Annotated in this window: 47 protein-coding genes, 1 tRNA gene and 2 pseudogenes (1 of these 50 running past the window's edge); 26 read left to right on the top strand and 24 right to left on the bottom strand. The window is 64.8% G+C overall.

The genetic code is table 11. The annotated features are described in order from the left end of the window. The 3 genes from treS to U4Y88_RS35200 all read right to left on the bottom strand — a co-directional run. Window positions 1–2,166: the 5' portion of a maltose alpha-D-glucosyltransferase gene (gene treS, locus U4Y88_RS35210; protein ID WP_321789480.1), read on the bottom strand. 1,296 nt of this gene lie to the left of the window's left edge; only the first 2,166 of its 3,462 coding nucleotides appear in the window; it begins with the start codon at window positions 2,164–2,166; the stop codon falls past the left edge of the window. Further along, a complete protein-coding gene (locus U4Y88_RS35205) occupies window positions 2,163–5,705 on the bottom strand; it encodes an alpha-1,4-glucan--maltose-1-phosphate maltosyltransferase (protein ID WP_321789478.1) in 3,543 nt (1,180 codons plus the stop codon). Before U4Y88_RS35205 ends, treS begins: the two co-directional genes overlap by 4 nt. Before the next feature lie 342 nt (window positions 5,706–6,047). Next, a complete protein-coding gene (locus tag U4Y88_RS35200) occupies window positions 6,048–6,704 on the bottom strand; it encodes a DUF1345 domain-containing protein (protein WP_224012354.1) in 657 nt (218 codons plus the stop codon). Window positions 6,705–6,901: 197 nt separating this feature from the next. On the opposite strand from U4Y88_RS35200, the gene U4Y88_RS35195 reads away from it, so the two are divergent. Then, window positions 6,902–7,636, top strand: a complete 735-nt coding sequence (locus U4Y88_RS35195; RefSeq protein WP_224012315.1) for a metallophosphoesterase — start codon at window positions 6,902–6,904, stop codon at window positions 7,634–7,636. A gap of 24 nt (window positions 7,637–7,660) precedes the next feature. Here U4Y88_RS35195 and U4Y88_RS35190 read toward each other — a convergent pair whose 3' ends face one another. Beyond that, window positions 7,661–8,512 (bottom strand): LysR family transcriptional regulator, encoded by an 852-nt coding sequence (locus tag U4Y88_RS35190; RefSeq protein ID WP_321789476.1) that lies wholly within the window; start codon window positions 8,510–8,512, stop codon window positions 7,661–7,663. Between the two features lie 142 nt (window positions 8,513–8,654). On the opposite strand from U4Y88_RS35190, the gene U4Y88_RS35185 reads away from it, so the two are divergent. After that, window positions 8,655–9,038, top strand: a complete 384-nt coding sequence (locus U4Y88_RS35185; protein ID WP_224018414.1) for a tautomerase family protein — start codon at window positions 8,655–8,657, stop codon at window positions 9,036–9,038. Between the two features lie 45 nt (window positions 9,039–9,083). Here U4Y88_RS35185 and U4Y88_RS35180 read toward each other — a convergent pair whose 3' ends face one another. The 3 genes from U4Y88_RS35180 to U4Y88_RS35170 all read right to left on the bottom strand — a co-directional run bounded on the left by U4Y88_RS35180 (window position 9,084) and on the right by U4Y88_RS35170 (window position 13,479). Next, complete coding sequence (locus U4Y88_RS35180) at window positions 9,084–11,303, bottom strand: putative bifunctional diguanylate cyclase/phosphodiesterase (RefSeq protein ID WP_321789474.1); 2,220 nt, start codon at window positions 11,301–11,303, stop codon at window positions 9,084–9,086. 385 nt (window positions 11,304–11,688) lie between these two features. Further along, the gene (gene ppk2, locus U4Y88_RS35175) at window positions 11,689–12,903 is read right to left on the bottom strand and encodes a polyphosphate kinase 2 (RefSeq protein WP_321789472.1); all 1,215 of its coding nucleotides are present in this window, start codon (window positions 12,901–12,903) and stop codon (window positions 11,689–11,691) included. Window positions 12,904–13,260: 357 nt separating this feature from the next. Beyond that, complete coding sequence (locus U4Y88_RS35170; RefSeq protein WP_224018411.1) at window positions 13,261–13,479, bottom strand: YdcH family protein; 219 nt, start codon at window positions 13,477–13,479, stop codon at window positions 13,261–13,263. Between the two features lie 257 nt (window positions 13,480–13,736). On the opposite strand from U4Y88_RS35170, the gene U4Y88_RS35165 reads away from it, so the two are divergent. Both U4Y88_RS35165 and U4Y88_RS35160 read left to right on the top strand, forming a co-directional pair. Beyond that, a complete protein-coding gene (locus U4Y88_RS35165) occupies window positions 13,737–15,380 on the top strand; it encodes a CHAD domain-containing protein (RefSeq protein ID WP_321789471.1) in 1,644 nt (547 codons plus the stop codon). A gap of 80 nt (window positions 15,381–15,460) precedes the next feature. Further along, window positions 15,461–16,366, top strand: coding sequence for a TOBE domain-containing protein (locus U4Y88_RS35160; protein WP_321789469.1), 906 nt, complete (start codon window positions 15,461–15,463; stop codon window positions 16,364–16,366). A 123-nt stretch (window positions 16,367–16,489) separates the two neighbouring features. On the opposite strand, the gene U4Y88_RS35155 is transcribed toward U4Y88_RS35160, so the two are convergent. After that, on the bottom strand, window positions 16,490–17,200 hold the full coding sequence (locus U4Y88_RS35155) for a phosphatase PAP2 family protein (RefSeq protein ID WP_310633491.1): 711 nt from the start codon (window positions 17,198–17,200) through the stop codon (window positions 16,490–16,492). Window positions 17,201–17,475: 275 nt separating this feature from the next. Between U4Y88_RS35155 and U4Y88_RS35150 the strand changes: the two genes are divergently transcribed. Both U4Y88_RS35150 and U4Y88_RS35145 read left to right on the top strand, forming a co-directional pair. Continuing rightward, entirely contained in the window at window positions 17,476–18,684 is a 1,209-nt protein-coding gene (locus tag U4Y88_RS35150; protein ID WP_321789467.1) for a PHB depolymerase family esterase, read from the top strand. Between the two features lie 136 nt (window positions 18,685–18,820). Further along, a complete protein-coding gene (locus tag U4Y88_RS35145; RefSeq protein ID WP_065059975.1) occupies window positions 18,821–19,000 on the top strand; it encodes a DUF3563 family protein in 180 nt (59 codons plus the stop codon). Between the two features lie 138 nt (window positions 19,001–19,138). On the opposite strand, the gene U4Y88_RS35140 is transcribed toward U4Y88_RS35145, so the two are convergent. From U4Y88_RS35140 to U4Y88_RS35130, 3 genes are all read right to left on the bottom strand, one after another. Beyond that, window positions 19,139–19,960: a BPSS1780 family membrane protein gene (locus U4Y88_RS35140; RefSeq protein ID WP_224011692.1), complete on the bottom strand. Its 822-nt coding sequence runs from the start codon at window positions 19,958–19,960 to the stop codon at window positions 19,139–19,141. Further along, complete coding sequence (locus tag U4Y88_RS35135) at window positions 19,951–20,955, bottom strand: homoserine kinase (RefSeq protein WP_321789466.1); 1,005 nt, start codon at window positions 20,953–20,955, stop codon at window positions 19,951–19,953. Before U4Y88_RS35135 ends, U4Y88_RS35140 begins: the two co-directional genes overlap by 10 nt. A gap of 136 nt (window positions 20,956–21,091) precedes the next feature. Continuing rightward, on the bottom strand, window positions 21,092–21,505 hold the full coding sequence (locus U4Y88_RS35130) for a hypothetical protein (protein ID WP_224011690.1): 414 nt from the start codon (window positions 21,503–21,505) through the stop codon (window positions 21,092–21,094). Between the two features lie 248 nt (window positions 21,506–21,753). On the opposite strand from U4Y88_RS35130, the gene U4Y88_RS35125 reads away from it, so the two are divergent. Beyond that, window positions 21,754–23,280, top strand: a complete 1,527-nt coding sequence (locus tag U4Y88_RS35125; protein WP_310633488.1) for an AMP nucleosidase — start codon at window positions 21,754–21,756, stop codon at window positions 23,278–23,280. Window positions 23,281–23,343: 63 nt separating this feature from the next. Here the strand turns inward: U4Y88_RS35125 and U4Y88_RS35120 are convergent, their stop codons facing one another. The 4 genes from U4Y88_RS35120 to U4Y88_RS35105 all read right to left on the bottom strand — a co-directional run bounded on the left by U4Y88_RS35120 (window position 23,344) and on the right by U4Y88_RS35105 (window position 25,962). Next, the gene (locus U4Y88_RS35120; RefSeq protein ID WP_224011688.1) at window positions 23,344–23,649 is read right to left on the bottom strand and encodes a hypothetical protein; all 306 of its coding nucleotides are present in this window, start codon (window positions 23,647–23,649) and stop codon (window positions 23,344–23,346) included. After that, window positions 23,646–24,230 (bottom strand): hypothetical protein, encoded by a 585-nt coding sequence (locus U4Y88_RS35115; protein WP_321789464.1) that lies wholly within the window; start codon window positions 24,228–24,230, stop codon window positions 23,646–23,648. Before U4Y88_RS35115 ends, U4Y88_RS35120 begins: the two co-directional genes overlap by 4 nt. Before the next feature lie 569 nt (window positions 24,231–24,799). Continuing rightward, window positions 24,800–25,327: a chromate transporter gene (locus U4Y88_RS35110; protein ID WP_224011686.1), complete on the bottom strand. Its 528-nt coding sequence runs from the start codon at window positions 25,325–25,327 to the stop codon at window positions 24,800–24,802. Then, complete coding sequence (locus U4Y88_RS35105; protein ID WP_321789462.1) at window positions 25,324–25,962, bottom strand: chromate transporter; 639 nt, start codon at window positions 25,960–25,962, stop codon at window positions 25,324–25,326. Before U4Y88_RS35105 ends, U4Y88_RS35110 begins: the two co-directional genes overlap by 4 nt. A 95-nt stretch (window positions 25,963–26,057) precedes the next feature. Between U4Y88_RS35105 and U4Y88_RS35100 the strand changes: the two genes are divergently transcribed. Then, window positions 26,058–26,960, top strand: a complete 903-nt coding sequence (locus U4Y88_RS35100; RefSeq protein WP_321789460.1) for a transcriptional regulator GcvA — start codon at window positions 26,058–26,060, stop codon at window positions 26,958–26,960. A gap of 196 nt (window positions 26,961–27,156) precedes the next feature. Here U4Y88_RS35100 and U4Y88_RS35095 read toward each other — a convergent pair whose 3' ends face one another. Beyond that, a complete protein-coding gene (locus tag U4Y88_RS35095) occupies window positions 27,157–27,912 on the bottom strand; it encodes a TIGR00730 family Rossman fold protein (RefSeq protein ID WP_224011683.1) in 756 nt (251 codons plus the stop codon). 1 nt (window position 27,913) lies between these two features. Here U4Y88_RS35095 and polA point away from each other — a divergent pair, with 1 nt between their 5' ends. The 3 genes from polA to U4Y88_RS35080 all read left to right on the top strand — a co-directional run bounded on the left by polA (window position 27,914) and on the right by U4Y88_RS35080 (window position 33,257). Continuing rightward, window positions 27,914–30,715: a DNA polymerase I gene (gene polA, locus U4Y88_RS35090; RefSeq protein WP_321789518.1), complete on the top strand. Its 2,802-nt coding sequence runs from the start codon at window positions 27,914–27,916 to the stop codon at window positions 30,713–30,715. A 256-nt stretch (window positions 30,716–30,971) separates the two neighbouring features. Continuing rightward, the gene (locus tag U4Y88_RS35085) at window positions 30,972–32,318 is read left to right on the top strand and encodes an NAD(P)/FAD-dependent oxidoreductase (protein WP_224011682.1); all 1,347 of its coding nucleotides are present in this window, start codon (window positions 30,972–30,974) and stop codon (window positions 32,316–32,318) included. 66 nt (window positions 32,319–32,384) lie between these two features. Further along, window positions 32,385–33,257: a dienelactone hydrolase family protein gene (locus U4Y88_RS35080; protein ID WP_321789458.1), complete on the top strand. Its 873-nt coding sequence runs from the start codon at window positions 32,385–32,387 to the stop codon at window positions 33,255–33,257. A 37-nt stretch (window positions 33,258–33,294) separates the two neighbouring features. Here the strand turns inward: U4Y88_RS35080 and U4Y88_RS35075 are convergent, their stop codons facing one another. Both U4Y88_RS35075 and U4Y88_RS35070 read right to left on the bottom strand, forming a co-directional pair. Beyond that, complete coding sequence (locus U4Y88_RS35075) at window positions 33,295–34,164, bottom strand: sulfurtransferase (protein WP_321789456.1); 870 nt, start codon at window positions 34,162–34,164, stop codon at window positions 33,295–33,297. Window positions 34,165–34,304: 140 nt separating this feature from the next. Then, entirely contained in the window at window positions 34,305–35,411 is a 1,107-nt protein-coding gene (locus U4Y88_RS35070) for an aromatic ring-hydroxylating oxygenase subunit alpha (RefSeq protein ID WP_224011679.1), read from the bottom strand. A 309-nt stretch (window positions 35,412–35,720) separates the two neighbouring features. Between U4Y88_RS35070 and U4Y88_RS35065 the strand changes: the two genes are divergently transcribed. The 4 genes from U4Y88_RS35065 to folE2 all read left to right on the top strand — a co-directional run bounded on the left by U4Y88_RS35065 (window position 35,721) and on the right by folE2 (window position 39,917). Further along, a complete protein-coding gene (locus tag U4Y88_RS35065; RefSeq protein WP_224011678.1) occupies window positions 35,721–36,053 on the top strand; it encodes an exodeoxyribonuclease VII small subunit in 333 nt (110 codons plus the stop codon). Then, on the top strand, window positions 36,050–36,931 hold the full coding sequence (locus U4Y88_RS35060; RefSeq protein ID WP_224011677.1) for a polyprenyl synthetase family protein: 882 nt from the start codon (window positions 36,050–36,052) through the stop codon (window positions 36,929–36,931). Before U4Y88_RS35065 ends, U4Y88_RS35060 begins: the two co-directional genes overlap by 4 nt. 85 nt (window positions 36,932–37,016) lie before the next feature. Further along, a complete protein-coding gene (dxs, locus tag U4Y88_RS35055; RefSeq protein ID WP_224011676.1) occupies window positions 37,017–38,924 on the top strand; it encodes a 1-deoxy-D-xylulose-5-phosphate synthase in 1,908 nt (635 codons plus the stop codon). Window positions 38,925–39,107: 183 nt separating this feature from the next. Then, window positions 39,108–39,917, top strand: coding sequence for a GTP cyclohydrolase FolE2 (gene folE2, locus U4Y88_RS35050; RefSeq protein WP_321789454.1), 810 nt, complete (start codon window positions 39,108–39,110; stop codon window positions 39,915–39,917). A 104-nt stretch (window positions 39,918–40,021) separates the two neighbouring features. Here folE2 and tsaD read toward each other — a convergent pair whose 3' ends face one another. Continuing rightward, window positions 40,022–41,050, bottom strand: a complete 1,029-nt coding sequence (gene tsaD / locus U4Y88_RS35045) for a tRNA (adenosine(37)-N6)-threonylcarbamoyltransferase complex transferase subunit TsaD (protein ID WP_224011674.1) — start codon at window positions 41,048–41,050, stop codon at window positions 40,022–40,024. Window positions 41,051–41,189: 139 nt separating this feature from the next. On the opposite strand from tsaD, the gene U4Y88_RS35040 reads away from it, so the two are divergent. The 6 genes from U4Y88_RS35040 (at window position 41,190) to U4Y88_RS35015 (ending at window position 48,402) form a co-directional block, all read left to right on the top strand. Next, complete coding sequence (locus U4Y88_RS35040; protein WP_321789452.1) at window positions 41,190–42,407, top strand: NAD(P)/FAD-dependent oxidoreductase; 1,218 nt, start codon at window positions 41,190–41,192, stop codon at window positions 42,405–42,407. A gap of 191 nt (window positions 42,408–42,598) precedes the next feature. Beyond that, window positions 42,599–42,811 carry a 30S ribosomal protein S21 gene (rpsU, locus tag U4Y88_RS35035; RefSeq protein WP_065059953.1) on the top strand — a complete coding sequence of 71 codons (213 nt, stop codon included), beginning with the start codon at window positions 42,599–42,601 and terminating at the stop codon, window positions 42,809–42,811. Between the two features lie 280 nt (window positions 42,812–43,091). Then, a complete protein-coding gene (locus U4Y88_RS35030; RefSeq protein ID WP_224011672.1) occupies window positions 43,092–43,538 on the top strand; it encodes a GatB/YqeY domain-containing protein in 447 nt (148 codons plus the stop codon). A 123-nt stretch (window positions 43,539–43,661) separates the two neighbouring features. Then, window positions 43,662–45,566: a DNA primase gene (dnaG, locus tag U4Y88_RS35025; RefSeq protein WP_224011671.1), complete on the top strand. Its 1,905-nt coding sequence runs from the start codon at window positions 43,662–43,664 to the stop codon at window positions 45,564–45,566. A gap of 163 nt (window positions 45,567–45,729) precedes the next feature. Further along, window positions 45,730–48,144, top strand: a complete 2,415-nt coding sequence (gene rpoD / locus U4Y88_RS35020; protein ID WP_224011670.1) for an RNA polymerase sigma factor RpoD — start codon at window positions 45,730–45,732, stop codon at window positions 48,142–48,144. Between the two features lie 170 nt (window positions 48,145–48,314). After that, window positions 48,315–48,402, top strand: a tRNA-Ile gene (locus tag U4Y88_RS35015). A 25-nt stretch (window positions 48,403–48,427) separates the two neighbouring features. On the opposite strand, the gene U4Y88_RS35010 is transcribed toward U4Y88_RS35015, so the two are convergent. Next, window positions 48,428–49,555: a tyrosine-type recombinase/integrase gene (locus U4Y88_RS35010; protein WP_321789450.1), complete on the bottom strand. Its 1,128-nt coding sequence runs from the start codon at window positions 49,553–49,555 to the stop codon at window positions 48,428–48,430. 23 nt (window positions 49,556–49,578) lie between these two features. Further along, on the bottom strand, window positions 49,579–49,788 hold the full coding sequence (locus U4Y88_RS35005; RefSeq protein ID WP_321789449.1) for an excisionase: 210 nt from the start codon (window positions 49,786–49,788) through the stop codon (window positions 49,579–49,581). 145 nt (window positions 49,789–49,933) lie between these two features. Between U4Y88_RS35005 and U4Y88_RS35000 the strand changes: the two genes are divergently transcribed. After that, window positions 49,934–50,467 (top strand): hypothetical protein, encoded by a 534-nt coding sequence (locus U4Y88_RS35000; RefSeq protein WP_321789447.1) that lies wholly within the window; start codon window positions 49,934–49,936, stop codon window positions 50,465–50,467. Window positions 50,468–50,472: 5 nt separating this feature from the next. Here the strand turns inward: U4Y88_RS35000 and U4Y88_RS34995 are convergent, their stop codons facing one another. Continuing rightward, complete coding sequence (locus U4Y88_RS34995; protein WP_321789445.1) at window positions 50,473–50,754, bottom strand: hypothetical protein; 282 nt, start codon at window positions 50,752–50,754, stop codon at window positions 50,473–50,475. Continuing rightward, window positions 50,751–51,599, bottom strand: coding sequence for a hypothetical protein (locus tag U4Y88_RS34990; protein WP_321789443.1), 849 nt, complete (start codon window positions 51,597–51,599; stop codon window positions 50,751–50,753). Before U4Y88_RS34990 ends, U4Y88_RS34995 begins: the two co-directional genes overlap by 4 nt. A 42-nt stretch (window positions 51,600–51,641) precedes the next feature. On the opposite strand from U4Y88_RS34990, the gene U4Y88_RS34985 reads away from it, so the two are divergent. After that, on the top strand, window positions 51,642–52,454 hold the full coding sequence (locus tag U4Y88_RS34985; protein ID WP_321789441.1) for a hypothetical protein: 813 nt from the start codon (window positions 51,642–51,644) through the stop codon (window positions 52,452–52,454). 441 nt (window positions 52,455–52,895) lie between these two features. Here the strand turns inward: U4Y88_RS34985 and U4Y88_RS34980 are convergent, their stop codons facing one another. Then, the gene (locus U4Y88_RS34980) at window positions 52,896–53,480 is read right to left on the bottom strand and encodes a hypothetical protein (RefSeq protein WP_321789439.1); all 585 of its coding nucleotides are present in this window, start codon (window positions 53,478–53,480) and stop codon (window positions 52,896–52,898) included. A 121-nt stretch (window positions 53,481–53,601) separates the two neighbouring features. Here U4Y88_RS34980 and U4Y88_RS34975 point away from each other — a divergent pair, with 121 nt between their 5' ends. The 3 genes and pseudogenes from U4Y88_RS34975 to istB all read left to right on the top strand — a co-directional run bounded on the left by U4Y88_RS34975 (window position 53,602) and on the right by istB (window position 56,217). Further along, entirely contained in the window at window positions 53,602–53,826 is a 225-nt protein-coding gene (locus U4Y88_RS34975) for a hypothetical protein (RefSeq protein WP_321789437.1), read from the top strand. A 74-nt stretch (window positions 53,827–53,900) separates the two neighbouring features. After that, window positions 53,901–55,417: pseudogene (gene istA / locus U4Y88_RS34970) on the top strand (IS21 family transposase). Beyond that, window positions 55,407–56,217: pseudogene (istB, locus tag U4Y88_RS34965) on the top strand (IS21-like element helper ATPase IstB). The pseudogenes istA and istB overlap by 11 nt, the downstream one beginning before the upstream one ends. The last annotated feature ends 44 nt before the right edge of the window (window positions 56,218–56,261 follow it).

Raw genomic sequence — 56,261 nt, 5'->3', positions numbered from 1 at the left:
CGCGAACGCATCGGTCAGATAGCCGATCGTGCGGCCGCGCCGCACGCGTGAGAGCGCGAGCTGAATGTGCAGCGGCGTGGTGGTGTCCGCGCCCCAGGTGATCGCGATCGGCAACACGTAGCGCTCGGTCGCGCCATCCGCGAGTTCGGCTTCGATCTCGGTGAACGCGAAGCCCGCGCCCGTGATCGTCGTGAGTGCGGCGAGCCGCACGGCGCGCAGCGGCTTGTCCTTCGAGGCGAACCAGCGCCGCCGCGAGAGCCACGACGGCAGCACTTCCGATTCGAGCAGGCGCACGTTTTCGGGCGTCGCGCCGGTTTGTCCTTCGCGGATCACGACGGTCACGAATTCGGGCAACTGCTCGGACGCGGGCTGGCTCCACGAAGGACGCTCGTTGCCCGGACATAGCAGGAACCACAGAAAACCGTAGGGCGGGAAGGTCAGCAGATACGGCAACTGGCCGATCGGCGGAAACACCGAATCGGCGGTCATCTCCACGGGTGCGGTGCCCGCGAATTCGGAGAGATCGAGTTCGACGGCCTGCGGCGCGCGCGAGAGATTCGCGACGCAAAGAATCGACGGCTCGCCCGGCATCTCGCGCAGATACGCGAGGATCTTGCGATTCGCGGGCCGCAGAAAGCGGATCGTGCCGCGCCCGAACGCCTGCTTCGCGCGGCGCGTGGCGAGCATGCGCCGCGTCCAGTTGAGCAGCGAATGCGGGTCGCGGCTTTGCGCTTCCACGTTGATCGCGTCGTAGCCGTAGAGCGAACCCATCAGCGGCGGCAATACGAGTTGTTCGGGATCGGCGCGCGAAAATCCGCCGTTGCGATCCGACGACCATTGCATCGGCGTGCGCACGCCGTCGCGGTCGCCGAGGTGAATGTTGTCGCCCATGCCGAGTTCGTCGCCGTAATAAATCACCGGCGTGCCGGGCATCGAGAGCAAGATCGAATTGATCAGTTCGATGCGGCGTCGGTCGCGCTCCATGAGCGGCGCGAGACGGCGGCGAATGCCGAGATTCAGACGCGCGCGCCGGTCGCTCGCATAGGTGTTCCAGAGATAATCGCGCTCGGAATCGGTGACCATTTCGAGCGTCAGTTCATCGTGATTGCGCAGGAAAACCGCCCATTGGCAACTGGGCAGCAGATCCGGCGTCTGCTTCATGATGTCGATGATCGGAAAGCGGTCCTCGCTCGCAATCGCCATATACAGACGCGGCATCAGCGGAAAGTGGAACGCCATATGGCATTCGTCTTCGTTGCCGAAATATTCCTGCACGTCCTCGGGCCACTGATTCGCTTCGGCGAGCAGCATGCGATTGGGATAATGCTCGTCGATGGTCGCGCGAATCTTCTTCAGGATCGCGTGCGTTTCGGGCAGGTTCTCGTTATTCGTGCCTTCGCGTTCGACGAGGTAAGGCACGGCGTCCAGCCGCAATCCGTCGATCCCCATGTCGAGCCAGAAGCGCATCACCTGCAACACTTCGCGCAGCACGGCGGGATTATCGAAATTCAGATCGGGCTGATGCGAATAAAAACGGTGCCAGTAATACGCGCCCGCGACGGGATCGTGCGTCCAGTTCGATGGCTCGGTGTCGATGAAGATGATGCGCGTGCCCTGATAACGCTGATCGGTATCGGACCACACGTAGTAATTGCGATGATTCGAGCCGGGCTTCGCGCGCCGCGCGCGCTGAAACCACGGATGCTGATCCGAGGTGTGATTGATGACCAGTTCGGTGATCACGCGCATGCCGCGCGCGTGCGCTTCCTGAATGAAGCGGCGCACGTCGGCGAGCTGGCCGTAGTCGGGATGCACGTTGCGATAGTCGGCGATATCGTAGCCGTCGTCGCGGCGCGGCGACGGATAGAACGGCAGCAGCCAGATCGCGGTCACGCCGAGCGAGGCGATGTAATCGAGCTTGGAGAGCAGGCCCGCGAAATCGCCCACGCCGTCGTTGTTCGCGTCGAAGAACGACTTCACGTGCACCTGATAAATCACCGCGTCCTTGTACCAGAGCGGGTCGTCGGAGAGCAGCGAGGGCTTGCCACGTTTTTGCGTGCCGCGCGCCGTGTGATGCTCGTCGTCGGTCTGCTGCGCGGTCGGGTCGGTGACCGGCGCGGCGTCGGGGTGCGGCGGCGCTTCGTGCGAAGCGGGATCGCGTTTCATGTGGCTCCTCCGGGAGGGAAGTCCGCGTCGAATTCGGGGTGGCCTTCGACCGGTTCGTCCGGTACGTCAGGCGGCGTTTCGCGTGGCAGGCCGTCGATGGGCGCGAGCCGCCAGATCGCGAACGGCCGCGTGTGCGGATCGAGCCGCACGTGCTGCCAGCGGCTTTGCCATTCGAAGTGCTCGCCGCTCATTTCGTCGACGACGGCGAGCCGCGCGTGATCGTCGATCTGCCAGGCCTGGAAGGTGGCCCACGACAGTTCGATATCGGCGCCTTGCTCGTTCCACGGGTCGAGGTTGATCGCCACGACAATCACGTTGTCGCGCGCGGGCGTGGCCTTTTCAAAGCACAGCACGTTGTCGTTGTGCGCGCCGAGGAAGGTGATGCCCAGATGCGATTGCAGCGCGGGATTCGCGCGGCGCGCGCGATTGAGCGCCGTAATTTCGGCCACGATATTGCCGGGTCGGTTCCAGTCCCACGCGCGTAGCTGATACTTTTCGGAGTCCAGATATTCTTCGCTGTTGGGCAGCGGCCGCGCCTCGCACAATTCGAAGCCGCTATACACGCCCCACAATCCCGAAAGCAGCGCGGCGAGCGCGGCGCGTATCAGGTGGATCGAGCGCGCGCCGCTTTGCAGATAACGCGGATTGATATCGGGCGTATTGACGAAGAAATTGGGCCGATAAAAATCGCGCACTTCGCTCTGCGTGAGTTCGGTCAGATAGTCGATGAACTCGCGCTTCGTTTCGCGCCACGTGAAATACGTGTACGACTGCGAGAAGCCGATCTTCGCGAGCCGGTACATGAGGCGCGGGCGCGTGAAGGCTTCCGAGAGGAAGATCACATCGGGATGACGCGCGCGCACGTCGGCGATCATCCACTCCCAGAACGGCAGCGGTTTCGTATGCGGATTATCGACGCGGAAAATGCGCACGCCCGCATCGACCCAGAACAGGATCACGTCGCGCAATGCGAGCCAGAGTTCGGGCTTCGCATCGTGCGCGTAGAACTCGGGGTTCACGATGTCCTGATACTTCTTCGGCGGATTCTCGGCATAACGCAGCGTGCCGTCGGGCCGCCACGCGAACCAGCCCGGATGCGCCTTGAGCCACGGATGGTCGGGCGAGCATTGAATCGCGAAGTCGAGCGCGATTTCGAGGCCGTGCGCGTGCGCCGCGTTTAGCATGCGGCAGAAGTCTTCGAGCGTGCCCAGTTCGGGATGCACGGCGGTGTGGCCGCCTTCGGCCGCGCCGATCGCGTAAGGGCTGCCGACATCGCCGGGCTGCGCGGTCAGCGAGTTGTTGCGGCCTTTGCGGTTTGCGAGTCCGATCGGATGGATCGGCGGGAAATACAGCACGTCGAAACCCATGTCGCGGATGCGCGGCATCTTCGCGATCACGTCGTCGAAGGTGCCGTGACGCGATTCGTCGTCGCTCATCGAACGCGGGAAGATTTCGTACCAGCTCGCGAAGCGCGCGGCGGCGCGTTCGGCGTCCACGCGCTGCACCGTGGCGTCGCGCGAGAGGAACGGCCGGTGGTTCGCGGCGCGCACGGCGGCCGCCGTGGCGGGCGCGGCGAGCAGCGCGCAGCGCGTGTCGGTGTCGGCGGCCACGAAGCGTTTGACGAGCGCGTCGAGCGCCGCGCGCTCGCGCAGGTGTTGCTCGCTGTGGTCGTCGGACGTGTCGGCGGTCGCGAGCACGAGCGCGAGCAGGCGGCTCGCTTCCTCCAGTTCGAGATGGACGGGCTGGTTGGCGTCGCGCTTCTTTTGCAGATGCCCGGCGAGCGAGGCGAAGTCGTCGCGCCACGCGATCACCACGAATTCGTGGCGGCCCACGCGTTCGAGCGGGAAGGTGCCGCTCCAGAGATCGGTGCCGGCGGGCGGCAGCGGTTTCATCGGCGACTCGTGCCAGGCGGTTTCGTCGGCGGCGCGCCAGAGGATCGCGGCGTCGATGCGGTCGTGGCCTTCCGCGAAGATCGCGGCGCGCACTTCGCACTGCTCGCCCACGACGCGCTTGGCGACGAAGCGGCCGTGATCGACGGACGGCCACACGCTTTCGATGGCGATGCGCGGCGCGGCGATTGCGTCGATCACGCTCTTGTGGCCGCTCGTGGGCGACTTCGCGAGATCCTCGGGCGGCGCGAGCGCGACGAGCGGCGTGGCGAGCGCGCGGAACATCCAGCACGCGCCCGCGGGCAGCGTAAACGTTTCCGGGATCGCGCCCGCATCGCGCGGCGAGCGTTCGCGCACGCCGCGCAGCGATTGCGCGTCGAGCGGCTCGAAGCGCGTGAAGCCGCCGGGCGCGCCGTCGAGCAGATGCGCCATGTTCACGCGCACCGGCGCGGCCAGCGCGGGATTGACGAGTGTGAGCAGCGCTTCGCCCGCATCGCGCAGATCGGCGCGGTCGCCGCGCAGCAGCGCGGCCACGGGCGCGGCGGGACCGCTGAGCGCGCGCAGCTCGCCATTCGTCTGGAGGATGAAGGTCTCGCGCTGCAAGGCGTTCGCGTGCGCGATGTCGGCGGAGAGATCGAAGGGCGCGCGCGCTTTCGCTTCGGCCCACGTGGGCGCCCGTTCGTGGGCGCCGCCGTTTGCGCCACCGTTTGCACCTCGATCGTGCGCGTGCGGGCCGCCGTGGCCGCTTGCTTCGTCGACGCCGTATTCGAAACCCATCGGCACCAGCCAGCCGGTGCCGGTGGCCGCCGCCGCGCGCAGCATGCGGCGATAGGCGCGCTCGACCGCGCGCGCGTCGGCGGCGCCGTCCAGATCGCGGATGAAGCGCGTGCCGTAGGGCGCTTCGGGAAACGCGACCGGCGAGCCCACGCGGCGCACCACGTCGTGCTCCTCGACCATCCAGCTCGACGAGAAGTCCCACCAGCGCAGCGAGGTGAACGCGGCGTCGAAGCCCGCGTGTTCGAGTTGCGCGATCTCGGCGCGCGCGAGGCCCGGCGTGGCCGCGAGCCAGCGCGTTTGCGGACGGCTCGCGCGCACGCCGTCGAAGATCGCGCGCAGCACGGCGGCCGGCACGCGATGCGGCGAGTCGATGCGAAAGCCGCCGAGGCCCGCGTCGGCGAGCCGCGTGGCGAACTGCGTCCACCAGACCGCGAGCGGCGCGCCCGCGCGTTCGAAGTCGGCATAGGCCACGTTCGCGTCGCGATGGCCGTGACGCGGATCGAGCCGCGCGTCCTCGGGCTCGAACGGATGAAACCATTCGGGATGCGCGGCGTAGAGCGCGCCGTCGGCGGCCGCGCGGTCGAGCGTGAGATCGGCGAGCAGCGTCAGGCCGCGTTCGCGCGCGGCGGTCGCGAGCAGGCGCACGGCGTCCGCCACCGGCTCTGGCGAACCGAACGCGGGATGCAAATGTTGATGATCGGCGACGATGCGGTCGTCGCCCGAGCGGCCTGGTGCGAACAGGGCGCCGATCAGGACATGATCGAAGCCCAGCGACGCTGCGTGCGCGCAATGCGCGGGCCACGCGTCGAGCGGCCCGGCGAGGACGGAATGGACGAAGTAGATCCGCGGCGCATAGGCGTGAGGAGGTTCCATCGGTCGTATTCCAGATACGTCGGGCAGCGTGGATGCAGGGCCGAGGTACCACCGGATGCGATCACGTTGCCCGTGGGCTGCCGGAGCGGGCCGCACGGGGCCGGGCGTTGGCGCGTGTCCTGTTCAATGTAGTGCAAGAGCAGGCCGGAACCAAAGCGTCGGCGACGTACGGCGACTTGATGCGGAAGTCAGCAAGGCATGTGCCCAATCCGCGCGATCGCCGCGCCGCTGCGCCGGCTCGCGGCCACGCGGGTTCATGCGTGACGCGTGCCTGGCTGCGTGCCGCGCTGTGTGCCGCACAGCGTGCGCGCGGCGCGTGCATCGATTGCAATCGATGCCGGTCTAGTTCCCCACCATGCTCGCCGCGATGTTCACGCACAGGCCGAGCACGGAAACGTTGAAATAGAACGACAGGACGGATTGCGCGAGCACGCTGCGCCGCGCGCTGCGTCCGCGCAGGCCGACATCGGCGGTTTGCGAGGCGCAGGCGATCGTGAAAGAAAAATACAGGAAGTCCCAATAATCCGGCTGGAGTTTGGCGTCGGGGAACGCGAGCGCCGGCGAATGGGGATCGGAGCCGTAATACACGCGCGCGTAATGGAGCGTGAAGATCGTGGGAATCAGAAACCACGCGCCGATCAGCGTGAGGCCCGTGAGCAGCGAATGCAGCACCTTCGAGGCCGTATTGAGATCCTTGGTGGTGCCGAGTTCGAGCACGATCGCGACGATGCTCGCGACGGTCGCCGCGCAGACCAGAAACAGCACCGTGCCCGCGTTCTGGTCCTCGCGCTGCGCGTGGCGGCGCACACTGGTTTCGTCGGTGCGGATCATGTGAATCCAGATCAGCACGAGGTAGGTCCAGATCGCGATGTCCCAGCCGACCAGCACGCGCGCCACGGGCCGGATCGAGCCCGGCACGAGCGCCGCGAGCACCACGCCGAGGACCATGCCGATCATCATGTGCGGACGATTGCGCAGGACTTGCGGATAGACCTTCATGGCATCGACGCTCTCGACGGGTGAAGACACGCGGGGACCGCGCAGGCGCGCGCGGATTGCAGCGATTTTACCCACGGCGGTGGCGCGGCGCGCCACGCGGGACGCACGTCAGGCGATTTGAAAGCGCGCGTAAAAAAGCGCCATGAAACGATAATTGGCGCGCATACAGAGTGCCCGGCGGGCGCTATCATGAAACGATGACACCCACTCTCGCCCCTGAAGTTCAGCATCACGCCAGCAACGAGGCCGGCCGCGACTTTGTCGTGGGCGACCTGCACGGCTGTGTGGATGCTTTGCGCTTCCTGCTGCGCGAGGTGAGCTTCGACGCTGCGGCCGACCGGCTGTTCTCGGTCGGCGACCTGATCGATCGCGGCGAGCAGTGCGAGGAAGCGCTTACGCTGCTCGACAAGCCGTGGTTCCACGCCGTGCTCGGCAATCACGAAGACGCGCTGTGCGCAGTCGTCGAAGGGCGGCTGCCGCGGCATCAGTGGTACGGTATCGGCGGCGGCTGGGCGCAGTACGTGCCGGAACGCGCGCTCGCGCAGTACGCGAAACGCCTGCGCCAGTTGCCGCTGGTGCGCACGGTCGGGCAGGGCGGCGCGCGCTTCAACGTGCTGCACGCGGAATTTTTCGGCGACGACACCGAACTCGATGCCGGCCAGTTCAACGATCACGTGCGCGAGCGCATGCTGTGGGGCCGCGAACTCGCCTTCAACGCGGGCACGCCCGCGAGCCACGCGCTCTCGCTGACCTACTGCGGCCACACGCCGATGCGCGAGCCGCGCCAGATCGGCTCGCAGATGTTCATCGACACGGGCGCCTATATCGCCGAAGGACGTCTCACGATGGTCGAGGCGCTGTCGCTGCGCAACTGGTCGGTTTCGACCCAGGCGGCGCGCGAACAAGGCGCGGCGGCGTTCGCGCTGCCCTGACTCTCTCCCTTTGATGGCGCGCGCTCAGCCCGCGCCGAGACTCGACGTCAGCAATTGCAGCGTCGCGGCCGAGCGCGGCTCGCGCACGCGCGAAAGCAGAGACACGCGCGAGACCGGCAGCGGCGGCAAGCCGAACTTCGCGCCCACATCGACGAGCGTGCGCGGCGCCACCCGCCGCGCCAGCGCCGACACCGCCAGGCCCGCCTCCAGCGCTGCGCCGACGGCGGCCACGCCGCCGCCCACGAAGACCTCGTTCCACGCGACATCCGCCGCATCGAGGGCCGCGATCGCGGCCGCGCGCACGGCGCAGGGACCGGCGAGCAGCGCGAGCGGCAGCGGCGTGCCGGGTGGCCACTGGAACTCCGGCGCGGCGAGCCAGACGAGCGGCTCGTCGAACAGCGTGCGCGCGTCGCCGCGCGGCGCTTCGTCGGCTTCCTGACGCACGATCGCAGCGTCGAGCCGCCGCTCGTCGAACTGCGTCAGCAACTGCGCGCTCAGACCGAGGTGCAGCGCGATCACGAGCCCCGGATCGTGCGCGCGCAGCAACGCGAGCTGGCGCGCGAGCTGCGCGTCGGCGACATGCTCGCTCAGGCCGAGCGTCAGCCGCCGCGCATCGCCGCCGAGCGTGCCGAGCGCGCGTTCGTGCGCGCCCAGCAGATCGCGCGCGGGGCCGAGGAACGCGAGCCCGTCCGGCGCGAGCCGCACGACGCGCGGCGTGCGATCGAGCAGCTGGCGGCCCAGATGGCTTTCGAGGCGCTTGAGCTTGAGGCTGACGGCGGATTGCGTGGTGTCGAGCGCGTCGGCGGCGCGCGTGAAGCTGCGCAATTCGGCGACCAGAACGAAGGCGCGCACGGCGTCGAGATCGAGCGGTTTCATTTCAATCGTAAATGGATGAAATATGCAGTGATATCTGTTTATTATGATAGACGGCGACTAAGCTGATGTCATGTCGAACCTGCTGCTGCGCTTTGTCGGCGCCGAAGCCGGTTCATTCCCGAAGACCTCGAAGGAGACTGACATGCCGTTCACCCGAATCGCCGTGCGCGCAGGCAAGCCCGCAACCTATCGCAAGGCCCTCATGCAGGGCGTGCATCTCGCGCTGATGGAAGTGTTCAAGGCGCCCGAGGACGACCAGTTCATGATCGTCACCGAGCACGACGCCGATAACTTCGTGTTCGGCCGCCATTACCTCGGCATCGAGCGCAGCGACGACCTCGTGATGATCCAGATCGCCGTGAGCAATACGCGCGGGCAGGATCAGAAGAAGGCGCTATTCGCGCAGATCGCGGAAAACCTCGCGCGCGATCCGGGCGTGCGGCGCGAGGATGTGTTCGTCAATCTCGTGGATGTCGCGCGCGAGAACTGGTCGTTTGGGAACGGGGTGGCGCAGTATGCGACGTGAGTGAGCGTGTCGGGTATGAGTGCTTATATGTTCACTACACGCGCACTACGCATTCAGATAACGCTCAAGCGCAATGACAGGCGTCGGCCTGGCAAAGAAAAAGCCTTGTAGCTCGTGACAGCGCTCGTCGAGCAAAGCTTGCCGTTGATCTCCCGTTTCGACGCCTTCGGCGGTAATCGGGAGATCGAGACTTCGGCATAGTTCGGTGATCGCGTGGATAATCGCCGCCGATTTCGGATTGTTCCCCAGTCCATTGACAAAGCCGCGATCGATTTTCACCCGCGTGAAGGGCACGCTCTGCAGCAAACCCAATGACGAGTAGCCCTTGCCGAAATCGTCCATTGCGACGCCCACGCCCATCGCGCGAATTTCGTTCAGGATGCGCGAGGACGTGCCGGACGATTCCAGCAGCACCGTTTCGGTGATTTCCACTTCCAGGCGATGCGCCGGAAGCGCCGCGTTCCTGAGTGCTTTCGCCAGGATGTGCGTAAAGTCCGCGTGTATCAGTTGAGCCGGCGAAACATTGACGCTCAGGCGAATATGCGCCGGCCAGAGCGCGGCGTCCCGACACGCCTTCTCCAGCACCCACGCGCCGAGTTCCGGCATCAGGCCTCGCTCCTCCGCAATCGGGATGAATTCGGCAGGGGACACGGGACCGCGCTTGGGGTGACGCCAACGCAGCAGCGCCTCGCATGCGGTGGTGATTCCGCTATGCGCCTCGACGATCGGCTGATAATGCAATTCCAGCTGATTCGCGCGCAGGGCGCGCCGCAGATCGTCTTCGAGTTCGTTGCGCAGTCGGATCGGGTTGTTCATGCCGCTGTCGTACAGGCGAAAGCAGTTGCGGCCGTCGCGTTTGGCCGCGTACAGCGCAAGGTCGGCTCGCTGGAGCACCGTCCCCGCGTCGATGCCCGCGCGCGCGTGAATGACGATACCGACACTTGCGCCGACGCTAATTTCATTGCTCGCGATTTCGAACGGCGCGGAGAGATTCTCGATGCATCGTTGCGCGAGTTCCGCGGCGTCATCCACGCTTCGAAACGGCACTTGCAGAATCGCGAACTCATCGCCGCTCAAGCGAGCCAACTGGTCGCTCGCGCGCACGGTGCGAGCGAGTCGGCGCGCCACGGCCTTGAGCAGTTCGTCGCCGACATGATGACCCAGCGTGTCGTTGACCGACTTGAATCGATCCAGATCGAGAAAAAGCAGGGCAAACGGCCGCTCGGCGGATGCGTTTTCCGCCAGCCCGGACAAGCGTTGCTGGAAGCTGAGACGATTGGGCAGGTCGGTCAGGTGATCGTGGTGAGCGAGATGCGTGATACGGTTTTCCGCAATGCGCCGCTCGGTCATGTCTTCGATCGTGGACACCCAGCCGCCATGCGAAAGCATGCGCGTCACGACCGAGATGCTGCGGCCCAGACGGGCGACTTCCATCGTCGCCTGTTGCTGATTCGCTTCAGATCGGTGAACGAGCTGCGTGCGTACCTTTCTGGCCCACGCCGACGTTTGATCTGGCGGCATGCCGCCGTGCTCGCCGATGCGCCGTAGCATCGTGTTCAGCCGCATCCCTGCGAACAGGGCGCCGTCAGGGAGCGACAGGATGCGGGAGAACTGGTCGTTGGACAGCACGAGGCGTCCATGGCGATTGAACAGACACAATCCATGGGACATGTTGTCCAGCGCGAGATCCAGATTGTGTGTGGTCTCTTCGAGCGCAAGCGAGATCTCGCGCTGTTCGGTGCAGTCGCGAGTGATTTTTGCGAAGCCGAACAGGATGCCGGCGTCGTCGTAGATCGGCTGAATGACCACGTGTGCCCAGAACCGGCTTCCATCCTTGCGAACGCGCCAGCCTTCAGTCTCGAATTTTCCGCTTTGACGCGCCGTGTCGAGTCCGTCTTGCGGCAAGCCGCGCTCGCGATCCGCGGGCTCGTAAAAGCACGAGAAATGCTGGCCGACGATCTCGGCCGCCTGATAGCCCTTCGCCCGTTGCGCTCCGGCGTTCCAGTTCGCGACGATGCCATTCGGGTCGAGCATGTAGATCGCGTAGTCGGTGACGCCTTCGACCAGCAACCTGAAACTCTGCTCCTGGTCGCGCGTCGGGCTGTCCGGCGAGCACGCTTCGATGCGGTCACGCATCAAGTCAATGAAGTCGCCAATATGCCGGGCAGCGTCCCGGTCAACCAGATTGCTCGATGCTTCGGTCTGAGAGGTCGGCCCGGATAGGCTGGATTCGGAATTCGTTACCCCGATTTGCTCAGTTGTCATTTTTTTCGAGTATCTGGTCGGCTTCGCGAGATGCCCGCTCAGAATATATGCGGCATAGCCGGTCGCGCAATGGCAAAAGCGCCGTTGTTGGCACGCAAACGTTTCACTTCGACGATACGGAACCGGGGCCGCGTTGTCTGCCGGCTCGAAAGCGGATGGAAAGCCGAGCGACCGTGTACCGGCTACCTCGCGTCGTGGTCGTTGATTCGCTGGCGATGGCGTTCGATCCCGGATCGTTGCGCCGGTCCGGGATGTGGTGTGTGCGCGTGCGAGTCCGCGACACGCGCAAACGCATGACGCAAAAAACCGCGCCGCAGTTTCCTGCGGCGCGGTTTTTAATCACCTTTTTAAACGCCACCAGTGCGTTACAAAATCTGCGACACCCTCAAAGCGCGCGACTCACCAGCAGCGGATCGACCGTGCCAATCGCCTCGGTCTCGCGGCTCGCATACGGCAGTTTGTGCAGCACGTAGCGCATGGCGTTCAGACGCGCGCGCTTCTTGCAATCGGAGCGCACGACGGTCCACGGCGCGTCGGCCGTATCGGTCTGCGAGAACATCGCTTCCTTGGCTTGCGTGTATTCGTCCCACTTGTCGAGCGAGGCGAGATCGACGGGGCTCAGCTTCCACTGCTTGAGCGGATGCACGCGGCGCTCCTTGAAGCGGCGGCGCTGCTCGGACTGGCTCACCGAGAACCAGAACTTGATCAGGTGAATGCCGCTGCGGATCAATTGCCGCTCGAATTCCGGCGCTTGCTGCATGAAGTCGGCGTATTCGGCGGGCGAGCAAAAGCCCATCACGCGCTCGACGCCGGCGCGGTTGTACCAGGAGCGGTCGAACAGGACGATTTCGCCCGCCGACGGCAGATGCTGCACGTAGCGCTGAAAGTACCATTGGCCGCGTTCGACCTCGGTGGGTTTTTCGAGCGCGACGACGCGCGCGCCGCGCGGGTTCAGATGCTCCATGAAGCGCTTGATGGCGCCGCCCTTGCCGGCGGCGTCGCGGCCCTCGAACAGGATCACGACGCGCTGGCCGGTCTCGCGCACCCACGCCTGCAGTTTCAGCAGTTCGACCTGCAGCCGGTACTTTTGGCGTTCGTAAGCGCGCCGCGACATGAGGTTGCGATACGGATAGTCGCCGTCGCGCCAGCCGGACGCGAGTTCCTCGTCGGGATGGCGCGCGCGCGGCTGGCGCCATTCGGCCGGCTGGCCCTGGAGGATGAGGCTGCGCAGCTGCACGGCTTCGTCGGGCGACAGGCCTTTCATCAGCGCGGCGATGGAGTCGAGCAGCGGCGGAGGCGCGTTGGGGCGGACACCGTTGGCATCGGCGGCATCGGTTGCATCGACTGCGCCGACGCGTGCTTCATCATTGGCCGGCCCGGATTCCGGCGCGACGCAGTTGCCTGAGACGAGATCCTGCATCGCGCCTGCGATGACCTGGGCGGCGGCTTCCACGGCGTCGTCGACGGTGCGGCGTTCCGCGCCGAGCGGGGTGAGTTCGGGCTGGCGCGCGGCGGGGCCATCGTCATTGCGCGCGCTGCGGTTGCGCGTGCCTGCGGAGGCGGGTGTCAGCGAAGAAACGTTGGGAACGATTTTGGGCATAAGTCAGGTTCTCTCGACGAAAGCGTTGAGCCGGTACCAATCCGACTGCATTGAACATGGGCGACAGCTGGAAACTGCGGGTGGAAACTGCACGCGATTGGCCATGTGTGGCGGCGTGCGCGAATTCGGCGTGCGGGCCGCGACGGGACGAAACTGAAAAGCGCGAGGGACGGGTGACAGACGGTGCGGCAGACGAATACAAAACGGAGACGAAGCGAATCCGAAGGATGCGAGACGGCCGCTCGCGAATCTCCAACCGGCCGCGTGGCAGATCGCGGCCGATGGCGTGATCGTGATAGCGGCGCAGGCCGCGAGGAGACGGACTTTGCGCCGCGACACGCGACCTGACACTGCGATTTACGCGTCCGATGCCTTGCGCAAAATCAGATAAAGCGAGTCTTTGAGTTGCAGCTTTTCTTTCTTGAGCTGCTCGATGGCCATGCCGTTCGCGGGCACGATGCCCGCTTCCATGTTCTTGATTTGCTGGTCCAGATCGTTGTGGCGATTGAAGAGGCGGGCGAAATGATCGTCCTGGATCTTGAGGTGGGAGATCAGCTCTCGGAATTCGGGGAACACTCAATACTCCTTAAGGAACAACGAACGTCGACAAGTTATGTAAGTATTGTTTCACCGTCGCGTTTTTACGATTTTGACCGTCATCAAGCGGTGCAAGCCGTGAGCGCCGATTCGGGTCGCTGCCAAGCGCAGAGCGGGGTGAGCGCGTGTAATATCGGGACAGGAGCGTCGCAGCCGTAGGACTAATCTGAACCGTCCGACGTCGCCCTTGTTGTTTGTCGCCGCATCTGCCGCCCCACCGACAACCCGGAGCGTCAATGATCCGCGTCCTCGAAATCGTGCTCGATGTCGTGCGCGCCGTGCCGCTGGCCGCTCAGGCCGATCCTTGCGCCGCCTCCGCCGCGTCGCCCATTCCGGCGGCGGCTTCCCTCACGATCGCCCGCGCGTTCGCCGATTCCGTCAGTGCTGCGTTGCCGCAACTTGCCGCGCAGGGCGAAGACCATGCGCCCACGCCGATCCGCTGCGTCGTTTTCGATCGCAGCGGCGCGCTCGCGCGGGCGGGCTGGCGGCTCGCCGTCGAAACGCGCGGCGCGGCGCACGGCGTGGCCGTGTCGAGCCGCCGCACGCTCACGCCGGGCGTTCAGATCGTCGAGGCGATTTTTGAGGCGCCGCTGGAAGCCGAGGACATCGACGGCGCGCTGTTCGATGCCGCGCCCGAGCCGTTTCGCAAAGCGCTGGCCGCAGCCGGCGACCCGGAGCCGGTCGCGGCGCTCGCCGGCGAGCGGCATGCGTGGCGCTGGGCGCGCGACGGCGCGAGTGTCGACGTCGTGCTCGATGCCGATCTGCGCGACACGCTGGCGGCGTCGAGCCACGCGGGCGATCAGCGCGGCGCGGCGGCTGTGGAACTGCACGAATTGCGCGTCGGCGTGGCGTGGCCCGAGGGCGCGGACGCCGCGCCGCTCGTCGATGTGCTGTTCGCCTGCGCGCATGAAATCGTCGACGTGCTGCCGGCTTTCGTGCGCGTCACCGACGCGCTCGAGCGCGCGGCGGCGGGCAGCGCGAGCGGCGACGTCGCCGCCGTCCATGCCGATCCGGTCGATCTGCGCGGCGCGCAGAGCGCCGAGGCGGCGCTGGTGGCGATCGGCGCGAACATCAGCGCGCAGTGGTTCGGTAACGACGCGGGCGTGCGCGATTCGCCGAACACGGAGTTCATTCATCAGATGCGGGTGTCGCAGCGGCGTCTGCGCACGGCCATGCGGATCTTTTCGCCCTGGCGCGACGCGGTCTGGAACACGCATATCGCGCCCGAGCTGAAATGGCTCGGGGAACTGCTCGGCGAGGCGCGCGACCGCGACGTGTTCGTCGAGTCGACGCTGCCGGCGCTCGCGGGCGCCGATACCGAATCCGCGCGCTGGAACGAAGTGCGCGACGCCGCCGAGGCGCAGCGGGCCGCCGCGCGTGCGCGCGTGCGCGAGGCGCTGGGGTCGCCGCGCTACGCCCACGCGGCGCTCGCCTGGCTGCAATGGCTGGCGGCGCTGGCGCGCCGGTCCGGTGCGTCGAACGAAGACGGGCGCTCGCTGCATCGGCATGCGAAGAAACGCGTGCGGCGCTATTACGAGCGCCTCGCGCAGACGCAGAAGCTCACGGCGATCGACGAGGCGAGCCGCCATCGCGCGCGCATCGGCGCGAAATATCTGCGCTACACGCTCGAATTTTTCGCGTCGATCACCTCGCGCCGCACGCGCACGCAGACCGCGCGCACGCTGATGCGTCTGCAAAGCGTGCTCGGCGACGGCAACGATGCGGCCGTGGCGCTGCGCTATCTCGAACGCATGGATGCCGAGCCGTATCAGCTCGGCTTCGCGCGCGGCTGGTGCGAGGCGGTCAAGCGCTATACGGCGAAAGAGGGCGAGCGGCTGCTGCGCGAGCTGACGCCGCCGAAGGTGTCGCGCGGCGCGTGATCCGGCTTTTTCGTCCGTCCTGTGATCGCGCGCGATCCCTATAATCGACGCTCGATCCGAACTCTTTTCAGGCCCGCGCGATGAGCGATTCTCCTTCCACGCCCGCCTCCGGCGAACCGGTGCCGCCCGCGACCGCTGATTCCGCTGATGCCACCGTGCCTGAACTGGGCGTCGGCGGCTCGGTCTGGTTTCAGGCGGGTGCGCAGATGCTCGGCGGCGCATCGCGCATCGCGCTGCTGGCGGCGATCCGCGAAACCGGTTCGATCACGGGCGCGGCCAAGGCCGTCGGCATGAGCTACAAGGGCGCGTGGGACACGATCGACGCCATGAACAATCTCGCCGGCGAGCCGCTCGTCGTGCGCGCAGCCGGCGGCAAGGGCGGCGGCGGCACGACGCTGACGCCGCGCGCGCTGCGTCTTATCGATACGTATGGCGCCATCGAGCGCGAGCATCGCCGCTTTCTCGAGCGTGCCGCGCAGGCGGTGAGCGCGCTCGGCGGCGCGCCGGATGGCGCGAGCGGCGATCTCGCCGTGCTGGGCCGCTTCGGTCTGCGGACCAGCGCGCGCAATCAGCTTTATGGCACGGTCACGGCGCTCGTGCGCGGCGCGGTCAACGACGAAGTGTCGATCGCGCTGCCGGGCGGCCAGACGCTCGCGGCCATCGTGACGCGCGAGAGCGCCGAGTCGCTCGGGCTGGCGGTCGGCGCGGATGTGGTGGCGCTCGTGAAGGCATCGTCGGTGCTGCTGGTGGCGGGCGGCGCGGACGGCGAGGCGGCGCGGCTCTCGACGCGCAATCGCCTGGGCGGCACGGTGAGCGCGCTGCGGCGCGGCGAGGTGAATGCGGAGGTGAGGCTGGAATTGCCGGGCGGCGTCGTGATCGCGGCGATCGTGACGGACGCGAGCGTCGTGGCGCTCGGGCTCGACGTGGGCGTGGCCGCGACGGCCGCGTTCAAGGCGTCGAGCGTGCTGCTGGGCGTGGCCGGATGACCGATGCGCCAGGCTCTGGCGGGAGGGACGCGCTGAAAGCGCGGCTTGAACCTGCGACTTGAACCCGCACTTAGAACCCGCACTTAGAACCCGCAGTTAGAACCCTCAGCTTGAACCCGCGCCTCAGGCGACGCGCTGCGTCGGCGGCGTGAGCGTGTCGCGGGTCTGCGAGACCGGTGCGGTCGGCGTGCCGGGCGTGCGCGTGTTGCGATTGGCCTTCCACTTGGCGCGCACGAACGGCTGATTGTGGCCCGACACCGTGAGCGCCAGATTCGTCACCCAGCGGTGCGTGGGCACGCGCACGTCGTGCACGGCGAACGCCAGCGCCGCAAGGCTCAGCGTGACCACCGCCGCCGAAATGCGCGTGGACGGCGTCTTCCACCAATAGATCACGAACGCGAGCGCGGTGAGCGCCCCGACGATGCAGCCCGTGACGGCTTCGGACGGCGAATGCGCGACCAGCACCACGCGCGACGCCCCGACCGCGATACCCACTGCCAGCCCGATCGCCACGCCCGTGGCGCGCAGCGCCGTGCGGCTGCCTTGCAGCATCAGGAAAAAGGCCACCGGATAGACCGCCGTGGAGAGCATGGCGTGCCCGCTCAGACCCGTGAAATCGTAGGAACGCACGCCCACGCCCCAGCCCAGGAACGCGATTTTGGTGACCGTGACGAGGCCGATTGACGCACCCAGCAGGAACAGCCAGCTTGCCGCCATGCGCCACGAATAGCCCGTGAGCAGCCACAGCGCGATCCCGAGCGCGAGCGGCAAGGTCAGGCCTGCGCCGCCGAGGTTCGTGATCGAGATCCAGAGATGTGAGGGTAAGTCGGGCATGGCAGGGCGCCGGGGTGACGCGGGCGTTAGAGGGTATCCATTGTTTAACGCGCGAGCGGCTGGGTGGGCCGACACGCGCGTCGCGTGACATTCCAGTATAGCGGCGTCTCAGAATGGGTCTGTGCGGTGCAGTGCACGAAAGTGCCGGATCGACCGGCTGGATTCGTTGGACAAGCGTTTCTGCAGCGCGTGCGGAATGGTGTTATTGTGCATCGCACAACGGATGGCCGTGGCAATTCGCCTCGGGTGTCCGACCCCCTTTCACGAGGCCGCTGATGACGAAAAATCTGACGAAGCTATGGGCGGGTGGCATGCAGCGTCTGCTCGCCATCCAGAAACGCGCAGCCCGCGAGGCGCTGCGGGAGGCTGGCGTGCACACGCCGGACGTGCAGGACATGTGGCGTGGCGCCCAGCAGGCCGCGCATGCCGCGGGCGAAGCCGTGGCGCGCGCAGTTCACGGCGCGCAGACGCAGACTGCCGAGCAAACCGAGGCCGCACGGCCGCCGGTGCGCGAATCGCGCGTCGGTCCGCGTGCTGCCGCGTGGGCGGCGGGCGAATGGCATCGCGATGACTATCTCGCCCCGGGCATGTCGCGGCCGCTCGCTTACGGTCTGTATCTGCCGCCGGGGCTCGACACCACGGACATGCCGCTCGTGGTCATGCTGCACGGCTGCAAGCAGACGATGGATTCGTTCGCGGAAGGCACGCGCATGAACCTGCTGGCCGACAAGCACGGCTTCGCGGTGCTCTACCCGGAGCAGTCGGCGCAGGCGCATCCGCATCAGTGCTGGCACTGGTATGACGCGCGTCAGGCGGCGGGCGGCGGCGAGGTGACGGCGATCATCTCGCTCATCGATTCGCTCGCGCAGACGCATGGCTTCGACCGCTCGCGCGTCTATCTGGCGGGTTTGTCGGCGGGCGCGGGGCTGGCTTCGATGCTGGCGGTGCGCGCGCCGGGCCGTTTCGCGGCCGTGGCGCTGCATTCGGGACCGGCGTTCGGCGAGGCGCGCTCGGGCGTATCGGCGCTCGACGTGATGCGGCGCGGATTGCATCACGATCCGGTCGCACTCGTCGACGATCAACTGGCGGGCCGCGCGTATCCGGGCATGCCGGCGCTGATCGTGCAGGGCGACGCCGATGCGGTCGTCGCGCCGGTCAATGCCGAGCAGCTCGCGGCGCAGTTCCTGCGTCTGAACGGTCTCGCCGATGCGGATGGCGTGCGTCGCGGCGTCGTCTCGCATGAAAGCGAGGGCGACGGCTACACGCTGCACGACTATGCGCGCGACGGCGCGAGCGTGGTGCGCCTGTGCCGCGTGAGCGCGCTCGATCACGCCTGGAGCGGCGGCGACGATACCGTGCCGTTCCACTCGTCGGCAGGCCCGGACGCCAGCGCAATGATCTGGGACTTTTTCGCATCGAAGCGCCGCGAAGCTGTGGCCGACGACTTCTACGAGGACGGTGAACTGGCCCAAGGCGCGGGCTGAGCACGGCAATTCGGCGGCAATTCGTTGAACAGATGCGACAATCCGTGTCACATTCAGGGTTTACCCTAGTCAGGGTTTTCCCTATAATGGCTCTATTCCTTCCGCGGGCGAGTGCCCAAATTATCGGAGCCAGACCATGTACCTGATCAGCCGCCTTTTCCTGTTCCTCACGAAATCCGCCGAAACCTCGCGCAAAGAGCGCGAAGAAGCCTACCTGTCTGAATCGGCCGACATCTACGATCTGGAATTCCGCATGCGCAAGCTCGACCGCGAGAAGACCGGCCGTCAACCGTCGTGGATGAACCACTACGGCTAAGCCGGTCGGCGCAATCGCGTCGCCCTGGTTGCAATTGCAGTAGTTGCAGTAACCGCAGTTCCCAGTCGAAGTCGGAAAAGCAAACGGGGCGCACCATGGCGCCCCGCGGGTGTGACCAGCCGCATCGCGCGGCAGGCTTTAGCGTCCCGAACCCGGCGAATTTGACGAATCGGGCAGATCGGCGGCGGTTTTTTCCTGCACGCCGTAGCAGCCGCGATAGGTCGCGTAGAACGAGCAGTAGAGCATCGTCGTGACCAGAATGAGCGCCGGCATCAGGATCGCCAGCGCGAAATCACCGGCGCCCAGCGCGCGCAGCAGCGCCGACAGTCCCAGCGACACCCCGATCGATACGGCGAACCACAGCGCGCCGTACACCACGAACGCCCCCTTGTTGCGCCAGCAGCTCACGATGCTGAAGAACATTGCCTTGACCGGCGGCACGTCGTGCCACGCGGTCAGCACCGGCGCGAACCAGAACATCATCGAAACCGGCACGTAGGCCGCCAGCGAGGCGAGCACGGCGAACGGCACATTGGTGTTTTCCAGCGCCTCGGTGTCGAGCGAGCCGCCCAGCGTCATCAGGCGCAGCAGCGTGCCGCCGTCCACGAGCGCCGATGCCGCGAGCACGAGCGTCATTGCCACCACGTAAATCCCGCCCAGCACGAACAGATGCTTCGTGACCGCTTGCCCATACGAGCGGAAACCGTCGACGAGAATGGTCGGAAACACCGGCTTGCCCGCGATGGTGTCGCGGCACGCGGCCATGAAACCCACGGCGATGCCCGGCACGAAGATGAGCGGCAGCACGCCGCCGATCACCGGGACCGCGGAGATGAGCGTCATCGCCAGCAGATACGCGAAGAACAGCGTGAGAAAGGCGAGCGGATTGCGGCGGAACAGCCAGATGCCCTGGCGGAACCACACATAACCCTGCTTCGCGGGGACTTCGATCAGTTGCATGAACGGTGGGAGTGTGCGTGAAAGGCGTCGGGCACGCCGGCGCGGCGCGCGCGCAGGATGCGCTCGAAATGGCCCGGATCGTGCGGCTTGAGCAGCTCGGCCGAGCGCGGCAGATAAAAATCATACAGGCGCGAGACCCAGAAGCGGTACGCGCCCGCGCGCAGCATGTCGGTCCAGTGGCGGCTTTCCTCGGGCGTGAACGGACGCACGGTCTGGTAGGCGCGCAGCATCGCTTCGACGCGCGCGGTGTCGAGTTCGCCGGTCGCGAGGTCGACGCACCAGTCGTTCACGGTCACGGCCACGTCGAACACCCACTTGTCGCAGCCCGCGAAATAGAAGTCGAAGAAGCCGCCGAGGCGCACCGTGTGGCCCGTTTCCGGGTTCGCGTGCGCGAACAGGGCGTTGTCGCGGAACAGATCGCAGTGGCACGCGCCGCCGGGCAGCGCGGCGTAGTCGTCGCTCGCGAAGAATGCCTGCTGATGCGCCAGCTCGCTTTCGAGCAGATCGCGCTGCGCGCCGTCGAGGAACGGCGCGACGGTCGGCACGGTCTCCTGCCACCACGACAGGCTGCGCAGATTCGGCTGGTCGCCCGTGAAGTCGCGGCCCGCGAGATGCAGGCGCGCCAGCATCTGGCCGACTTCGGCGCAATGCTCGACGCCGGGCGCGAGTTCCGGCGCGCCGTCGAGCTTCGTGACGATGGCCGCGGGCTTGCCGTGCAGCAGGCCGAACAGCGCGCCGTCCTTGCGCGGCATCGGGTCGGGCACCGGCACGCGGTGCGAGGCCAGATGGCGCATCAGGTCCAGATAGAACGGCAGCTGCTGCGCCGTGAGCTTCTCGAAGATCGTCAGGACGTACTCGCCGCGCGTCGTCGTCAGGAAGAAGTTGCTGTTTTCAATGCCGGACTGGATGCCGCGAAATTCGACCACGTCGCCAAGATCGTAGTCGTGCAGCCAATGGGCAAGCTGGGTGTCGGTGACAGCGGTGAAGACGGCCATGCCTGAGGTCGTGAGGTGTTCGTAATCGGGGCCCGGTTCGCGGACGTGGCCGCTCGCGCCAGAAAGGTTTCAGGGGCGGCGTGCCAGGCGGGAGGCGGCGCGGACAGCGCACGCCGCCCGCGCGCGAAGGGACGTATCAGTAATGCAGGTTGATCGACGGCAGGCGCGTGCTGGCCTGGCCGTTCTGGCGGACTTGCGGCGAGGTGTCGGGGTTCGAGCTCATCGTGTAATGCGTGCCGAACTTCGATTGCACGTTGATCTCGACGGGCTTGCCCTTGTCGCGGTATTCGGTAATTTCGGTGCCGGTCGGGCTGACTTCGTGAAAGCTCGGCGTGCGCGGCACGTCGTTGATGTCGACCTTCGAGCTGACGCGCGCAGCCGGACGGTTGATCTTCTCCAGATTGGGCAAGCCGGCCCGTTCGTTCTCGGACTGGGCAGGCTGGGCGGACTGGGCCTCGACGGCGGTCTGGGCGTCGTCGGCCGGCGCAGCCATGGCGAACCCGCTGAACGCGAGCGTCGCCGCGGCGGCGGCTAGAAGGTGCGACTTCATTGTGATTCTCCTGTCGACCAGACCTGGCAGGTCAACGCCGTCATCTGGTCCCATGCAAGGGATGGGATCCTCCAATTCTAGCAAATTCGCGCCCCGATTCGCGTGTCGGGCCGCGCTTGCGGGGCGGCCCGCGTGCCCGCGCGGCGGGCCTCGCGCCGGGACGGGAAATCGCCCGCCTGCGCACAGGGCGATGTCAGATTGTCCTGCTTCCGTGCTAATGTCGTTCAAACGAACCAGGGCATACGACAATGAACAACGATATCAACGGGCGGCCCTTCATGACGCCACCACACGACTTTCCCGTCGAAGCCTTCGAAGACGCCGCCGACGCCGTCGCGCGCCTCGCGGCCATCTATGAGGCGAACACCTCGTTCCTGCGCGATGCGTTTGCGCGCTACCGCCGCGGCGAAGCGTTCGAGCGGCGCGTGCGCGCATGCTATCCGTTCGTGCGCATTCGCACGGCAGTGAACACGCATATCGATTCGCGGCGCTCGTACGGTTTCGTGGCGGGCCCCGGCGAATTCGAAACCACGGTCACGCGCCCGGACCTGTTCGGCAACTACTATCGCGAGCAGTTGCGCCTGCTCGCGAAGAACCATCACGTGTCGATCGAAGTGGGCGTCTCGGAGCAGCCCATTCCCGTTCACTTCGCGTTCGCCGAAGGCATTCACCTCGAAGGCGATCTCGACCGCGAGCGTCTCTTCGCGATGCGCGATGTGTTCGATACGCCCGACCTCGCGCAACTCGACGACCGCATCGTGAACGGCACCTACGAACCGGCGCCCGGCGAGCCGTTTCCGCTCGCGCTGTTCACGGCGCCGCGCGTGGACTTCTCGCTGCATCGGCTCAAGCACTACACGGCGACGGCGCCGACGCATTTCCAGAACTACGTGCTTTACACGAACTACCAGTTCTATATCGACGAGTTCGTGAAGCTCGGCCGCGCGATGATGGCGCGCACCGACGACGCCGATCTGCGCAACTACCGCAGCGAATACACCTCGTTCGTCGAGCCCGGCGACGTGGTCACGTACAACGCGAATCTCGGCGAGCAGGACGACGAGGGCACGACGCCCGCGCGTCTGCCGCAGATGCCCGCGTATCACCTCAAGCGCGCGGACGGCAGCGGCATCACGATGGTGAACATCGGCGTGGGACCGTCGAACGCGAAGACGATCACCGATCACATTGCGGTGCTGCGCCCGCACGCGTGGATCATGCTCGGCCACTGCGCGGGGCTGCGCAACACGCAGCGTCTCGGCGACTACGTGCTGGCGCACGGCTATGTGCGCGAGGATCACGTGCTGGACGCCGATCTTCCGCTGTGGGTGCCGATTCCCGCGCTCGCCGAAGTGCAGGTGGCGCTCGAACGCGCAGTCGCGCAGGTCACGCGGCTCGACGGCGTGGAACTCAAGCGCGTGATGCGCACGGGCACGGTGGCGAGCGTGGACAACCGCAACTGGGAACTGCGCGATCATCGCGAACCGGTGCAGCGCCTCTCGCAAAGCCGCGCGATCGCGCTCGACATGGAAAGCGCGACGATTGCCGCGAACGGCTTCCGCTTCCGCGTGCCGTACGGCACCTTGCTATGCGTCTCGGACAAGCCGCTGCACGGCGAACTGAAATTGCCCGGCATGGCCGATTCGTTCTATCGCGCGCAGGTCGATCAGCATTTGCAGATTGGCGTGCTGGCGATGGAGATCCTGCGCACGAACGGGCTGCATAAGCTCCACAGCCGCAAGCTGCGAAGCTTCGCGGAAGTGGCGTTCCAGTAACGCCGGGATTGGGCGGCGGGCGTCTTTGCGCGATGCGCCGTTGCGTATCGCGCTGCCCGCCGTTCAAGCCGGCGCGGCGCACATGACGCTTGCGGGCAAACGCGCGTAGCGGCCGCCGTCGATGCGGATGGCGAGGTTGCGCGACTTCACCGTCATGGCGATACGCGTGAAGGGATCCACGGGAACCGCCGTGGGCTGCCGATAGCACACGCGCCGCAGCGCTGACTCGGCAGCAGCTTCCTGGTCGAGCAGCGCGTTCATCCGATCGACCGAGCATAGCCAGCGGTGCAAGGCATACGATCCGATGATGCCAACGACAATTGCCGCAGCCGGGATGCCGAACAGGACTTCTACAGGCCATTCATTCATTTTCTGTACCGCTCCAGTGTGATTTTGGACAAGGTGAGTAGCGTGGCCAGCGCGTAAGCGGTGCAACTCAGCTTGTGAGGTGTGCCCCATGTTTCTCCAGCACCGACGCTGCCTTCGGGATGGAGGCTCAGCAGCCACATCGCCAAGATGCCGCACGATAAAACTAGCGCAAAGAAGGCAATGCAGTGATCGAGTATCCAGATCAAGTTATTCGCGCAGTTTCGACGTCTGGCCAGGCGATTTCGATGCGCCCAGCGTCGGCGCGCCGCGAATCGCGTGAGCGAAGGCGCGGGCGGTAAGGGCAGCAGTGGGCGGTGCGTGATCGAGAGATTCATGCACGGCAGCACCACGGCGAGCGCGGCGGCCATCATCGCCGGCGTGAAGAATTCCAGCGCGTGACAGGTGGCGCGGCCGCGTAGCGCGCAGATCTCGTCTCGCAACTTGTATTCGATGAGGATGAGCGCGAGCGGCGCGATCACGACGATCGCGGTCACGAGCAAATTCCAGCCGTATGTCCACGTGCGCGGCTCGCCTGTCTGCGCCGCGATGCAATCGGATTGCGGTTCTACCGGTTCGATCAATTCGTCACCTGCCGTCGCCTGTTGTCCTTCGCCTCACTGTAGTGACGCGGCGCGCGTCCGAAAGCGCGTGACGCGGGCGTGCAACACGAAGCGGCCGTGCCGTGTGCGCTCGTGCAAGCGGCGTGCGGAAAAGGTGTGAAAACCGGGGTGGCAGGCCATTCGGCCTGGTGTGCGGGCGCGGGGCCGCTGTGGGCGCGTCGGCGGCGCGAGACCCGTCCGCCGAATGGGTGCGGCGAAGTTGACGGCGAAGTCGTCGGCGAACTTGCCAGCAGGCGCAACGACAAACGGCGCTGCGCAAAAAAAGAGCCGCTCGTCAGCGGCCCGGAAATCGTGCCTTGCATCACACGAGTGAGACAAGTTTCACTCTAGGCGACGGATTGCTGCACTGCAAAATCAGCGCGCATAATCTTCAGAAGAAATCGTGGCAAGCATTGCGTGCTGTGTGTTTGGCGTCGCGTTGCAATGCAGTGTCCACGCAGTGTCCACGCAGTGTCCGCGCAGTGTCCGCGCAGTGTCCGCATATTCAAATCGCATTCCGAATCAATCCGGGGCAGCCGCGTCGCGATTGTTCACTGCCCGAATCCGCTCAATCCAATCAGACTGCCCGCCGCCAGCAGCCAGAGCGGATGAATCTTCGTGCGGAACGCGAGCACGGCGCAGACGCCGGTGATCGCCCACGCGATCCACGTCGGGTCGGAGGCTTTGGCGATCAGCACGGCGCTTGCCGCCACGAGTCCCGCCGTGACCGGCACGAGCCCGCGCTGCGCGATGCGGCGCCACGGCCGGTCCTTGAAGCGGTCCCACGCGTGGAGCGCCGCGATCGTCACGAGCGAGGACGGGCCGAACTTGGCGATCGAGGTCACCAGCATGCCGGCCCAGCCGGCCACGTGCCAGCCGACGAGCGTCACGACCATCATGTTCGGGCCGGGCGCGGCCTGCGCGAGCGCGAACAGCGCGCTGAATTCGCTGGCCGGCATCCAGTGATGCACCTCGACGACCTGGCGCTGCATCTCCGGCAGGATGGTGTTGCCGCCGCCGAACGCGAGCAGCGAAAGCTGGCTGAAGATCGCGGCGAGCGCAACGAGTGTCGAAGTCATCGCGCACCGCCTTCGCGACGCGCGGCGCGCGCGGCCAGCGCGATGCCGAGCGGCGTCAGCACGAGCATGGTCGGCAGGAGCGGTATGCGCAGCGCGGCGATCGCCACGAAACCGAGCAGCGCGACCAACGCCGCCGCCTTGTCGTGACGCAGCGGCAGCACGATCTTGAGCGCCATCGACACCAGCAGTCCGGCTGCCGCCGCCGCGAGCCCGACGAACAGATGGCGCACGTGCGGGTCGTTCTGCGTGCGCTCGTAGAGCACGCCGAGCCCGATCACGACGATCGACGGCCCCGCGATCAGGCCGAGCAGGCCCGCGAGCGCGCCGCGCCAGCCGTGAAAGCGCATGCCGATCGCCACCGACAGGTTGATGACGTTGCCGCCCGGCAGGAACTGGCACAGGCCAAGCAGATCGGTGAATTCCGCGCCGCTGAGCCAACGGCGCTGCTCGACGATGGTGCGCCGTGCGAGCGGCAGCGCGCCGCCGAACGAGGTGAAGCCGAGGCCGAGAAAGCCGAGGAAGATTTCGCGCGCGCTGGGGGCGTGCGTGGAGCTCTGCGGCGCGGCATCGGCCTGATTGGCCTGATTGGCGGGGGCGGTGGAATCCGGGGGCGCGACGGCGGGCGTATTTTTCATGCGGGGACCTCTGAGGCAAGCCGTGAGCGTAGCGCCGATCGGCTTCGCCACAAAACGATTTTTTGGGCGTTCTCTTGTGATCTAGAATCACAAGCATGACCCGCTCGCTTCCTCCCTTTCCCGCGCTGCGCGCGTTCGAAGCCGCCGCGCGGCACAACAGTTTCACGGCCGCTGCCGGCGAACTCCATGTGACTCACGGTGCCATCAGCCGTCAGGTTGCCGCGCTGGAGGCGTGGACGGGCGTGCAGGTGTTTCATCGGCACGGCAAGCGCGTCGCGCTCAACGAGCACGGCCGCCGCTATCTCGCCGCCGTGCAGGCTGCCTTCGACGACATCGCGCGCGCCACCGAGCAGTTGCGCGACACGGGCACCGTACGCGTGCTGCGCGTGAACGCGCTGCCCACCTTCGCGATGAAATGGTTGCTGCCGCGTCTTTCGCAGTTTCAGCGGCTCGCGCCCAATGTCGAACTGCGGCTGTCGACTTCGAATGCGCCGGTCGAGACGCTCGATGCGTTCGACGTCGCCGTGCGGCGCGGCCCCGCGCATTGGCGCGACTGCGCGAGCGGCCATTTTCTCGACGAAATGGAGGTGCCCGTTTGCAGTCCCGCGCTGCTCAAGCGTGCGCCGATCCAGCACGCCGACGACCTCGCGCGTCACGTCTTGCTGCACTCGGACACGCGTCCCGACGCGTGGCGCGCATGGCTCGCGGCAGCGGACGTGAAGGCGCGCTGCCGGAAGAAGCAGTCGTTCGATCACTTCTATCTGGCGCTGCAGGCGGCCGTGGATGGACTGGGCGTGGCGCTCGGCCCGCTGCCGCTGCTCGACGACGAACTGGCGTCGGGTCGGCTCGTCACGCCGCTCGCCGGTCCGTTGCTGGACGCGCGAGGCTATTGGTGGGTGGCGCGCCGCGAAGTGGCGGACGTGCCCGAGGTCGCGCAATTTTGCGGCTGGCTGGAGGAGCAGGCGCGCGCCCAGCCGGCGCAGGTCGCGGCGGCTTGATATCACGACCGATATCACGATCGATGTGGCGATCTCGGCGAGTGCGAACACGCGCCTGCAAGCCCGAAGAAAGCTGCAGAAATAAAAGCGGCGCGATGCCTTGCAGCGATCGCGCCTCGATAGCGATAAAGCGACGCTCACGCCGCGCGGGCCTTAAACCCGCGCGCCGCGACGTCAAGCTCGTTGCATCACGCCATCACAGATAGAACATGCGGTCTTCGTCCGAGTCGCCGCGCGTGGGATGTTCCTTCTCCCCTTCCTCGCCGCTGTCCTCGTAGAACTTCAGCACCGCTTCGAGCACCTGGTCCGGGTCGTCGATCACCTGCATCAGATCCATGTCTTCGGGATTGATGAGGCCCATCGGCACGAGCGCCGAGCGGAACCACGCGAGCAGGCCTTCCCAGAACTCCGCGCCCACCAGAATGATGGGGACGTGACGCGACTTCTTGGTCTGGATGAGCGTGAGCACTTCGGCCAGTTCGTCGAGCGTGCCGAAGCCGCCGGGCATCACGATGACCGCGTCCGAGTTCTTCACGAACGTGACCTTGCGCGTGAAGAAATGGCGGAAGCGCAGCGAGATGTCCTGCCACTGATTGCCCGACTGCTCGTGCGGCAACTCGATGTTCAGACCGACCGAAGGCGACTTGCCCGCGTGCGCGCCCTGGTTGGCCGCTTCCATGATGCCGGGACCGCCGCCGGAGATCACGGCGAAGCCCGCGTCGGACACTTTTCGCGCGATCGTGCTCGCCAACTGGTAGTACTTCGAGTCGGGTTTCAGGCGCGCGGAGCCATAGATGCTGACCGCTGGCCGGATCTCGGACAGGTATTCGGTCGCCTCGATAAACTCTGCCATAATCGTGAACATCTGCCACGATGCGCGCGCCTTCTTGGCCGTTGCGCGCTCTTGATCTGCGAGTGAACGCAGACTCGGAATCACTTTTCTCTTGTCCATAATGCCTGAAGAACTACGCGTGGAAACGAAGCTACAAACTGAGCTGGAAGGTAAGACCTTATTACTGGTCGACGGCTCCAGCTATCTCTATCGGGCCTTCCATGCGATGCCGGATCTGCGCGGTCCCGATGGCGAACCCACGGGCGCGCTTTACGGCATCATCAACATGCTGCGTCGAATGCGCAAGGACGTTACGGCAGAGTATAGCGCGTGCGTGTTCGATGCCAAGGGCAAGACGTTTCGCGACGACTGGTATCCCGAGTACAAGGCCAATCGTCCGTCGATGCCGGAGCCGCTCGCAGCACAAATCGAGCCCATCCACACGGCGGTGCGCGCGCTCGGCTGGCCGCTCCTGATGGTCGAAGGCGTGGAAGCCGACGACGTCATCGGCACGCTCGCGGCGCAGGCCGAAAAGCTCGGCATGAAGGTCATCGTTTCCACCGGCGACAAGGACCTCGCGCAGCTCGTGACCGACCGCGTCACGCTCATCAACACGATGACGAACGAAATGCTCGATCGCGAAGGCGTGATCGCGAAGTTCGGCGTGCCGCCCGAGCGCATCATCGACTATCTTTCGCTGATCGGCGACACCGTCGACAACGTGCCGGGCGTGAACAAGTGCGGCCCGAAAACGGCCGTGAAGTGGCTCACGCAATACGACTCGCTCGACGGCGTGATCGCGCACGCGGACGAAATCAAGGGCGCCGTGGGCGGTTATCTGCGCGACGCGCTCGACTTCCTGCCGATGGCGCGGAAGCTCGTCACGGTGGAAACGGCCTGCGATCTCGCTCCGCATCTGGAGTCGATCGACGCGTCGCTCGTCACGCGCCCCGAAGCGCGCGAGGAACTGCGCGATATCTTCGCGCGTCACGGCTTCAAGACCTGGCTGCGCGAAGTGACCGAAGCGAGCCAGCAGAGCGAGACGGTGCCCGCCGCCACCCAGGGCAACGCGCCCGCCCAGGACGCGAACGTGCAGCCCGCCTTGTTCGTCGACGCGCCGCGCCACTACGAAACCATTCAGACGTGGGAACTGTTCGACGCCTGGCTCAAGAAGATCGAAGCCGCCGAACTCACCGCGTTCGACACCGAAACCACCGCGCTCGATCCGATGGTCGCGAAGCTCGTCGGCATGTCGTTCTCGACCGAGCCTGGCGTGGCCGCGTATCTGCCGCTCGCGCATCGCGGTCCCGACGCGCCCGAGCAATTGCCGATCGACGAGGTGCTCGCGCGTTTGAAGCCCTGGCTCGAAAGCGCGCAGCACAAGAAAGTCGGCCAGCACATGAAGTACGACGAGCAGGTGCTCGCGAACTACGGCATCGAACTGGCCGGCGTCGAGCACGACACGCTGCTCGAATCGTACGTGCTCGAATCGCATCGCACGCACGACATGGACAGCCTCGCGCTGCGCCATCTCGGCATCAAGACGATCAAGTACGAAGAGGTCGCGGGCAAGGGCGCGCAGCAGATCGGTTTCGACGAAGTGGCGCTGGAAACGGCCGCTGAATACGCCGCCGAAGATGCCGACGTCACGCTGCAACTGCATCGCGCGCTCTATCCGCAGATCGCGCCGGAGAAGGGCCTCGACTACGTGTATCGCAGCATCGAGCTGCCCACTTCGCGCGTGCTGCGCAAGATGGAGCGCAACGGCGTGCTGATCGACACCGAGCGGCTCGACAAGCAGAGCGCGCAGATCGCCGTGCGTCTCGTCGAGCTCGAACAGGAAGCGTATGCGCTCGCGGGCGGCGAATTCAATCTCGGTTCGCCCAAACAGATCGGCCAGATCTTCTTCGAGAAGCTGCAATTGCCGATCGTGAAGAAAACGCCGAGCGGCGCGCCGTCCACCGACGAAGAAGTGCTGCAAAAGCTCGCCGAAGATTATCCGCTGCCGAAGCTGCTGCTCGAACATCGCGGCCTCGCCAAGCTGAAGTCCACGTACACCGACAAGCTGCCGCGCATGGTCAATGCGCAGACGGGCCGCGTGCACACGAACTACGCGCAGGCCGTCGCGGTCACGGGCCGTCTCGCGTCGAACGATCCGAATCTGCAGAACATTCCCGTGCGCACCGGCGAAGGCCGTCGCATTCGCGAGGCGTTTATCGCGTCGCCGGGTTGCAAGATCGTGTCGGCCGACTATTCGCAGATCGAGCTGCGCATCATGGCGCATATTTCGGGCGACGAATCGCTACTCGCAGCCTTCGCACGCGGCGACGACATTCACCGCGCGACCGCCGCCGAAGTGTTCGGCGTGACGCCGCTCGAAGTGAGCAACGATCAGCGCCGCATCGCCAAGGTCATCAATTTCGGCCTGATTTACGGCATGAGCGCGTTCGGGCTCGCGTCGAATCTCGGCATTACGCGCGACGCGGCGAAGCTCTATATCGACCGTTATTTCGCGCGCTATCCGGGCGTCGCGCGCTATATGGACGAGACGCGGATGGACGCGAAATCGCGCGGCTATGTAGAGACGGTGTTCGGCCGCCGACTGTGGCTGCCCGAGATCAACGGTGGCAACGGTCCGCGACGCCAGGCCGCCGAGCGTGCCGCCATCAACGCGCCGATGCAGGGTACGGCCGCCGACCTCATCAAGCTCTCGATGATCGCCGTGCAGAAGTGGCTCGACGAGCGCAAGATCGGCACGAAGATGATCATGCAGGTGCACGATGAACTGGTGCTCGAAGTGCCCGATGCGGAACTCTCCGAAGTGCGCAAGTGCCTGCCGGAACTGATGTGCTCGGTGGCGAAGCTGAAGGTGCCGCTCGTCGCCGAAGTGGGCGTGGGCGCGAACTGGGAAGAAGCGCACTGAGTTTGTTTTTTACGTGCGCGCTTTACGCGCGCGCTGAAGCCGAACCGTAACGAAGAAGCCGTAACCGCGCGAGCGGCATCGCGCAAGTGGGCGGAGCACATGCTATGCATGTGCTCGCCGGTCTTGCCGCCGCGCGTTCCGTCATCCGACAATGAACCGACGGCCGAAGGCCGCCGCTGTTTGCAGATTGTGTATCGAGGCAGGCACGCGGCGCGCATCGGACGTTCTATCGCCAATCGACATGCACGGAGAAACTATGCATCGCTTTATCGTAGTGGGAGGAGGTGCAGGCGGGCTCGAACTGGCGACGCGGCTGGGCGACCGTTACGGCGAAACGCGCGCAAAGCGCGGCCGTACGCACGCCTCGGTCACGCTGGTCGACCGCAATCCCACGCACATCTGGAAGCCGCTGCTGCACGAAGTGGCGGCGGGCAGCATGGACCCGTTCACGCAGGAACTCGAGTACGCGGCGCAGGCGCGCTGGCATGGCTTCGAGTTTCAGCAGGGCGAACTGATCGGCATCGACCGCGCGGCCAAACGCATCACGCTCGGCGTCGTGAACGACGAAGACGGCGCCGAACTGCTGCCCGAACGCGTGCTCGAATACGACACGCTCGTGCTCGCCATCGGCAGCACGACGCATTTCTTCGGTGTGCCAGGCGCGGCGGAAAACTCCATCGCGCTCGATACCGTCGCGCAGGCCGAGCGCTTTCGCAAGAAGCTCATCGCCGCCTGCATGCGCGCCGAACATCAGACGCCCGAACCCGTCACGCACGATCACGAAGGCAAGCAAGAGCCGCGCGTGCAGGTCGCGATCGTCGGCGCGGGCGCGACCGGCGTCGAATTGTCGGCGGAATTGCGCAACACCGCGCAGGTGCTTTCGGTGTACGGGCTGCACAAGCTCGATCCGAGCCACGACGTCGGCATCGTGCTGATCGAATCGGGGCCGCGCATTCTGCCCGCGCTGCCTGAGCGCGTGTCGTCGGCCACGACCGAATTGCTGGAGAAGCTCGGCGTGCGCATTCTGAGCGGCGAGCGCGTGACCGAGGTCGCGCCGGGCGTCGTGCGTACGGCGAGCGGCAAGGCCGTGCGCGCCGATCTCACGGTGTGGGCCGCGGGCATCAAGGCGCCGCAGATTCTCTCGGAACTCGACGGACTGACCGTCAACCGGCTCGGTCAGCTGATCGTGCGCCGCACGCTGCAAACCGAACTCGACGACAACGTCTTCGCGCTCGGCGACTGCGCCGCCTGCGAGTGGCCCGGCAACGAACGCGGTGTGCCGCCGCGCGCCCAGGCGGCGCACCAGGAAGCGTCGTTCCTGTTCCGCTCGATGGGACTGCGGCTCGAAGGGCGGCCGCTGCCCGAATTCACGTATCGCGACTTCGGCTCGCTCGTGTCGCTCGGCCACTTCAGCGCGGTCGGCAGTCTGATGGGCGGGCTGATCGGCGGCAGCATGCTGATCGAAGGCCTGTTCGCGCGCTTCATGTACATGTCGCTGTACCGGCTGCATATCGCGGCGCTGCACGGCTACGCGCGCATGGTGCTCGACACCGTCGCGCACTGGCTGCGGCGCACGACGCTGCCGCGCGTCAAATTGCATTGATCCCACGATGCGCCTGCGGGCGCATTTTTCTTTTGATGGCGCTGTTCTTATCGCGAGGAGCGTTGCATGCTCAAGCCCGAAGTCGATAGCCTCGTCCCGCACGTGCCGTTCGATCGGCGCACCTTTCTCAAGGCCGCGCTCGGCAGCGGATTCGCCGCTGCGGTGCTGCCGGTTTCCGCGCAGACCATCCACACCGATAGCGAAGGCCTCGACGCGGGCGAGATCGCGTTCCAGTCGAACGGCACGCTCATTCCGGCGTATCGCGCGCAGCCGCGCGGCAAGACGCATCTGCCGGTGATCATCGTGATTCACGAGATTTTCGGCGTGCACGAGCATATCGCCGATGTCTGCCGCCGCTTTGCGAAGCTCGGCTATCTGGCCATCGCGCCGGACTTCTTCGTGCGCGAGGGCGACGCCTCGGTGTATCCGACGATCCAGCAGATCAACGAAAACATCGTGAGCAAGGTTCCCGATGCGCAGGTGCTCGGCGATATCGATGCGGCTATTGCCTGGGCGGGCGAGCATGGCGGCGATGTGAAGCGCGTGGGCGTCAACGGCTTTTGCTGGGGCGGGCGTTACGCGTGGCTTTATGCGGAGCACAATCCGCGCATCAAGACGGCGGTGGCGTGGTACGGGCGCGTGGTGGGCGATCACAACGCGAATACGCCGCAGAATCCGCTCGATCTCGCGGGCAGTCTGCAAGTGCCGGTGCTGGGGCTGTACGGACGTCAGGACACCGGCATTCCGCAGGACACGCTGGAGCAGATGAAGGCGGCCATCGCGCAGGGGCCGCAGAGTGCGCGCGGTTCGCAGTTCGTCGTCTACGACGACGCGGGGCATGCATTTTTCGCCGATTACCGGCCGAGCTATCGCAAGGCCGATGCCGAGGACGGCTGGAAGCGCGCGATCGCGTGGTTCAAGGAGCACGGCGTCGGTTGAGGCCGACGCCGTTCATCACACAACGCTCTCGCGTCGATCAGGGATTCGGCCCGGTCGCCACGGGCCGCGACGGATCGGCGACCCATTCGCTCCACGAGCCGCCGTACAGCGCCGCGCCATGCATGCCGGCGATCTCCATCGCCAGCGCGTTGTGGCACGCGGTGACGCCCGAACCGCATTGCAGCACCACGTGCTCGGGCGTGATGCCCGGCAGCAGCGCCGTGAATTCCTCGCGCAGCGTGTGGGCCGACTTGAAGCGGCCGTCGTCGGTCAGGTTGTCCTTGAAGAAGCGATTCTTCGCGCCGGGAATGTGGCCGCCGACCGGATCGATGGTCTCGTTCTCGCCGCGATAGCGGTCGTTGGCGCGCGCATCGACCACGGTGAGTTCGTGCGACGTGAGATTGCGCACGAGGGCCGCCGCATCGACGGTCACCTGCAGCGGCGCGCCCGCCTTGAAGGTGCCTTGCGTGGCCGCGGGCACATCTTTCGCGAGCGGCAGGCCCGCGGCTTCCCAGGCTTGCAGGCCGCCGTCGAGCACCGCGACCGAGTCGTGGCCGAGCCAGCGCAGCAGCCACCAGAGCCGCGCCGCGTACGAGCCGCCTTGCGCGTCGTAGGCCACGACCTGCTGGCCCGCGTTCAAGCCCCAGCTCGCGAGCGTGGCGACCAGCGAGGCGCGGTCCGGCAGCGGATGGCGGCCGTTCGTGCCGGTCTTGGCGCCGGACAGATCGCGGTCGAGATGCAGATAGCGCGCGCCCGGCAGATGGCCGGCGGCATAGGCCGTTTCGCCCGCGCCCGGATCGGCCAGATCGAAACGGCAGTCGAAGACGAGCACGCTGCCCGGCGCGGCGCTCATGCGCTCGTGCAGGTTGGCGGCGGAGATCAGCGTGGTGTAGTGAGTGTGGGGCATGACGGCTCCTGGTATCGTGCGCGGCCGCCGGATGTGCGTGTGCACAGCGTGGGCCCGATGCCGTCAGTCTAAACAAAAAGACGGGCCGTAGCCCGTCTTTCCGTGATGCATGCGGTAGCGCGAAGGCGCTCGAACCGTGCCTAGATCGTGCCCAGTTCGCGGCGCAGAAACTCGTGAAAGTGCTGCATGCCGTCTTCCATCGGGCTCTGGTACGGGCCGACTTCCGAGACGCCGCGCTCCATGAGCGCGCGGCGGCCGGCGTCCATGCGCTCGGCGATCTCGTCGTCTTCGATGGCCGTTTCCATATAGGCGGCGCGCTCGGCCTCGACGAACTCACGCTCGAACAGCGTGATTTCCTCGGGGTAATAGAACTCGACGATATTGGTGGTCTTCTGCGTGCCGTTCGGAATCAGCCACGAACAGACGAGCACGTGCGGATACCACTCGATCATCAGATTCGGGTAGTAGACCATCCAGATCGCGCCGAACTCGGGCGGCTCGCCGTTGCGGAAGCGCAGGACCTCGTCGTGCCACTTGCGGTACGTGGGGCTGCCCGGCTTGCCGAGCTGGCTGTGCACGCCCACGGTCTGCACGCTGTACCACTCGCCGAACTCCCACTTCAGGTCGTCGCACGAGACGAACTGGCCGAGACCCGGATGGAACGGGACGACGTGGTAGTCCTCCAGATAGACCTCGATGAAGGTCTTCCAGTTGTAGTTGCACTCGTGCACCTCGACGTGATCGAACATATAGTCCGTGAAGTCGAGGTGTTTCGCGGGGCCGAGGCGCGCGAGATCGCGCGCGACGTCGCGCCCGGCCGACTCGAAGAGCAGGCCGTTCCACTTTTGCAGCGGCGTGTTGTTCAGGTTCAGGCAGGGCTTGTCCGCGAAGTGCGGCGCGCCGAGCAGTTCACCTTTGAGGTCGTACGTCCAGCGATGCAGCGGACATACAATATTGTCTGCGGTGCCGCGACCGTTTAGCATGATGGCCTGGCGATGGCGGCAAACGTTTGAGAGCAGTTCGATCTCGTTGCTCTTGTTGCGCACCAGCACGCGGCCCTCTTTTTCGCCGGGCAGCGCAAAATAATTCCCCGCTTCGGGCACCATCAACTCGTGGCCGACGTAGCGAGGACCTTTCTGGAAAAGCGTTTCGATTTCGCGCTGGAGAAGCGCTTCGTCAAAGTAAGCCGTGACTGGCAGCTGGCTTTGAATGGACTTCAGCTGCAATGCATTGCTCAGATTGGACATTCCCACTCCCGATGAAGACGTGAAAGCAGTGAACAACCCAACCATCGAAGATTCGATTTAGGGAGCCGGCTAGTATAACTGGTTTACCCCGGGGTGGGGTGGCTAAGTGACTGATTTTTGCCCGGTTTGCGGCGCAATTACGGCAGGAAGGCGACGAAAAAGCGACAATATCGCGGCGACCGCGGCCTTCCGGCACCGATTTGTGTAAGTCCGCGTGATGTGGCCGCCGCGGAACAGAAGCCGGCGAGCGGGGCGGATGGGGGGCTTTTGCCGTAGAATGTCCGCCTTGTTTCATTTTGGCGACCACTGATGGCGAAAACGGCATCGAAAGACCGCGCTGGCGCGGCTCAGGAAGCTGGTGTACCGGACGGATCGCACGACCCGGCCGGGGCCGAGGCTCTGCCGGACAGCTATGAGGCGGCGCTCGCCGAGCTCGACGCGCTCGTGGCGCGCATGGAAGGCGGCAGCCTGAGTCTCGAAGAATCGCTGGCCGCGTATCGTCGCGGTGCCGTGCTGGTGAAGTTCTGCCAGCAGCAGCTCGAAAAGGTTGAACAACAGGTGCGCGTGCTCGACGGCGAAACGCTGCGGCCCGCTCCCCTCAATACGACAGGCTCCGCAATGGGCGGAGACGACGATCTATGACATTTGACCAATGGACCCGGCAGGTGCTCGACCGGGTCGAAAGCGCACTCGATCACTATTTGCCGGCAGCGGACGTTCAGCCCGCGCCGCTGCATGACGCGATGCGCTATGCCGTGCTCGGCGGCGGCAAGCGGGTGCGCCCGCTGCTGTGCCACGCAGCCGGCGAACTGACCCGCGCGACGCCCGAAGCGCTCGACGCAGCGGCCTGCGCGCTGGAGATGATCCACGTCTACTCGCTCGTCCACGACGACATGCCCTGCATGGACGACGACGACATGCGCCGCGGCAAGCCCACCGTACACGTCAAATATGACGAACCGACGGCGCTGCTGGTCGGCGACGCGCTGCAATCGCAGGCTTTCATTACGCTGACGTCGGACGTGCTGGACGCGCCGCGCCAGGCATCGCTCGTGCGCGAACTCGCGCTCGCGAGCGGTTCGATCGGCATGGCCGGCGGCCAGGCGATCGATCTCGCGAGCGTGGGCCATTCGCTCACGCGCGAGCAGCTCGAAACGATGCACCGTCTGAAGACGGGCGCGCTGCTGCGCGCGTCGGTCCGCATGGGCGCGGTGGCGGGCGACACGCCTTCCGCCGAGACGCTCGCGGCACTGGACAAGTACGCTGCGGCCGTGGGCCTCGCCTTCCAGGTGGTGGACGACATTCTCGACGTGACCGCCGACTCGGCCACGCTGGGCAAGACCGCGGGCAAGGACGCGAAGGACGGCAAGCCGACCTACGTGTCGATCATCGGTCTGGATGCTTCCCGCGCCCTCGCGCAGCAGCTGCGCGCCGACGCGCACGCGGCGCTTGAACCGTTCGGCGCGCGCGCCCAGCGCCTCGCCGAACTCGCTGACCTGGTGGTGAACCGGGTTAGCTGATTGCGCCAACCCGCCCGCGCGCATGAACGGGAAGTAATGCGCGACAGAAGTGCGGGAGCGCCCGATTTCCTACAATGGAACGACGATGTACGACTTGCTGAAAACCATTGACGACCCGGCGGATTTGCGCCGCCTTGATCGCCGCCAGTTGCAACCGCTTGCCGACGAACTGCGTGCCTTCGTTCTCGACAGCGTCTCGCAAACGGGCGGCCACCTGTCGTCCAACCTTGGTACGGTCGAACTGACGATCGCGCTTCATTACGTGTTCGACACGCCGCGCGACCGCATCGTCTGGGACGTGGGCCATCAGACCTACCCGCACAAGATTCTCACGGGCCGCCGCGACCAGATGCCGACGCTGCGTCAGTTCGGCGGCATTTCGGGCTTCCCGAAACGCGACGAATCCGACTACGACACCTTCGGCACCGCGCACTCGAGCACGTCGATTTCGGCGGCGCTCGGCATGGCCATTGCGAGCAAGCTCAAGGGCGAAAACGCCACGGGCATCGCCGTGATCGGTGACGGCGCAATGACGGCCGGCATGGCCTTCGAGGCGATGAACAACGCGGGCGTCGAAGACGACGTGCCGCTGCTCGTCATCCTCAACGACAACGACATGTCGATTTCGCCGCCGGTGGGCGCGCTCAATCGCCATCTCGCGCGCCTGATGTCGGGCCGCTTCTACGCCGCCGCTCGCGCGGGCGTGGAGCGCGTGCTGCGTCACGCGCCGCCGGTGCTCGATCTCGCCCGCAAGCTCGAAGAGCACGCGAAGGGCATGATCGTGCCGGCCACGCTGTTCGAAGAATTCGGCTTCAACTACATCGGCCCGATCGACGGTCACGACCTCGACTCGCTGATCCCCACGCTGCAAAACATCAAGGAACTGCGCGGCCCGCAATTCCTGCACGTGGTGACGAAGAAAGGCCAGGGCTACAAGCTCGCCGAAGCCGACCCGGTCCTGTACCACGGTCCCGGCAAGTTCAACCCGGCCGAAGGCATCAAGCCGTCGACCACGCCCGCCAAGAAGACGTACACGCAAGTGTTCGGCGAATGGCTGTGCGATGCGGCCGAGCTGGACAGCCGCGTCGTCGGCATCACGCCGGCCATGCGCGAGGGCTCGGGCATGGTCGAGTTCGAGAAGCGCTTCCCGGACCGTTACTTCGACGTCGGCATCGCCGAGCAGCACGCGGTGACGTTCGCGGGCGGTCTCGCGGCCGAGGGCCTCAAGCCGGTGGTCGCGATCTACTCGACCTTCCTGCAACGCGGCTACGACCAGCTGATCCACGACGTGGCGCTGCAGAACCTGCCGGTGATCTTCGCGATCGACCGCGCGGGCCTCGTCGGCGCGGACGGCGCGACGCACGCGGGCGCGTATGACCTCGCGTTCATGCGCTGCATCCCGAACATGATGGTCATGGCGGCGTCGGACGAAAACGAATGCCGCCAGATGCTCTACACGGCGCTCCAGCAGGACTGCCCGACGGCCGTGCGCTATCCGCGCGGCGCGGGCACGGGCGTCGCGACCGTCAAGCAGATGGCCGCGCTGCCGGTGGGCAAGGGCGAAGTGCGCCGCGAAAGCGCCGCACCGGCAGGCAAGCGCGTGGCGATCCTCGCGTTCGGCACGATGGTTGCGCCGTCGCTGGCCGCTGCCGAAGAACTGGACGCCACCGTGGCGAACATGCGCTTCGTGAAGCCGGTCGACGCGGAGCTCGTCAAGCAGCTCGCCGAGACGCACGATTACCTCGTGACCGTCGAGGAAGGCTGCATCATGGGCGGCGCGGGTTCGGCCGTCGTGGAATCCCTGCTTGAAAGTGGGGTTATCAAGCCCGTACTACAATTGGGCCTCCCCGACCGTTTCATCGACCACGGTGAACCGGCCAAGCTGCTGGCAGGCTGTGGCCTCGACGCGGCAGGGATCGCGAAGTCGATTCGCGAGCGCTTTCTCGACCGCGCGGCGAACGCGTCCGGCAAGTCGGTGATGCGCGTCGCCTGAGTGGGATCGCGCTGAGCGGCGCCGCGGGTTTTCATCGGAAAACCCTTGCGTGCGCCGCCGCCGCCCACTCCACAATTGAACCGGCGGACGGGGTCTTGCACCCGCGCTCCGCCAGCCAGCGCCGGCTCATGCCGGCGCTTGCCATTTGCGCGCCGCAGTTCGGCGCGGCCTGAGGATAAGAACATGAATCAGATGAATCCGGCTTTCGTGATGCCGGACGTCCAGAGTTCCGTCGATACCCGCCAGATCCCGATCCAGCGCGTGGGCGTGAAGGGCGTGCGCCATCCGCTGACCGTGAAGACGGCGGCGGGCGAGGTGCAGCCGAGCGTCGGCACGTGGAATCTCGACGTTCATCTGCCCGCCGACCAGAAGGGCACGCACATGTCGCGCTTCGTGGCGCTGCTCGAAGAGAACAAGCAGCCGCTCGAACCGGCCACGTTCCGCGCGATGCTGGCCGCGATGATCGCGAAGCTCGAATCGCAGGCGGGCCGTATCGAAGTGTCGTTCCCGTACTTCGTGAAGAAGGTCGCGCCGGTGTCGGGCGTCGAAAGTCTGCTGGACTACGAAGTGACGCTCACGGGCGATGTGCGCGACGGCGTGACGCGCCTGTTCCTGCAAGTGCTCGTGCCGGTCACGAGCCTGTGCCCGTGCTCGAAGAAGATCTCGCAGTACGGCGCGCACAACCAGCGCTCGCACGTGACGATGAACGTGGAATTCGACGGCGATCTGGCGGTCGAGGAACTGATCGTCATCGCCGAGCAGGAAGCGTCGTGCGAACTGTGGGGCCTGCTCAAGCGCCCGGACGAGAAGTTCGTGACCGAGCGTGCGTATGAGAATCCGAAGTTCGTCGAGGATCTCGTGCGCGACGTGGCCGTGCGCCTGAACGCCGACGCGCGCGTGATCGCCTATACGCTCGAAGCCGAAAACTTCGAGTCGATCCACAATCACAGCGCTTACGCCGTGATCGCGCACGACAAGCGCGTATCGGCCTGATTGTCGGCCTGATTGAGCCGCGCGTTGCTCTTGCTGGTGACGTAAAAAAAGCCGCCCGAAAAGGCGGCTTTTTTATTGCGCCGATGGCGCGGGAAGCAGGCAGCTTACTGCTGCGCGAGCGACGTCAGATCCCAGCGCGGCTTCACCGTGAACGCGTAGTCGTGCGTCGCCTGGTCGGGCCAGCGCTGAAGGCGCAGCGCGCCCGCGAGCGCGATCATCGCGCCGTTGTCGGTGCACAGCGAGAGGTCGGGGTAATGCACCTCGAAGCCGCGTTTTTTCGCCGCCGCCGAGAGCTTTTCGCGCAACTGCTTGTTCGCGCCCACGCCGCCCGCGACCACGAGGCGCTTCATCTTCGTCTGCTTGAGCGCGGCCAGCGACTTGGCGGCCAGCACGTCCACGGCCGCATCGACGAAACCGCGCGCGATATCGGCCTTGCCCTGTTCGCAGATGTTCGGGCCGAGCTTCTTCACATGCGTGAGCACGGCGGTCTTCAGGCCGCTGAAGCTGAAGTCGAGATCGCCCGAATGCAGCATCGGACGCGGCAATACGATCGCGCCCGGCGTGCCGAACTCCGCGAGCCGCGAAACTTCCGGCCCGCCCGGATAGCCGAGGCCGAGCAGCTTGGCGGTTTTATCGAAGGCTTCGCCGGCGGCGTCGTCGAGCGTTTCGCCGAGGGTTTCGTAGACGCCGACATCGGTCACGCGCATCAGCTGCGTGTGGCCGCCTGAGACCAGCAGCGCGACGAACGGAAACGGCGGCGGCGCGTCGACCAGCAGCGGCGAGAGCAGGTGCCCTTCGAGATGGTGGATGCCGACGGTCGGCCGGTTCCACGCCATGGCGAGCGCGTTGGCGATGCTCGCGCCCACCAGCAGCGCGCCTGCGAGACCGGGGCCTTGCGTGAAGGCGATGGCGTCGATGTCGCTGCGCGCCGCGCCGCTTTTCGCGAGCACTTCCTCGAGCAGCGGCAGCGCGCGGCGGATATGGTCGCGCGAGGCGAGTTCGGGCACGACGCCGCCGTACTCGCGATGCATGGCGATCTGCGAATGCAGCGCGTGCGCGAGCAGGCCGCGCTCGCTGTCGTAGAGCGCGAGGCCGGTTTCGTCGCAGGAGCTTTCGATGCCGAGTACGAGCATGGTGGGGCGCGCAACGGTGGGCAAAGAGGCGCGAACCGTCGCTAAAACAAAGTAAAAGGGAAGCCTGAAAGTATAGCAGTGCGCGCGCAAGCCGGCTGACGGGCGAATGGGGCGCTGCCGTACAGGTAAAATGCGCGCCATGGAATCATTCGACATCGCCGTGATCGGCGCAGGGGCGGCCGGCATGATGAGCGCGGCGGTGGCCGGCCAGCAGGGGCGCCGCGTGGCGCTGATCGATCACGCGCCGCGCCTCGCGGAAAAAATCCGCATTTCGGGCGGCGGACGCTGCAATTTCACGAATCTGCACGCCAGTCCCGCCAACTATCTCTCGAACAACCCGCATTTCTGCCGCTCGGCGCTCGCGCGCTACACGCCGCGCGACTTTCTCGCGCTGCTGCGCCAGCATCGCGTGACGTGGCACGAGAAGCACAAGGGCCAGCTGTTCTGCGACCAGTCGAGCGAGGCCATCATCGACGTGCTGCGCGCCGAATGCGACGCCGGGCGCGTCGTGTGGCGCCGCCCGCTGCCGGTCGAGGAGGTTCATCACGCCGACGGCGCGGGCTTCGTGCTCGGCACGCCTCAGGGCCAGATCCGCGCGAAGGCGCTGGTGATCGCCACGGGCGGCCTGTCGATCCCCAAGATCGGCGCGACGGATTTCGCCTATCGCCTCGCCAAGCAGTTCGGCCACAAGCTGATCGACACGCGCCCGGCACTCGTGCCGCTCACCTTCGCGCACGACGAATGGGCGCCGTACGTGCCGCTCGCGGGCGTCTCGCTGGAGGTCAACGTGGCGACCGGCGAGCGCAAGACCGGCGGCGCTTTCGACGAGGATCTGCTGTTCACGCACCGCGGCCTGTCCGGCCCCGGCGTGTTGCAGATTTCGAGCTTCTGGCAGCCGGGTCAGCCGATCCGCGTGAACCTGCTGCCCGAGCGCGACGCCACCGAGGCGCTGATCGAGGCGAAGGGCACGACGAAGCGTCAGATCGGCAATCTGCTCGCCGAATGGGTGCCCGCGCGGCTCGCGCACGCATGGCTGGAGACGCATCAGGTGCCGCTGGAGGCGCGTATCGCCGATCTGCCGGACAAGACGCTGCGCCGCATCGGCGAAGGCATCGCGAAGTGGACGCTCACGCCCACCGGCACCGAGGGCTACAAGAAGGCCGAGGTGACGCGCGGCGGCGTGGACACGCGCGAACTGTCGTCGGCGACGATGATGAGTCAGCGTGTGCCCGGACTCTATTTCGTGGGCGAGGCGGTGGACGTGACCGGCTGGCTCGGCGGTTACAACTTCCAGTGGGCGTGGGCTTCCGGCGTGGCCGCGGGCGAGGCGGCGGCGGCGTTTACGGGCGCCGCCTGACGGGGTATTCCGACGAGGTTGGGGCGCGTGTCGAGCGGGGTTTGAGCAGGACGCGCGCGGGTCCGCGCGGCGTCCGGGCAAGGCTCCGGGAGGCCCGCCAGGCGTGGGCGAGGCTTGACGTTTACCTGTCTGTCTTTTAAAAAACCCTCTGCTATACTCGATCCTCTTTACCCCCGATCCGTTATTGGAAAATGACGACCATCCGCGTAAAAGAAAACGAACCCTTTGAAGTCGCCATGCGGCGCTTCAAGCGCACGATCGAGAAGAACGGGCTGCTGACCGAGCTTCGTGCGCGTGAGTTTTACGAGAAGCCTACGGCTGAACGAAAGCGCAAGAAGGCGGCGGCGGTAAAGCGGCATTTCAAGCGTCTGCGCAGCCAGATGCTGCCGAAGAAGATGTACTGATTCCCGCGCCGTCATGGCTTTTCCGTTCGCGGAAACCCATGACGGCGCAAGCAGCGTGGCGCGGGGCTGAGCTCGCATGTCGGGCGCAGCCGCGCGCCGCGTTGTCCTCTGGTGTGGTCGCAACCCAGTCGAATCCGCACCGACCCGCCTGGAAACGCTTCCAGGCGGGTTTTTGCATTCGCTTTTGCGTTTCTGCGATGCTTCGGTACGATGTTTCGGCAGGACGACCTCACTGCCCCGGGTTTCCGGGTTTCTGCAACCAACGCAATTCAGGTGAGTGATGAGTCTCAAAGACCGGATCAACGACGACATGAAGGCCGCGATGCGCGCGCGCGAAAGCGAGCGTCTCGCCACGATTCGTCTGCTGCTCGCCGCCATCAAGCAACGTGAAGTCGACGAGCGCGTGACGCTCGACGACGCGGGCATCACGGCGGTCATCGACAAGATGATCAAGCAGCGCAAGGACTCGATCAGCCAGTTCGAAGCCGCCGCCCGCGCGGACCTCGTCGAAAAGGAACAGGCCGAACTGGCCGTTCTGGCCACGTACATGCCCGAGCAGCTTTCGGACGCCGAAATCGCCGCCGAAGTGCAGGCCGCGGTCGCCCAGGTGGGCGCGGCGGGCCCGCAGGACATGGGCAAGGTCATGGGTGTGCTCAAGCCGAAGCTGGCCGGCCGCGCCGACATGACGGCCGTCTCCGGCCTCGTCAAGGCCGCGCTCTCGAAGTAAAGGCACGCTCTCGCGCGGTGCCGGCGTCTGCATGACGGCCGGCCGCCGCGGCGAGGCGAAAGCCCGTCACGGGCGCTGCGCAAGCGCGCCCCCGTTTTACGCCAACCGAGCGACCAGGCCCCGATGATTCCGCATTCGTTCCTGCAGGATCTGCTAAACCGCGTCGATATCGTCGACGTGGTGGGACGCTTCGTGCAGCTCAAGAAGGGCGGCGCGAATTTCATGGGTCTCTGCCCGTTCCACAACGAAAAGAGCCCCTCGTTTACCGTTAGTCCAACGAAGCAGTTCTATCACTGCTTCGGCTGCGGCGCGCACGGCACCGCCATCGGCTTCCTTATGGAGCACGCGGGGCTGTCGTTCCCCGAGGCCGTCAACGAACTCGCGCAGTCGGTCGGCCTGACCGTGCCGCAGGAACCGTCGCCCATGCGCGGCGGCGGCTTTGGCGGCGGCCGCCCCGGACAGGGCGGCCAGAGCGGCGAAGGCGGCTATGCGCCGGGGGTCTCGAAAGCCGTCACGAACGCGCTGTCGGACCTCATGCAAACCGCCTGCGACTACTACCGCAAGCAGCTGCGCAGCGCGCCCAATGCGATCCAGTACCTGAAAAAACGCGGCCTGACCGGCGAAGTCGCGGCCCGCTTCGGGCTCGGCTATGCGCCCGATGGATGGCAAAACCTCGAATCCGCGTTTACCGATTACCGCGACGACTCGCTCGTCGAAGCCGGCCTCGTGATCGTCAGCGAGAAGCAGGACGCGCAAGGCCAGGCGCGCCGCTACGACCGTTTCCGCGACCGCGTGATGTTCCCGATCCGCAACGTGAAGGGACAGGTGATCGGCTTCGGCGGCCGCGTGCTCGACGGCGGCGAGCCCAAGTATTTGAATTCGCCCGAAACGCCTCTATTTAACAAGGGCAGCGAGCTGTACGGGCTGTTCGAGGCGCGGCTGGCAATCCGCGAGCAGCATTACGTGCTGGTGGTCGAAGGCTACATGGACGTGGTCGCGCTCGCCCAGCTCGGGTTCCAGAACGCGGTGGCCACGCTGGGCACCGCCTGCACGCCGATCCACGTGCAGAAGCTGATGCGTCAGACCGATACGGTGATCTTCAGCTTCGACGGCGACTCGGCCGGCCGGCGCGCGGCGCGGCGCGCGCTCGACGCGTGTCTGCCGCATGCGGCCGACAACCGCACGATCCGCTTCCTGTTCCTGCCCACGGAGCACGACCCGGACAGCTACGTGCGCGAATTCGGTACCGAGGCGTTCAAGGAGCAGGTCGACCGCGCCATGCCGCTGTCGCAGTTCATGCTGAACGAGGTGCTGGCGGGCAAGGAGCTGGATCAGCCGGAAGGCCGCGCCCGCGCGCTGTTCGACGCCAAGCCGCTGCTCCAGGCGCTGCCGGCGAATGCGCTGCGCGCGCAGATCATGCACATGTTCGCCGACCGGCTCGACGTGCCGTTCGAGGAAGTGGCGGCGCTCTGCGAGGTCGACGCGCGCATCGCCCAGGCGGCGCGCCAGGCGCCCGCGCGCAAGGACCGGCACCTCGTGACCGGTATTGAGCGCAAGGCGCTGCGCAACCTCGTGATGTATCCGCGCATCGTGGCGCAGCTCGACGAGGAGGCCGAACAGGCGCTCATCACGCTCACGCGCCACGGCGAGCTGTTCGAGGAAGTGACCACTCACGCGCGCGCGCTGGGCGACGCGGCGGAGTTCCAGTTGCTTTCGGATCTCTTGCGCAATGGGGCCAATGCCCCCACGTTCGAGGAGATTTTTCGCGAAATTCTGGACTATGATGAAAACGTTCGGGATTTGCTGATGAAAAATCCAGAAGACGGTGCCGTGCAGGAGGAGCGCCGCGAGCAGGAACGGCTCGTGAGCGAAGAAATGACGGCGGCAATCCTGAAAATGCGCTTCGACGCCTGCAGCGAGCGGCTGGACGTGCTTTCGCGGCAATCGAGGCACACGCCCGAGGAACTGGCCGAATACGTTAAATTGAATCAGACGCGGGCTGACATGAAACGTCAGCTCGGGCTGTAAGGGAGGCGTGCGCGGGGGCGATTATTACCGTGCGTGCTAAAATTAAAGGTTTTCAGCGGTTTGTTTTTGTTTTTTCCGGGCGGGCAGCTCAAGTATCACTCGGAGGTCGTTTCGCCGGGTGATGCCGAAAGGTGTCCAGTTTCCAGCAAGGGGCGGAATGGCAATGGCAAAGACTACAGGCGGAAAAAAGGCGACAGGCACAGGCTCGACGGAGCCGACCGGCAAGGTCACGAATGCCCAGGACGCCCCATCCGCCAGTTCCCGCCGCAAGGCGGCAACCGCCAGTCATGAAGTACCCGCAGTTCGGAAGAAAGCCATGGCTGCTTCGGCCGCGCGAGCGGCGCCAACCCGTGCGGCGAAAGCCGCCACGCATCCGGCAACGAAGCGGTCCGGTGGTCCGAGTAGTGCAAGGCAAGTGCCTGCCGTTGCGGACGATGCGGCAGAGCGCGAGGCTCCAGTATCCACGGTTCAAGAGGCTGATGTCCAACAGCCGCGAGTCGAGACTACAGCCGGTACGGCGAACTCCATGACGAAAAAGCTGAATGAAGTGTCCGTCGATGACGACGCAAACCAGAGCGAGGAAAGCACGCCCACCCCGGCGGCCAAGGGTGAGAAGACCACCCGTGCGCGCGACCGGCGAGCGAAGGAAAAGGCGCTGCTGAAGGACGCGTTCGCGTCGTCGCAGCCCGGTACCGTCGAGGAACTCGAAGAACGCCGCAACAAGCTGCGCGCGCTCATCAAGCTTGGCAAGGAGCGCGGCTACCTCACCTACGCCGAAATCAACGATCACCTCCCGGACAATTTCACGGAAACCGAGGCGATCGAAGGCATCATCAGCACGTTCAACGACATGGGCGTCGCCGTCTACGAACAGGCGCCGGATGCCGAAACGCTGCTCCTCAACGACAACGCGCCCAACGCCTCTTCCGACGACGAAGTCGAGGAAGAAGCCGAAGTCGCGCTCTCGACCGTCGACTCCGAATTCGGCCGCACGACCGACCCCGTGCGCATGTACATGCGCGAAATGGGCACGGTCGAGCTGCTCACGCGCGAAGGCGAAATCGAAATCGCCAAGCGTATCGAAGACGGCCTCATGCACATGGTCATGGCGATCTCCGCTTGCCCGACCACGATCGCCGACATCCTCGCCATGGCCGAGCGCGTCGCGAACGACGAGATTCGCGTCGATGAGCTCGTCGACGGCCTGATCGATCCGAACGCCGAGGACACCGACGGCTTCAACGCCAAGGAAGCGGAAGAGATCGAGAACGAAAGCGAGGAAGACGAAGAGGAAGAGGAAGAAGAGGAAGAAGAAGAGGACGACGACGGCGCGGCGCAGGCGACGGCCAACGCGGCGCAGCTCGAAGCCCTCAAGCGGGCCTCGCTCGAAAAATTCGCGCTCATCAGCGAATGGTTCGACAAGATGCGCCGCGCGTTCGAAAAGGAAGGCTACAAGTCGAAGGCCTACCTGAAGGCGCAGGAAACCATCCAGACCGAGCTGATGTCGATCCGCTTCACGGCGCGTACCGTCGAGCGTCTGTGCGACACGTTGCGCGCGCAAGTGGACGAAGTGCGCCAGGTCGAACGCCAGATCCTGCATACGGTCGTCGACAAGTGCGGCATGCCCCGCTCGGAGTTCATCACGCGCTTCCCGGGCAATGAAACTGACCTCGACTGGTCCGACAAGGTCGTGGCCGAGAACCACGCGTATAGCGCGATTTTGTCGCGCAATATTCCGGCGATCCGCGAACAGCAGCAGCGCCTGCTCGATCTGCAGGCGCGCGTGGTGCTGCCGCTCAAGGACCTCAAGGAAACCAACCGCCAGATGGCGGCGGGCGAGTTGAAGGCGCGTCAGGCCAAGCGCGAAATGACCGAGGCCAATCTGCGTCTCGTGATCTCGATTGCGAAGAAGTACACGAACCGCGGCCTGCAGTTCCTCGACCTGATTCAGGAAGGCAACATCGGCCTGATGAAGGCGGTGGACAAGTTCGAATATCGGCGCGGCTACAAGTTCTCGACCTACGCCACGTGGTGGATCCGTCAGGCCATCACGCGCTCGATCGCGGACCAGGCGCGCACGATCCGCATTCCGGTTCACATGATCGAGACGATCAACAAGATGAACCGCATTTCGCGGCAGATCCTGCAGGAAACCGGTCTTGAGCCGGATCCGGCCACGCTCGCCGAGAAGATGGAAATGCCGGAGGACAAGATCCGCAAGATCATGAAGATCGCGAAGGAGCCGATCTCCATGGAAACGCCGATCGGCGACGACGACGATTCGCATCTGGGCGACTTCATCGAAGACACCAACACGGTGGCGCCGTCGGACGCCGCGCTGCACGCTTCGATGCGCGACGTGGTGAAGGACGTGCTCGACTCGCTCACGCCGCGCGAGGCGAAGGTGCTGCGCATGCGCTTCGGTATCGAGATGAGCACCGACCATACGCTGGAAGAGGTCGGCAAGCAGTTCGACGTGACGCGCGAGCGGATTCGCCAGATCGAGGCGAAGGCGCTGCGCAAGCTGCGTCACCCGAGCCGCTCGGACAAGCTCAAGTCGTTCCTCGAAGGGAATTGATCGGTTTGCGCGCTTGCGATGCGCTGTAATCGGTAGGCAGCGCAAGCGAAAGCAAGGATCGGATGGTCAGGCCGGCCTGGTTTCGTGTAGTATGTCGGCCTGCCGTCGAAAAGCCCGGCCTTTGGCAGACCGGGCTTTTTTGTTGACGCTGTCTTTGTCGTAGCTTTGTTGGGCCGGACGCCGTGTTGGTTGCAGGCAGCGGACTCATAATCCGCCTCCGAAAGGACGTCGTGGGTTCGAACCCCACCCGGCCCACCAGGTAAAATTCAAGCAGATCAAGGTGTTACGCCGCAGCGCCCTTATCTCGGGGACGTTGCGGGGACAATGACGCTTCCAATCTCGCCATTTCCAGATCGTTCTGCGATCCATCAAGCCACTTCGAGTAAGTGCGCAAAAACATCTCCACGCTGTGACCCAACTGACGTGCGCAGAATGCTGGTGTCATGCCCGCCATGAGCATCGCCGTCGCGTAGCTGTGCCGCATGTTGTACGGGCGGCGGTACCGCATTCCCAGCTTCTTCAGCATGCGCGCCCAATAGACGCGCTGGAACGTCTCCTCGTTCTTCCAGGGCTCGTTGTATCTCGGATCCTGAAACACCCTGCCTCCGGCCACCTGGGTGTATTTGCGCTGCCGTTCCAGAGCGGCAGCCGCGCGGCTGTTGAATCGGACGATGCGCGCGACGGCGGTTTTCGTCCGGTCCTTCTGCTTGCCTCCGACCAGCACGCTCGCGACGAGCAATTCGCCGCTGGCGAGGTCGACGTTCGGCCAGGTGAGCCCAAGAATTTCTGACGTGCGCAGCCCCGTCCAAAACCAGAGCTCCACCATGTTGTGGATCTGGCCGCCGTATGCTCTTGCCGCCTCCGCGATGATCGTTTCCGCTTCCTCTCGCGAGAACGGATCAGGAGGTGCCTTCTGGTGCTTTGCTTGAGGCACCCCGTCCGACGGATTCGAGGAAATCAGCTTGTCCTCGACCGCGAGATTGAGGGCGTACCTCAGGACGGAAACGTAGTTGTTGATGGTCTTGCCGCTCAGATCCGGTCGGTTAGCGATTGCCGTGAGGATGTGAGAGAGCTTCAACGCGCGAAGCGATTTCGTTCCCATGAGTGTGCCCTTCGCATCACATATTGCACCACCCCAAAATCTGTTCGCAGCTGCATAGCCCTCGCGGGTCGAGTCTTCGACGCGCTGAGTTGAGAGCCACGACTCCAGCCACCCGGACACGGTCAGGTCTGCTGTCCCGCCTCCATCTGGAAAATACTCAGCCATGCTGAATGTTCCAGTGCGGATGCGCTCGCAGATTTCGACGATCAAGCGTTTCGCGTATTTCACGTTCGCTGGCGTGGGCGCCATTGGCTCGCCATTCACCTTGAGCGTCGGTCGTTGGCGGACGCCGTCGAGCGTGAAGTTCATGCGGATAGATTTGTCGCGGACTTCTACGCCGCCCGTCGTTCGACCCATTGCTGATAGCCCTTGAGTGAGATGAAAATACCACCGTCCGGGGAGCGGCGATACTCTCGGTCCTCGATCCATTTGCCGTCTTCGATCTTGCGGCGAATGGCCTTTTCGGTGAGGCCCGTGATCACGGCAGCGAGTGCGATCGTGACGTACGGCGCCGGGGAGACATGTGCGATTTGGCTTTCCATATGCGAAGTCTCGTCAGTTAATCGTTGTGAGGCTGGTGCACGTCTATGGGTGCGCGGCTACCTTCATGCGCATCCATCCTGCCGCGAGAATTGAACCGTCTGCGAAGCATCTTTAATATCTACCCATGAAATCAATGGAGGAAAGATGAGCTGGCACCATGCTGATTGGCTTTCTTTTGCGCAGGCCCTCGTTGCCGCCGTGGCGATTGCCGGCGCTTATGGGGTAGTTTTTTTGCAGCACAGATTGGAGAAGAACCGCGAAGCCAACAAGGAGCGCGCAGAGGCGCGTCGCATCCTCTCGATAGCGGCCGCGTTTACTTCCAAGGCCACTACCGCTGTGGGGCTTATCGCGGAACTTCGAACCGATACGCTCAGGACGGAAACGGAAGCCGACCGAGTCAGGCAAAGCGCTGATCTGCATCAGGCGTTGGAGGCCCTCGTTAGCTTGCCGATTCATATCATCCCGACGTTCGTCGCAGCGGAGCAGCTTATGCGGGCTCGCAGCGAGCTCGCTGACGCTTGCCGCGCCGTCGTCGCGAAACGGGAGGGAAACGGCCACATAGACGGGAGCGCCGAATACGGCGCTCAATGGCTGAAATGGGAAGCGAGACTCGCCGAAGCCACGAAGAAGATACGCGCCGAATTGATCCGGTTCGAGGATGACGGGAATAAGCCTTAGCCGTGTCACGCTACGCCTCCCGCGCTACCGCTGCGCTCGATCTTGGCCACCCATTTCCACAGTCTCGTACCGTCGATCTTTTCAATCTTTCCGGCACGCTTGAAATGAGCAATCACGCGCGTTCCGATCTCGTCTGCGATGTACCAGTCGTTGTTTCTGTCGCGCGGTAGCAAGTTGTTTGCTTGAGCAAATCCACGGACATGCGCCGCATCGAACGGCCCTTTGCGCATGTTTTTCGCGACTTCATCCAAAAGAGCCGCGGGCACTTCCCATCCAGCGATTTTCATTTTTCTTGCTCCTTGCGCTCGATCTCTGCTGCGCGAGCGGCGTCGATGGCGGCGCGCGGCGTGCTGAAGAATCGATCGTCACCGGACAGGACGTGATAGTTCTCGTCTTCGTCCTGATCGTAGACTTGGCATTGACGGATCGAGCCATCACGCGTGGTCCACTGAATCCATGCTTGCTTCTCGATTAGCCAATCGAGGCGCGCGGCGTCGCTCATGCGCTCGGTGGTCGATGAAACGAGCAGGCCGCGCAGCACCGCCGCCGGATCTTCCCATCCTTTGCTCTCAAGCTCGGAGAGGGCTAGACCGATCGACTGACGCTGGCCGATGTTCAGTGCCATCCCTGCGACGGGGTGTGAGGCGCGGGCCGCTTGCCACGTTTTTTCTGCGACTTCCCTGATCGCTCTGCCCATTGCGCCGGGAACGTTATCGAAGCTGCAACCGTATTCGGCGTCCCAGAACAACCGGAACGCTGCGCGCTCGTCGGACTGCGCTGCCGCTTCGATCAGCACGGTTTCTCCTTGCTGCGTAAGGCTTTGCGCCGTTTCATGGCCGATTTGCAGCGCTTCGAGTTCGTCGCGCGCTTCCTGGCTGACGTCCGGGTAGTCGCTAGCCGCTTCGCCGACTTGGTCGTATACCTGTTGGCCTAAGGCATCGAGAACGATGTCGACGTCGACCCAGTGCGTCGGATTAATCGAAGTTTTCCGGCCGAAGTAGACGATCTGGCCGACTTCGAAGGTGTTGCTCTCCAGCAGCTCGCCGAACGAGTCGTAGTTGAACAGCTCGCGATCAGCACTCCAGACCTCTTCAGGCAGTGCGGCATGCGCCGGTGATTCTTTCGTATCCATGTTTCAATCCTCGCGAGTGGTATCAGGTGGCATGCGAGCTCGATGAGCGTCGGATTGCCTCTGCAGTCACATCTGAAACGTCGTGCTACGATTTCGCCCCAGAAAACATCGGGGAAAAACGTGGTTAATCAATATGCAGTGAGGCAGTTCATTAAATGCGCACTGATCGGCGGCATTGGAGCGACGCTGTTGAGTGTCGCTGCGCACGCAGAGCAATGCGATGAGCGCTCAGCAAAGATGGTCTCGATCGCTCCACCACAGCCGGCGCTACACCTCCCAGAGACTCCTGCCGGAATGGACGTTGATGCAACGGGTGTCGTGGTGAATGGTGCGGTCGCTATCGGAACATTTGCGGCGGCGGCGGCGGCTGTTTGGGCCGCCTTGTCCGAGCGCAGAAAAAGGAAGCGTGAAGATCTTGTTGTGGGTCGACTGACCGCAGCCGGTATCGCAAGCCGTCTCGATATAGCGGCAGACGTTATGTCGAGCATCAGCGCCGCGTTCAACGACGCGATGGAGATCGGCGTGCTCACCCTCGAAAATGCGAACAATATGAGGGCGGGTGTAGAGTCGATCCCGCGCTGCACCTTCGATGAGATCAAGAGCATGGTGCCGTTGCGTGGGGATTGCGCAGCCTTGATCGCGGCGGCCCAGGATCGACTGCACGTTGCAGCTGGCACCCTCCACGTCCTGAGCGACCCCGGCATTTCTCCAGGTCAAAAAGTGATCTGTCAGGGGCGGTGCCGAGATGCTCTCCGGCAGTCCAGCCTCCTGTTTACGCGAGCGAAGAGCATTTGCGACACCGAGACGAGCGCGGTCCATGCTGCGCTTAATTCCGCGGACAGCACGCGAGTTTGAAGTGACGTGCGGATTCATCGTTGTTGAGACCAGCCTGAATCTGGCAGCAATTTGGTACGGGCAATGGCATCAGGCTTCGGGCGGCTGGTTTTCATAGAAGTCTCAGGCTCTTATCTCAATCTGTTTGCGAACTGCGGCGGCTTGTGACTGCGAGCAGCGCAGAAACTTTTGGATTTCGGTCTCGGTCGCTCGCAGGGTTCCTGCCGCTACCGATTCCGTTACTCGGGTCACTTCGTCTGCCTGCTCGATCACGGGTAGCGTGACCATCGGTGCGGCGGCGGACGCGGTGACCGGTTCAGTCATCGGCGGGGCTGTCACGATCGGTGCGACTGCATTACTCGGCGGCGTTACTGGCGCGACCGTTACTGCGTTACTCCCTTTCTGGGCGGGCGGCGATTCAGTCACGGCAGCAGTCACGACCTCGGGGCGCAGCGCGAGCAGCTAGGCGAAGCACGCGACTGCTTCAAGCACGCCCGCGAAGGCGAGTCCGGTCACGAGTTCCGCGCGCGGCGCGGTCACGCCGAAGGCGGTCAGGGCACCGGTCACGGGGTCGGCCACGGCAGCGGCGCGCTCGGCGGCGGCGCGGTCCTGCGCGGCCTCGGCGCGCTGCGCTTCGCGTTGCTCGATGTCGAGCGCCTCGACGCGGGCAGCGGCGGCGGTGCGCTCGGTGCGCAGGCTCATGCAGGGTTCGACGCAGCGACGCGCATTGGTGCGGGCCAGTCGCGTTACTGCGTCTGCACGGTCACGTGCGATCTCGGCCAGACCGCGTCCCTTTGCCATGACTGCCGGCACCGCGGCGGCTCGCAGTTCACCCGCATGCTTCTGCGCCAGAATGAAGAAGACGCCATGGCCGATGCAGGTCGCTACGAAACAGGCGGCCCACAGCGCAGTGCCGACGGCGCGCACGCCGCGACCGTGGCCGCGGACCAGCGCGGGCAGCAGATGGGCGGCGACGACGAGCACGACGCCGACGGCGATCCACAGCACTCGCTCGGCGAGGATCCCGCCACGCTGCCAGCCAGCCATGATCGAGAGGCACGCTGCAGTCAAGGTCGCCGCGACTGCGAGTAATGCAGGGTAAGGGCGCGCGCAGGAGACAAATGCTAGTGATAGCATTCGATTCCCATTACTGCGCGAGGTTTGAAACATGTCTGGTCATCCCAATGTCATTCATCGAGTTGTTACGGTTGAATCCTTCGAACAGAACGGTGCTTTCGTGCCTCGCATTTGCGTGGTGACCTACACTGAAGGCGGTAAGGATTTCACCGAGTACGTATACGGAAATAAGACTTTTGAGACCTCGGACGAAGCCTGGGCCGCCGCGAAAGAGATGGATGTTGAGGTGCGTGCAAAACTGACCCACTTCCACTAAAAATTTGCATCGAAAACTGACCCACATGTTCAATGCCTGCTTGGACGCCAAGCAGGAGAACCGGAGTGATTACGGTGAGCATGTTGGCAAAGATTCGGCGGATGCATTTCCGCGATGGCGTCCCGCTGAGGGACATATCCCGGCGTACTGGTCTGTCACGCAACACCATACGGCGATGGTTGCGTGAGCCTCCATCAACCGGTGAGCCGAAGTATCCAAAACGAGAGAGCAGCAGCGTTGTCGACCCATGGTCGGAGCAGCTGCGTCTTTGGCTACTGGCTGATATGCGAGGGGCGAAGCGCGAGCGGCGCTCGGCAAAGCAGATGCACGCCGATTTGCGGGCTGCTGGATACGACGGCAGCTACGACCGTGTTTGTGCATTCTCCGCAACTGGAAGCAGAACCGCGACGAAGGCGCTCTACGAGGAGCCTTCGTACTGCTCGCCTTCGAATATGGCGAGGCATTCCAGTTCGACTGGAGCTGCGAATACGTCTTCATCGGTGGCCTGAGACGCCGCATAGAAGTCGCACACACGAAGCTCGCCGCAAGTCGCGCATTCTGGCTCGTCGCCTATCACACGCAGAGTCACGAAATGTTGTTCGATGCGCACGCGCGGGCGTTCGCCGCATTCGGAGGCATACCTCGGCGCGGCATCTACGACAACATGAAAACCGCCGTGGACAAGGTGGGGCCCGGAAAGGAGCGCGCCATAAACGCTCGCTTCCACTCGATGTGTAACCACTACCTGTTCGAGCCCGAGTTCTGCAACCGCGCTGCGGGCTGGGAAAAAGGCATCGTCGAGAAGAATGTTCAGGACCGGCGGCGCCACATCTGTCACGATGCAATCCGCACCCGGTGGGAGTCACTTGATGTTCTGAACATCTGGCTGGCCGAGCGCTGTCGGCATGCCTGGCAGGAGCTTCGTCATCCTCAATGGCCCGAGCTGACAGTAGCAGATGCGCTGCAGGACGAGCGCCCGCGTCTGATGCAGTGCTCAAAGCCGTTCGATGGCTACATCGAGCAGCCCGTTCGCGTGTCGTCAACCAGCCTCATTCACTTCCAGCGCAACCGCTATAGCGTGCCAACGGAGTTCGCAAATCATGTTGTGAGTTTGCGAACGTATCCGGTGTATATCAGCATCGTCGCCGATGGCAGCGAGATTGCGCGCCATTCACGTAGCTTCGACCGTTACCTGACGTTCTACGACTGGACTCACTACATCAGTCTTGTAGCCCGCAAACCAGGCCCCCTACGAAATGGAGCCCCGTTCCTCACAATGCCAGAGCCAATGCAGCGCCTTCAACGTCACTGGCTCCGGCAGGCGGGTGGCGACCGCGTGATGGTGCAGGTGCTATCGGCAACGCCTGTGCATGGGCTGGAAGCGGTGCTGGTTGCCGTGGAACTGGCTCTCGAATCTGGCAGGCCAAGCGCCGAGCATGTACTGAATATCCTTGCTCGTCTGAAAAGCCCGGCGTCCCGCAGCTCCGACGGCGTACAGACATCGCTACGGCTGAAGATAGAACCGCTCGCCGACGTCCACCGGTACGAAAAGCTTCGCACTCCGCGCAAGGAGGATGGCCATGTCGAATGAAACTGCAGCGCAACTCAAATCGCCCAAGCTCCATGGCATGGCGCAGGCGCGGCCAGAGCTGGTCGCCCAGGCGCGGCACAACGAGTTTGAACCGGAGAAGTTTATGCAGATGCTGCTAAAAGCTGAGACTGCCGAGCGACTAGTTCGGTCCATCAACTACCAGATGACCGCCGCGCTGGTTCCCAGCGCATCGTGACCTCGCTGGCTTCGACTTCGAACAGGCCACCACGGACGAGCCGCTCGTGCGTGAACTCCACACGCTACAGTTCTGCGAATCGGCGCAGAACGTAGTGTTCATTGGCGGGCCAGGTACTGGCAAAACCCATCTGGCTACGTCGCTTGGCATCGAAGCCATACAGCACCACGCAAAGCGCGTGCGCTTCTACACTACCGTTGAACTGGTGAACCAGCTCGAAGCAGAGAAAGCCGCTGGAAAACCGGGGCAAATCGCCAACAGGCTGATGTATGCAGATGTTGTCATCCTTGACGAACTCGGCTATTTGCCGTTCACCCAGACCGGTGGCGCACTACTGTTCCACCTGTTCTCAAAGCTTTACGAACATACAAGCATCGTTGTGACAACGAACCTTAGCTTCACCGAGTGGTCGAGCGTGTTCGGCGAAGCGAAGATGACTACTGCTCTGCTTGACCGCTTCACGCATCACTGCCATATCGTGGAAACGGGGAATGATTCGTGGCGCTTCAAGAACAGCACAGCAGCGCAACCCACGAAGCGGACGGTGTCCCGCAAAACCTCACCAAAGACTGTAAAAGACGAAGAAGTTGACGCGCAGGAATGATGATTCTGCGCCACGAGGGTGGGTCAGTTTTAGATGCAAAAAGT

It is taken from the genome of Paraburkholderia sp. J94, assembly GCF_905220285.1.
GTDB classification, from domain to species: domain Bacteria; phylum Pseudomonadota; class Gammaproteobacteria; order Burkholderiales; family Burkholderiaceae; genus Paraburkholderia; species Paraburkholderia tropica_A.
The sequence above is the reverse complement of the archived record's forward strand: the minus strand, read 5'-3'. Positions and strand labels throughout refer to the sequence as shown.

Excerpts from the sequence above, each read along its gene's own strand:
- U4Y88_RS35205 (WP_321789478.1), bottom strand. The coding sequence starts at position 5,705 with ATGGAACCTCCTCACGCCTATGCGCCGCGGATCTACTTCGTCCATTCC.
- U4Y88_RS35200 (WP_224012354.1), bottom strand. The coding sequence starts at position 6,704 with ATGAAGGTCTATCCGCAAGTCCTGCGCAATCGTCCGCACATGATGATC.
- U4Y88_RS35195 (WP_224012315.1), top strand. The coding sequence starts at position 6,902 with ATGACACCCACTCTCGCCCCTGAAGTTCAGCATCACGCCAGCAACGAG.
- U4Y88_RS35190 (WP_321789476.1), bottom strand. The coding sequence starts at position 8,512 with ATGAAACCGCTCGATCTCGACGCCGTGCGCGCCTTCGTTCTGGTCGCC.
- U4Y88_RS35185 (WP_224018414.1), top strand. The coding sequence starts at position 8,655 with ATGCCGTTCACCCGAATCGCCGTGCGCGCAGGCAAGCCCGCAACCTAT.
- U4Y88_RS35180 (WP_321789474.1), bottom strand. The coding sequence starts at position 11,303 with ATGACAACTGAGCAAATCGGGGTAACGAATTCCGAATCCAGCCTATCC.
- ppk2 (WP_321789472.1), bottom strand. The coding sequence starts at position 12,903 with ATGCCCAAAATCGTTCCCAACGTTTCTTCGCTGACACCCGCCTCCGCA.
- U4Y88_RS35165 (WP_321789471.1), top strand. The coding sequence starts at position 13,737 with ATGATCCGCGTCCTCGAAATCGTGCTCGATGTCGTGCGCGCCGTGCCG.
- U4Y88_RS35160 (WP_321789469.1), top strand. The coding sequence starts at position 15,461 with ATGAGCGATTCTCCTTCCACGCCCGCCTCCGGCGAACCGGTGCCGCCC.
- U4Y88_RS35155 (WP_310633491.1), bottom strand. The coding sequence starts at position 17,200 with ATGCCCGACTTACCCTCACATCTCTGGATCTCGATCACGAACCTCGGC.
- U4Y88_RS35150 (WP_321789467.1), top strand. The coding sequence starts at position 17,476 with ATGACGAAAAATCTGACGAAGCTATGGGCGGGTGGCATGCAGCGTCTG.
- U4Y88_RS35145 (WP_065059975.1), top strand. The coding sequence starts at position 18,821 with ATGTACCTGATCAGCCGCCTTTTCCTGTTCCTCACGAAATCCGCCGAA.
- U4Y88_RS35140 (WP_224011692.1), bottom strand. The coding sequence starts at position 19,960 with ATGCAACTGATCGAAGTCCCCGCGAAGCAGGGTTATGTGTGGTTCCGC.
- U4Y88_RS35135 (WP_321789466.1), bottom strand. The coding sequence starts at position 20,955 with ATGGCCGTCTTCACCGCTGTCACCGACACCCAGCTTGCCCATTGGCTG.
- U4Y88_RS35130 (WP_224011690.1), bottom strand. The coding sequence starts at position 21,505 with ATGAAGTCGCACCTTCTAGCCGCCGCCGCGGCGACGCTCGCGTTCAGC.
- U4Y88_RS35125 (WP_310633488.1), top strand. The coding sequence starts at position 21,754 with ATGAACAACGATATCAACGGGCGGCCCTTCATGACGCCACCACACGAC.
- U4Y88_RS35120 (WP_224011688.1), bottom strand. The coding sequence starts at position 23,649 with ATGAATGAATGGCCTGTAGAAGTCCTGTTCGGCATCCCGGCTGCGGCA.
- U4Y88_RS35110 (WP_224011686.1), bottom strand. The coding sequence starts at position 25,327 with ATGACTTCGACACTCGTTGCGCTCGCCGCGATCTTCAGCCAGCTTTCG.
- U4Y88_RS35105 (WP_321789462.1), bottom strand. The coding sequence starts at position 25,962 with ATGAAAAATACGCCCGCCGTCGCGCCCCCGGATTCCACCGCCCCCGCC.
- U4Y88_RS35100 (WP_321789460.1), top strand. The coding sequence starts at position 26,058 with ATGACCCGCTCGCTTCCTCCCTTTCCCGCGCTGCGCGCGTTCGAAGCC.
- U4Y88_RS35095 (WP_224011683.1), bottom strand. The coding sequence starts at position 27,912 with ATGGACAAGAGAAAAGTGATTCCGAGTCTGCGTTCACTCGCAGATCAA.
- polA (WP_321789518.1), top strand. The coding sequence starts at position 27,914 with ATGCCTGAAGAACTACGCGTGGAAACGAAGCTACAAACTGAGCTGGAA.
- U4Y88_RS35085 (WP_224011682.1), top strand. The coding sequence starts at position 30,972 with ATGCATCGCTTTATCGTAGTGGGAGGAGGTGCAGGCGGGCTCGAACTG.
- U4Y88_RS35080 (WP_321789458.1), top strand. The coding sequence starts at position 32,385 with ATGCTCAAGCCCGAAGTCGATAGCCTCGTCCCGCACGTGCCGTTCGAT.
- U4Y88_RS35075 (WP_321789456.1), bottom strand. The coding sequence starts at position 34,164 with ATGCCCCACACTCACTACACCACGCTGATCTCCGCCGCCAACCTGCAC.
- U4Y88_RS35070 (WP_224011679.1), bottom strand. The coding sequence starts at position 35,411 with ATGTCCAATCTGAGCAATGCATTGCAGCTGAAGTCCATTCAAAGCCAG.
- U4Y88_RS35065 (WP_224011678.1), top strand. The coding sequence starts at position 35,721 with ATGGCGAAAACGGCATCGAAAGACCGCGCTGGCGCGGCTCAGGAAGCT.
- U4Y88_RS35060 (WP_224011677.1), top strand. The coding sequence starts at position 36,050 with ATGACATTTGACCAATGGACCCGGCAGGTGCTCGACCGGGTCGAAAGC.
- dxs (WP_224011676.1), top strand. The coding sequence starts at position 37,017 with ATGTACGACTTGCTGAAAACCATTGACGACCCGGCGGATTTGCGCCGC.
- folE2 (WP_321789454.1), top strand. The coding sequence starts at position 39,108 with ATGAATCAGATGAATCCGGCTTTCGTGATGCCGGACGTCCAGAGTTCC.
- tsaD (WP_224011674.1), bottom strand. The coding sequence starts at position 41,050 with ATGCTCGTACTCGGCATCGAAAGCTCCTGCGACGAAACCGGCCTCGCG.
- U4Y88_RS35040 (WP_321789452.1), top strand. The coding sequence starts at position 41,190 with ATGGAATCATTCGACATCGCCGTGATCGGCGCAGGGGCGGCCGGCATG.
- rpsU (WP_065059953.1), top strand. The coding sequence starts at position 42,599 with ATGACGACCATCCGCGTAAAAGAAAACGAACCCTTTGAAGTCGCCATG.
- U4Y88_RS35030 (WP_224011672.1), top strand. The coding sequence starts at position 43,092 with ATGAGTCTCAAAGACCGGATCAACGACGACATGAAGGCCGCGATGCGC.
- dnaG (WP_224011671.1), top strand. The coding sequence starts at position 43,662 with ATGATTCCGCATTCGTTCCTGCAGGATCTGCTAAACCGCGTCGATATC.
- rpoD (WP_224011670.1), top strand. The coding sequence starts at position 45,730 with ATGGCAAAGACTACAGGCGGAAAAAAGGCGACAGGCACAGGCTCGACG.
- U4Y88_RS35010 (WP_321789450.1), bottom strand. The coding sequence starts at position 49,555 with ATGAACTTCACGCTCGACGGCGTCCGCCAACGACCGACGCTCAAGGTG.
- U4Y88_RS35005 (WP_321789449.1), bottom strand. The coding sequence starts at position 49,788 with ATGGAAAGCCAAATCGCACATGTCTCCCCGGCGCCGTACGTCACGATC.
- U4Y88_RS35000 (WP_321789447.1), top strand. The coding sequence starts at position 49,934 with ATGAGCTGGCACCATGCTGATTGGCTTTCTTTTGCGCAGGCCCTCGTT.
- U4Y88_RS34995 (WP_321789445.1), bottom strand. The coding sequence starts at position 50,754 with ATGAAAATCGCTGGATGGGAAGTGCCCGCGGCTCTTTTGGATGAAGTC.
- U4Y88_RS34990 (WP_321789443.1), bottom strand. The coding sequence starts at position 51,599 with ATGGATACGAAAGAATCACCGGCGCATGCCGCACTGCCTGAAGAGGTC.
- U4Y88_RS34985 (WP_321789441.1), top strand. The coding sequence starts at position 51,642 with ATGAGCGTCGGATTGCCTCTGCAGTCACATCTGAAACGTCGTGCTACG.
- U4Y88_RS34980 (WP_321789439.1), bottom strand. The coding sequence starts at position 53,480 with ATGGCTGGCTGGCAGCGTGGCGGGATCCTCGCCGAGCGAGTGCTGTGG.
- U4Y88_RS34975 (WP_321789437.1), top strand. The coding sequence starts at position 53,602 with ATGTCTGGTCATCCCAATGTCATTCATCGAGTTGTTACGGTTGAATCC.